Raw genomic sequence first — 54,781 nt, 5'->3', positions numbered from 1 at the left:
GCCGGGTGGTAGCGGAAGGTCGGGCAGGTCACGTAGGTCATGAGCGGGATTCGGGAGGTCGCCTGCGCGGCTGCTCCGAGAACGCTCCAGGCGTAGGGGGCGTGGCCCTGGGACTCCAGCCAGGGGAACGAGTGGTCCGAGATGACGGAGAAGTCGAACCCCGCCCGCTCCGCTCCCACCACGTGGGACACCAGCTCTCGCGGCCCAGCTTGCTCGGTCATCATCGTGTATCCGATTCGCACCATATCCGGCGCCTAACCGCACAGAGAGGGATGAAACCCTCGCGTTCTTCCCTGTGACCGCGTAGACCTCTTCCAGAACAGGGCCCGCCCCGTCCGCCGCGCCCGTGGACTCCCTCGCTGTCGTGGCGCGCAATCTGCGGGACCGCTTCGGGGCACGGTACGTGTCGTTCCTGTTCGTCGACGTCGTCGGCCGGCGCCTTCTGCGCGTTCACGACACCGCGGCCGTGGACGATGAGGACCCGGACGATGGCCACCGGCCAGCTCCTGCGCATCGCCCTCGACGGCAGCAGCACCCAGCTCGTCAACGCCGGCCACCCCTGGCCCCTCCTCCTGCGCGAAGGCGCGGTCACCGAGCTGCGCCTGGCCGTGAACCTGCCCTTCGGCTGCACCGGCCTCACCGGCCCCTACACGGTCCAGGACCTCGACCTACGAGCCGGTGACCGGCTCCTCCTCCACACCGACGGCATGCAGGAACGCGACGCCGCAACCGTCGACCTGCCCGCGCTCCTGCGCAAGACCATGGCCGAGCACCCGCGTGAGGTCGTACGTGCCCTGGTCGGCGCGGTCAGCGACGCCTATGACGGGGCGCCGCCGAAGGACGATGCCACCGTGCTGTGCCTGGACTGGCACGGCCCCCACGATGGATGTCCCCGAACAAACGCCTGACCCAGATGGGCGGACAAAGACCAGCGCAGGCGGCCGCAATGGGGTGGAAAGGCGCAGAGGGGGCAGGCGCCCCGTACGCCCCCTAGGGATGGAGACTTCGTGGTCCCGCCAGTGCTCGTCCTGGACCGGCCCGTGCCGCGCACCGACCGGCCCACCGCGACAGCCCGGGGCGCCACCGCCGCCTTCCTCCACCGCGCCGCCCGAGTCCGACCGCCCGGCCGGCCCGAGTACTCCGACGCGGTCCTCCTGGTCGTAACCGAGCTCGTTACCAACGCGATCCGGCACACCGACGGGCCCGCAGCCCTCCACCTCGAACTCCACGACGACCACATGAAGATCAGGGTCGCCGACACCAGCCCCACACCAGCGCAGCCCCACACGCCCCGGACCGACGGAAGCGGTGGCTACGGCTGGCACCTCATCGACCATCTCACCACCCTCACCCACACCGAACCCACGCCTTCCGGCGGCAAGACCATCTGCGCCCACGCCCCCTGGTGAGCCGGAGCACCATGGCCCGGAGCGGCCGCGCCCCTGGTGGGAGTACTCGGCCTGGGACGGTCTGGCCTTGGCGCCGGAGTCGTGGCACGCTCGAAGGACAACCAGCCTGGTCTGGTGGGAGACCCCGCGCCGCCTGGTAGGCCACCTTGAGCGGCCGGTGGAGGGTGCGGGTGGTCTCGCTCGGCTTTGCACGGCCCGAGTCGGTCGTGCGCTTCACGGCCTTCTCCGCCCGAATCCGGGAGCCGACCGTAATGGGCTCCGATCCGATTGGCGGATCAGACAACCATGCCCCCCACCCTGAGCATCGAGACCTCCACGTCTTCGGGGCCGCAGACCGTCCTGACCATCACCGGGGCGCTGGACATGGACACTGTCCCGCGCGTCACCGCGGCCACGGACACCCTCGTCCTAGTCGGCCGCATCCTCGTCCTGGACCTGTCCGCCGTCACCTTCATGGACTCCAGCGGCCTCAACACGCTCCTGACACTCCGCAACCGCATCGAAGCCGAGCAGGGCACACTGCGGCTGCAAGGGGCCCCTGAGCAGGTTCTGCGCCTCCTGGACATCACCGGCGCCCGGGACCTCTTCACCCTCACCCCATAAGCGGTTTTCGCCCCTGCCGGGCGCCAACTCCAAGGCCCGCTGGAAAGTTTGTGGAGAATGCCGTCCGCGAGCTCCTGACCCGAAGCGTGAAGGAACGTCTTCTGGACAGAAGCAGGTGGCGGGGCCACTGAGTTCCCGCGTCGTACCTGTGCCGCGGCGACGGCAGGGCAAGAGCAGGAGGAGGTCACATGGCCGTCCGCCATCAACTCATCCACCGTTCCCCTCGCGCGACGTGGGCCGTGTTCGCCGACCCCACCCTCTACGGGAAGTGGGTCGTGGGCCCGTCCGAGTCCACGCCGCTCGATGACACCTGGCCCGCGCTCGGGTCCCGGCTCCGGTACACCGTCCGGCTGGGGCCTTGGTCCGTCGAGGGAGTCACGACCGTCCGCCACCAGGAGGCCGGCAGAGAACTGGAACTGGAGGCCTCGTTCAAATCCGCGGGTACGGCGCGGATCCTCCTCCAGCTCAGGCCCTGGGGCGAAGAAACCCTCGTCGTCTGCGACGAGCACCCCCTGCGCGGCCCGGGAGGCGTCCTGCACAACCCGGTGAGCGAGGCGGCCCTCCAGCTCAGGCATCGGGGCATGCTGGCCCGACTGGCCCGGGTCGTTGAAGAGCAGCCCGCGGAGGTGCTCCGTGCCTGACGCGGTGGTGATCGGCGCCGGCCCCAACGGACTCGTCGCGGCGAACCTGCTCGTCGATGCCGGATGGACCGTAGAGATCCTCGAATCCCAGGGGGAGCCCGGAGGCGCCGTACGCAGCGATCGCGGGGTGCACCCGGACTACGTGTCGGACCTCTTCAGCGCCTTCTACCCACTCGCGGCCGCCTCTCCGATTCTGGCCCGTCTCGACCTCGCCGAGGAGGGCCTGCGCTGGAGCCATGCCCCGTCGGTGCTGGCCCACCCCCTGCTGGACGGCCGGTGCGCGGTCCTGGAGCGCCGGGTCCAGGACACGAGTGCGGGTCTGGCGCAGTTCGCGGCCGCCGACGGCGAATCATGGCAGGACATGTACCGGGCATGGAGCCGGATCGGGCCGGATCTCGTCCAGGCCCTGTTCACGCCGTTCCCTCCCATCCGCTCCGGGCTCCGGGCAGCCGCGAAGCTGCGCGCCTCCGGGGGGCTGCGGCTGGCGCGGAAGCTGGCCCTGCCGGTGCGGCGCCTGGGCGAGGAGGAGTTCTCCGGCGACGGAGGGCGGCTGCTGCTGGCCGGCAACGCCCTGCACGCCGACCTGGCCCCCGAAGCGGCGGGGAGCGGCGGCTTCGGCTGGCTGATGTCGATGCTCGCCCAGAGCCACGGCTTCCCCGTCCCCGTCGGGGGCGCCGGCGCCCTCACCGATGCCCTCGTGAACCGCCTCCGGCGCCGCGGAGGCGTTCTGCGTTGCGGGGAGCGCGTCACGTCCGTTGTCGTACGGAGCGGCACCGCGGTCGGAGTCCGGACGGCGGGCGGGGAAACCGTCGGCGCACACCGGGCCGTACTGGCCGACACCTCGGCGCCGGCTCTGTACCGCGAACTCGTCGGAGAGGAACACCTGCCGTCCCGCCTCGTGCGGGACCTGGAACGCTTCCAGTGGGACTTCGCAACGTTCAAGGTCGACTGGGCCCTGACGGGTCCCGTGCCGTGGAGGGCCCCGGGCGCGGCCGGGGCTGGGACCGTCCACGTGGCCGACGGCGTGAACGGTCTCACTCGCTTCGCCTCGCAGATCGCCATGGGACAGGTGCCCGACGAGCCGTTCGCCCTCTTCGGCCAGATGACCACAGCGGATCCCAGCCGCTCCCCCGCAGGCACCGAATCGGCCTGGGCCTACACCCATCTCCCGCAGCACATCACCGACGACGCGGGCCCGGACGGCATCACCGGCACATGGGACACCCGCGAGCAGGAAGCCATGGCTGACCGCGTCGAAGCACAGGTGGAACGCTTCGCACCCGGATTCCGTACCCTGATCGGCGCCCGCCGCATACTGGCTCCCACCACCCTCCAGTCCATGAACGAAAACCTCCACAACGGCGCCATCAACAACGGCACCACCGCCCTCCACCAGCAACTGGTCTTCCGCCCCACACCGGGCACCGGCCGCCCGGAAACACCCGTGAAGAACCTCTACCTCGCCTCCGCCGCCGCCCATCCCGGCGGAGGAGTCCACGGCGCACCCGGTGCGAACGCCGCACGCGCCGCCCTGCGCTCCCGCAGCGGCGTGTCCACGCTGCTGCGGCGCGCCCAGCGCATCTGACTCCCGGTTCTTCGCAGTCAACCGGCGTTTCCGTGAAAGGAGGAGCGTTTGATGTCGCGAAACCCCTCGCTGGAACACACCGGGGACGGACGCTATGTCGTCATCGACGGCAGGCGCTGGCGGGCCTCCGACCCAGACCTTCCTCCGGATATTGCAGGGCGGCTGCGGAGGCACCTGATGGCGGCCCGGCGTGCCGTCGGCGCTGTCCTGCGGGCGCAGGACGAGAAGGCAGAACGCGGAGCCAGGCGCCGCGTCCAGACGGCCAAGGTCGCCCTCGGGGAGCGCGGCGCCCCGTGGTGGGACCAGACCAGTGCGGAGCGCCGGGCGCGCTGGATGGAGGGGCTCGCGACGCTGGACGGGGAGTCGGGTCCTGGGCAAGGGAGGTGAGGGCGCCCTGCGACGACAGTCAGCCGCTGGGAGCACAGGCCCGCCTCGATGATCTGCACCGGTCGCCTAAGGCTCCATCAACCGAAGGCTGCGGTCCAAGCCCTTGTCCCTGCTCACTTCTGATTCGATGACAGCAAGGACACGGCACTCGCGTGGAGACGGAGGGAGTGGGATATTTGCCCCCGGTGAGCGCCGTGAAGGTCCCGGTGCGAAACCACTGTGGGGGCGGAGCTGCTGGCGAGGCACCTCCGCCCAGCCGCGGGCGTTGGAGAACGGAGGCTTCCGCCCGGCGGCCCCTCAGGGATGGTTCATAGGATCGCCTGCCCGCATAGGACCAGGTCAACCATCCCACGATCCACCGGGGCACGAGACGGCTGTCCCGTCCCACTGAACCTTGACCGATCTCACTGAACTTTGACCGGCCGCACTGCGGGCCGGCCCGTGGGCGGCGGGAAGTCGGGGGGGCGGGCGCGGCTTCAGACGCTGAGGTGGCCCGGCCCGAGGACCGGGTTGGCACGTTCAGTGCTTGTCACTCGTGCCGGGATGGCGCACTGTTTCGGCTCTGGGCGTCGATGAGCCGGCGTTCGTGACGGAGGTTCGGATGGGGAGGGACATATGAACAGGCGTGATCTGGTGCGTTTAGTGGGTCGTCGGGCAGCGCTGCGGTACCTGCTGGCCGGGGTCGCTGCTTCCGCCGTGTCAGGTTGCGGAAGTCCGGTGGAGAAGGCGATCACCGCGTTCGCCAAGGGTTCCTGGAGGTTCACGACCAATGCTGGGTTCGACGGGGTATTGACCATCACCGGCGACGGGAAATGGTCGGAGACCCGGTTGGGTCTTTCGGGCCGGTGGGAGTACGACCCCTCCCGCCTCAAGATCATCATGGACGGCACCGACAGCGAGAACGCGGAGCCGTACATCATCCCGTCTGTTCCCGAACCCGCCAAGGACGCCCTTTCCCGGGCGTACTCCATGAACGGCGGCTGGTCACAAAGCGTCGGCGACAAGGTGAAGGCACGCCGGGACAAGGATGCCGTGATCCTGGAGTTCGAGGACTTCTCGGACGGGAGCGCGGGCTCCCCCGAGCACATCGAGTCCCTGATCTTCACCCTGACCCGCCTGGAAGGCGCAACCTGACCTTGGCACGCGCGGCGAAGGCATCACCCACACCCCGGCCCCGGCCCCGGGGGCAGCTCTTAAGACCAGTCGCAGGTGCGCCAGGAGATGGGTCATGGGCGTGCCGAAGCGGGGGCAGCGATGGGCAGCCCGGGGATCGTGGCCGCAGTGATGTTCCTTCGGAACAGGACTCGATCGGAGGCGGGTGCGCGCGGTCACGACGGTGTTCTGTAGGGTCGGCTGCCTTACTGATCACGGGGGTAGCCGATGTTCTTTTCCACGGTGCGTGGTGCGGCGGTGCTCGTCGGCATAGCGGCATTCACCGTCTCCTGCGGCGCGAACCCGACGTCCGCGCCGGCCACAGATGTGTCCGCCTCGTCTGCGGCGTCGCCGTCGTCTCAGGGGGCCGCGAGTACGGCGCCCACGGCTTCCGGTAGCGGGTCCACCTCCGGCGCGCTGCCCGCGGAGAGGGTCCGAGATGCCTTCTCGGGGCTCCAGGCCACGCTGAAAGACTCGTGCACGCCGGGCAACTGTGCCTATTTCCTCGGGCGGGTCTACGACGAACTCCATCGCATGGACCGCGCGATGAAGGCGGACCCGAAGGGCCCCGGACACTTCCCCGAGCCGATCTCTCTGATCGCCAAGCTCGACACGGCACTCGATGGCGACCATGCCTTCGACAACCTGAAAAGGCACCAGACACTGTTGATCGGCGCCCGGGACAAGATCAACGTCTGGATGCAGGCCCACCCTGACGACTACCGCTGACGGACGTGAGTAGGAGGCGCTCTGGCTCCAGCCAGGCTCACAAGCCGACGTGCCCCAGGCCTTCACCCACCAGCCCCGGCCCGCTCCCAGCCCAGCCACCCGGCATTTCCTAGCCGCCACCGGCGGCGACATGACGCGGCGGCGGGCGAGGCGAACCGAGTCGGCGCCGGTTCGTCTCAACGTAGTAGTCCGCCCACGTCAGCGGCCTACCGTCGACTGGGTTCGTTGAGACAGGACACCGGTACTCAGCCTGAGGGCATGGTGTTGGTGAGCAGGCCGGTCAGCGCCGGAAGCCCTCCGTCGGCCAGGGCGCGGCGCTGACGGTCCGCGGGCGTGCCCTCCCGCAGCAGCCGGTGCGACAGGGCGCTCACCTCCCGGAGGTCACCCGCGTCTTCCAGGGCCGGCGTGATGTGGCGGATCAGGGCGCACAGTATGTCGCCACTGCTCCCGGGCCGGCCGTCTGCTCCCATGAGGGTGTCGTTCAGCCCGTAGCGGGCCGCGTGCCAGGTCGCGGCCTGGAGGACCTCCGGATCACATGCGGCGGCCGGCGCCATACCTGCCTTCTCCTCGGTGATCGCCGTGGCGACCAAGGCCCGTACGGCACCGGCGATCAGCACGGCGTCCTCGGCCCTCAGCTGTACGTCCGGGCAGCGGATCTCGATGGTCGGATAGCGGTCGGACAATCGTGCCTGCCAGTAGACCTGTGCGCGGTCGGCGATCGCTCCAGAGGCCACCAGTGTCTCCAGGCGGCGTTCGTAGTCGGCGAGGCCGTCGAAGTACGGCGGCGGGCCGCTGACGGGCCAGCGGCTGAAGACGATGGTGCGCCAGCTTGCGAAGCCGGTGTCCCGTCCGTCCCACAGCGGCGAGTTCGCCGACATGGCGAGTAGGGTCGGCAGCCACACACGGATCCGGTTCAGCACTGCGACGCCCGTTTCCGCGTCGGGAATCCCCACGTGGATGTGCATCCCGCAGATGAGCTGCTCATCCACCAGTTGGCGCGCCGTGTCCCCCATCCTCAGGTAACGGGACGATCGGGTGACGGGGACAGGTTGCATCCCTCGGACCGGTGCCGCGCCGGTCGCCGCGACCCGGCACCCGTTGGCCTCGGCCGCCGAGGCCAGCGCATGACGCAGCCGCAGCAGGTGGCCACCCGCCTCGTCGAGGCTCCAGCACACGGGCGTCGCCACCTCGATCTGCGCCTGAAGCAACTCGCTTTGCACCTCGCCCTGTTCGGCGAGGGTTCCAAGGCCTGCCGTGCGGCGGACCTCTTCCACCAGCGGAGTCGGCACGGCGGTGTCCGGGTCCAGCAGCAAATACTCTTCTTCGACTCCTAGCGTGATCACCTCCTGCGGCTACCCGCCCGCTCCTTGATCACCCCTTGCCCACCCGGTCCCTTGGCATCGCGGCTACGGCAAACCAGTGCGCGCTCGGCGTAGAAGTGCTCGACGGCCGGCACGGCCCCGCAGGGCCGCATGGCCTTGGCCAGGCGGCGGGATCCGGGTGAGGAAGTGACCTCGACGCACGCGAAGTGACCGACGAGGGCTAGCGGCCGTAGGTGGGATCCAGAGGGAGCGCAGGGCGGCGTACTCGCGCAACTGCTAGAGCTCGCCCTCGATTTCGAGGTGGTGGCTGAGGCTGTCGGAGAGGTCCACGGGCGCCACGAGGAGCGGGGCGAAGGCTTCCTCGATGGTCCGGGGCGCCGAGCTCAGGGACTGGACCGGACCACGGCGTCGGAGAGCCCGCCCCGCCCTTCGACGAGGCAGGGGCCGGCGGAGGTCGCGGTGGTGCTCGGGCCGGTCGGGGTCGTCAGTCCCCGGGGCGCGCGGGAGCGGCAGCCCTCGGCAGTGTCGTCACTGTCGTCAGTGAAAGCGGGCACGGATCACCACCAGCTCTTCCCATTCCTCGGCCCCGGCCGCCAGCCCCCGGTGCTCCAGCCAGGTCCGGCGCGAGCGCAGGACGGGACCCCAGGGCACCTCCGCCCTCACGGTGACCTCTGCGGTCATTCCCGCCCCGGTCAAGAGCTCGAGGGTCTGGCTGGCTCCGCACATGCCGGAGTGGACCATGAGGAGGATTCCGCCGGGCCGCAGCATGGTCGAGGCGCCGGCACAGATGCGGTCGATGACCGCCCGACCATCGGGCCCGGCGTCCCAGGCCCGCTCCGGTCCGGTCGAAGGCGGCCGGATCCTGGAGCCGGCACGTACGGGGGGTTGGAGACGACCAGGTCGAAGCGGCGCCCCGCCGTACGGGCCTCGAAGTCCCCGTGCAGCACGCCCAGGGGAAGCCGGAGCATCCGGGCGTTCAGCCGGGCGGTGACCACTGCCGGCCAGGACACGTCGACCGCCGTGACCCGGGCGCCCCTACGCGCGGCCTGCAGGGCCAGCGCGCCGGTACCCGTGCCGATCTCCAGGACGTCGGTGCTCGGTCCGAGCTCCTCCAGCGCGAGCGCCTCGGCGAGGAGCGAGGTGTCTGCCTGCGGCTGGTAGACGCCCGGCAGGGCTACGAGACTGCCGGGCAGTGTGGCCAAGGAGAGAGCAGTACTGGGCACCCGTACCTCCGGTGTCGCTGCGGCCGCGAGCGGGCCGCAGGGTTTGATCAGGTACTGCGCCTGCCCCGGTGGGCGCGGCGCATCCGGGAAGACGTCGATCCTCAGAGGATCAGACGGAGATGTGCGAGCAGCACCCACCGGATCCCACGACGTATGTCGGCCCGCAGCCCCGCACCCGCCCCGGCGACACGAGACGGCACACGCCACGGGCGGCGGCCGCCGGGTCTACGGTGGAGACGTCCCCTGCGAGGAGAGCGCCATGATGCGACCCGAGGCTGCGCCGACAGCGAGTCGTGAGGTCACCGGCGCACCCTGCTGGGTGAGTCTGATGACCCGGGATCTCGATTCCGCCCGGCGCTTCTACGGCGCCGTGCTGGGCTGGAGCTTCCGCGACACCCAACTCGGGGAACGCTTCTCCCTGGCCTTTCGTGACGGTGCTCCGGTCGCCGGCTTCGGGACTTTCGCCGACGATCTGTCCCTGCCCGCCGCCTGGACACCGTACTTCGCCGCCGCCGACTCCGACCTCGCCGCCGACCGTATCCGAGAGCGCGGCGGGACCGTGGCCGTCGGTCCCCTGGCCTTCGCCACAGGACGGGCCGTCCTGGCCGCCGACCCTGCGGGAGCGGTCTTCGGGCTCTGGCAGGGCGAGGTCCTCAGCGACTGGCGGGTGGGTCACGGTCCCGCTCCCGCCTGGCTGGAACTGCGGACGCGCGACGCGTTCGCGGCCGCCATCTTCTACGGGGAGGTGCTGGGCTGGGCGGGCGAGGCACCCGGAGCCTGCGTGGCGGCGTACGAACACGACCACGTCGTCCTGCGGCACGGCAGCGACACGGTCGCACGGATCAGTGGCGGCGCACTGGACGAGGACCCCGATCCCCACCTCCGCCCCCGGTGGCACGTCCATTTCCGGGTACCCGATCTGGAGGCCGCCGTCGAGGCAGCCACCCGTGCGGGCGGGAGTCCCGCCTCGCCCGTGGAAACCTCCGTCACCGACCGGTGGATCACCCTTCGCGACCCGGCGGGCGCCCTGTTTACGGTCCTGGCACCCCAGAGTTGACCCACGGTGCCCGGTACCTCCGTGGTCAGCGGCCGCGGGCTTTCCTGAGCTGCTTGGTCATCATCGAGCGGCCCTCGATGCCATCCGCGCATCGTGCAAGAGCCGCAGAATGACACCAAGGCACGGCACGGCTCCTGCGTGCACGCACGTGGGAGGGGGCACGGCAAGTTCAGCTATCCGCGCGGTGTCTGCCCGGCGCCGTCGTCGGGCGTCTGCCAGGAGTCCTGGCGCCCCCGCGCCGCGGCATTCTGCTGGACCGGCTGAGCAGGGGGCTTGCGCCGTGCGCTGCGCTGGCTGCCGTACCAGAACGCTCCGATCAACAACAGGGCCACGACGACCCCGATGATGATCAGAAGCAGCGAGGTGAAGGCTTCGGCCGCAAGGATCTCGGTTCCCGTCATGCCCGGCGTCTACCCCCGATCCAGACGCCTACGGAGTAGCGGAACTTTCGGACGGCTGCCCGAAGCGCGGCAGGTGGCAGGTTGGCGCGTTGGCGACCGGGTGGACGGGATACCGGGCCGGTCCGCGGGTAGCCGCAGAACCATGGACACCACAGACACCACCCCGCTCCGCGCCGTAGCCCTCGTCTGCACCCTCTCCCCCTCCCCGAAGCCGTCCAGCTCCCAGCTGCTCGCCGAACAGACCATGGCCGCGCTCGCCGACCACGGGGTGACGGGCAAGACCATCCGGATCTCCGACCACGACGTGAAGACCGGCATCAGCACCGACCTCGGCAACGGAGACGCCTGGCCTGAGATCCGCGACACGATCCTCGGCTGCGACATCCTCATCCTGTCGACACCGATCTGGCTCGGCCACCCCTCCAGCGTCGCCCAGAAGGTCATGGAACGCCTCAACGCGGAGATCTCCGAGACCGACGACGAAGGCCGCATGCTCACCTACGGGAAGGTCGCCGCGGTCTGTGTCGTCGGCAACGAGGACGGCGCCCACAAGGTCAGCGCCGACCTCTACCAGGGCCTCAACGACGCCGGCTTCTCCCTCGCTCCCAACGCGGTCACCTACTGGGTCGGCGAAGCCATGCAGAAGACCGACTACCAGGATCTCGACGAGACCCCCGAGAAGACCGCCACGACCACCAGGACCTTGGCCGCCAACACCGCCCACCTCGCCCGGCGCCTCAAGACAGCCCCCTACCCGCCCCTCTCCTGACCCGCGGAGACCGGCGCAGCAGCGTCAGCTCGTGGGAATGCGGACCGCGAACAGCACGGTGTCGTCCTCGGCCTCACGCGGACCGACCGTGTCCAGGAGGGATTGCAACAAGGCGGGCAGCGGGATTCCGGGTGGTGCCGTGGCGAGGAGGTGGGCGAGCAGGCCGATGCTCGCCTCGATGTCCTCGCCGCGTTCCTCGACCAGCCCGTCGGTGTAGAGCAGCAGGGTGCTGCCGGGGCCCAGGGATCGGCTGGAGCAGGTGCGGGGGCTCGGCGGCAGGGCATGGTGCAGGAGTACGTCGTGCTGCGTCAAGCTTTCCACCACGCCGTCCGCGGCAACCAGCAGCGGGGCGGGATGGCCGGCGTTGCTCCACTTCAGATGCCAGTAGCCGTCGGCCGCCGGACGGATGTGCGCGTGGACGGCGGTCCCGCTGGCCGGGAGGTCCAGTCGGCGGCAGGCCTGTTCGAGGGCGGTGAGGGCTTGCTCGGGGCCCTTGCCGGGGTGGTCGTGATCGGCCTGGCGCAGCATGCTGCGGACCTGCCCCATGAGGGCGGCCGCCCGCATGTCGTGCCCGGTGATATCGCCCACGGTCAGGGCCAGCCCTCCCGTCACACCGCCGTTCGGCACCCCCGGCAGCGGGTAGGCGTCGTACCAGTCACCCCCCACCATGTCGTCCCGCGCCGCCGGCCGGTACAGCGCGGCCAGTTCCAGGCCCGAGGCGGCGGGGAGTTCTGTGAGCATGGCCCGCTGGAGCTGCCGGGCGGCGGTGACCCGTTCGTCGAGGTGCAGGGCGCGCTCGACCGCCTGGGCCGTGTACCCGGCGAGCGTGGTCAGCACCGCCCGCTCATCCACGCCGATCGCGTAGGGGGCGTCCCACCCCAGGACCAAGACACCCAGAACCCCGCGTGCTCCGCGCAAGGGCAGGCAGACGGCAGTCGCAAGATCCTGGGTGACGAATGCGGGGCTGGCCAGTGGTGCGCCGCTCGTAGCGTCTGCCTCCGGCGGTGCATCGACGACGACCATCCGTTTCTCCCGCACCGCCTTCGCGGCCGGCCACGGCGAAGCAAGATCAAACGACTCGGGAACGTCAGGCCACGCACCACCGACGGGGCTGTGGACGTGATGAAGCCTTCCCTGCCCCAGGAGAACCAGGTCGATGCAGGCGGGCTTGAGGTCACCACTGACCAGGTCTCCGACACGCTGGCGCACGTCGGCCAGGCCCTTGGTGTCGGCGAGGTCTTCCGACGCCCGCAGGAGCAGCTCGGAACGGTTCAAGAGCGCCTGCGCACGATGCGCCTCCCCCTCGGCTGCCTGCACAGCGTCCTCGGCGGTCTCCCGGGCCTGACGCCCATGTTCAGCGCGATTCCGCAGCCGCATCTGGGCGCTGCAAGCCGCCGCCAGGTCCGACAAATCCTGTACGTCGTCCTCGCTCCACACCCGCGGCGAGGGGTCCACGACGGCAAGAACGCCCAGGACCTCGCCGGAACCTCCTACGAGGGGCACACCGGCGAACGCAAAGGCTGCCGCACCTGTCCCAGCCCCTACAAGGAACTGAGGGCCTCCGCTTTCAGTGACCCGCCGACAGCACTCCAGCACCTCCGGAGCGGGATTCTCTTCAGGCGGCCAGCACTCGGGGCGCGCCCCTGCCGCCGCGCCTGCGGGCTCCAGCCAGACGAGGCCGAGCGGGGCCACCAAGATCCGGGTGGCGAGCCGGGCGAAGCGATTCAAGCGTTGCCCTCCAACGATCCTGGGCGAAGCCGGGCGAAAGAGCTTGTCGCGACCTTCACCTGGGGCCATCTGCCTCGGGTACCCCCATTTTAGGCGGGACAGCGTCGGGAAGCTCAGCCACCCGTGGGCGGCCGAGTTTCGATGTGCGACTGTCGCGCTCGACCAAGCGGGCGTGTGCCTCGGGCGGCGCAGGGTAGCCGCGCGACATGCCCCCTTCAGTGACAGCACGCTCAGTCTCCTGACTGGGTCGGCCTCCAGCTCTCCGACGCCGAGAGCAGCGAGACGGCACGCGACTGCACGGCCATGGTCGACGGCTTCGCCACGCCCGGCCCCCGGCACCTACGGGCCCGCCGGGCCCGTGCCCGCCAGGAGAAGGCCGTCGCCGCCGCCATCGCCGGGATTCGCGAGAAGCCCGGGTCGGACACCGAGCCGTCCGCTCTGGAGGCGGTGGCCCGGCACCGAGACCTGGTCCCCCAGGGCGGTGGTGATCCGGCCCGCGGCCACCGCTGCCCCGGCGAGGACATCACCATCGCCACGCTGGCCACCCTCGCCACCGAACTCGCCCACCTCGACTACGAAGTCCCCGACCAGGACCTGACCATTCCCTGTCCCGCATGCCGCCGGCTCCCCGCAGCGGATTCGTGCTCGCCTGCCCGTGACACCGCTTGGAGATGAACGTCAAGCCGGCTCCGCAGCTGCTGCAAGATGGTTCAAGTGAGCGAATCTACTGAGCAGGTGCAGACCACGGATCGTCTCTGGCAGGAATTCCGCCAATCACCCTTCCCCGGTGGCGTCTTACGCGCGCGCGATGCATCCGCCTGCCGACCGGCCTTCACCCGCCCCGCACCACTCAGACGAGGCGCGCGGCCTGGCCCACAACCACCTTGCTGCGAAAACGTTCTGACGTGAAGTCAATAAATTTCTGCACAGGAGTTTGCATGGCGGCCGCGGGGTCAGACGCGTGGACAGCGGGGTCCGCAGCTCTCACGGGCGGGCCGCCGCCCGGAGCCTGAGTCACACACCCCCGAGGTGCGGGCCAGGCCCCCCGGCACCACCTCTGCCGTACGGGATCCGCGCGGCACCCGGGTACCACCGCCCCGGCCTCCTCCCCGGCCGGGGCACCCCGGAACCCGGACAAGCCCCCGGCCCCAGCGCTCAGACCGCTGCCGCCGGGCAGACGGATCCCCGCGGCAGCGCCATCAGTGGGAGTCGAGCACGGAGTCGTCGAGTGCGCCCGCGCCGGGCAGGCGGTGCCGGGCGGCCATCAGCGCGGCGTGCACGTCGGCCGTGCCCGTGGCCACGCACAGGGCATGCTCGACGTCCCTGATCGTCAAGTGGCCGTCGCCTACCCTGCCGATCACGGTGGAACCCAGCATGCGCACGACCACGCCCTTCCATCGCGACTCCTTGGGAGCGTCACGAGACCAGGCCAGCCCGCGGCACGGGCACGCCCGCCCCCAGGGGTGCCCCGGCCGCCAGCACCGGGCGGCCACGTCCCTAGCGTCCCGGCAGTCCACGTGCACACAAGCAAGGCATGCTGAGGCTGCCCGTCCCAAGATCGGGTAGGCGGGCCCCACGAGGGCTTCGCATGGGAATGGTGATCTGACTTGCTGGGATTGACGGGGATCGACGTGGTGTACACCTGCGCCGGGCTGGGGGCTCTGTGCGCGGCGGTGCTGCCTACCGCCCTCGCCAGGCGGCCCCTGTCCTTGCCGATGGTGTTCCTGGCAGCGGGTTTCCTGGTGTTCCTGCTGCCGCTCGACGCGCTCCCGGCGCTCGACCCCGTGCGGCACCGGGGCGTGGTGGAGCACCTCACGGAGGTCTGTGTCGTGGTCGCGTTGATGGGCGCGGGTCTGGCCATCAACCGGCCGCCGGGCCGGCGTGCCTGGTCGACGACGTGGCGGCTGCTGGGCTTGGCCATGCCCCTGACGATCCTGCTCACCGCGGCCGTGGCGGGGTGGCTGGTGGGGTGGCCACCGCCCGTGGCCCTGCTGGTGGCGGCCGCCCTTGCCCCCACGGACCCGGTCTTGGCCGCGGAGGTGCGCGTAGGCGAGCCGACCGATGATGAGGACGACGAGGACGAGGTCCGCTTCGCGCTGACCAGCGAGGCCGGCCTCAACGACGGCCTGGCCTTCCCGTTCGTCCTGGCCGCCATCGCGCTGACCGCGGCTTCGGCGACGGGCTGGTCCACGGAGGGACTCTGGCACTGGGTATGGAGCGACATCCTGGTGCGCAGCACGGTGGGCCTGGCGGTCGGGCTCGGAGTCGGACGTCTGCTGGGCTGGATGTTCTTCCAGGCCTCCTGGAAGGCGCTACGGCTCTCCGAACACCGTGAGGGCTTCGTCGCGCTGGCCGCCACCTTCACGGCCTACGGGCTGGCCGAACTGCTCCACGGCTACGGGTTCCTCGCCGTCTTCGTAGCCGCCTGCACGATCCGCAACGCCGAGCGCGCCCACCGGTACCACCGCGTCATGCACGCCTTCACCGATCAGATCGAAAGGCTGCTCACCGCGGTCATCCTCTTCCTCGTAGGCGGCTTCATCGCCGACGGCGGCCTCGCCGCGCTGACCTGGCGCGGGGCCCTTCTCGGGCTCGTGCTCTTCGTGCTGATCCGCCCGACAGTCGGCTGGGCCGTCCAGATGCGGGGCAAGGCAAGGGGCAAGGAGCGGGCCGCCATCGCGTTCTTCGGCATCCGGGGCATCGGTTCGTTCTTCTACCTCGCGTACGCACTCGGAGAAGCGGAGTTCGCCGCGCCCGCCCGGGAGCTGTGGGCGGTGGTGACCTTCACCGTGCTGCTGTCGGTACTCCTGCACGGGGTTGCGGCCACACCCGTCACCACCCGGCTCGACCGCTCCGCCACGGACGGCCCAGGTGAACGCGTCGCCAAGCACGAGGACCCGGCCTGACTGGTTACGGGCGCGGTCACGGGGGCGGGATATTCCATCGGCCACGGCTCGCGGCCGGCCGGGGCCGGACCGACGCAGTGGACGCGGGCAACGCGCAGGGGGTGCCGACCGCCTCGTGGAAAGGGGCGGCCGACACCATTCCCGTCAGCCCGGCCGTGTTCACCGGCGTCCCCGACCGCGGCGCACCAGCAGGAAGACGGCCACGGCGACTCCGACCGCGAGGAGCGGGGTGCGGTTGACGCGCGCGGCGGCCGCTGCTTGTTCGGCCTTCTCCCGGAGCGGATCAGGGGCCCTGTCCGCCGCGTACCGGCTCGCCTTGGCCATCCTCTCCCGTACCTGCGCCGCGGCCTGCACGGACTTCTCCAGGACGGGGTCGGGCGTCTTGTCCTTCACCAGCTGGGCAACCTGCCCGGCCTTCTCGTGGATCTGACCGGAGACCAGAGCCGCCTTCTCCGCGGCCTGGTCCTTGACGGCAGCCGTCTTCTCCTTCGTCTGGGCCTTGACGTCGGCCTTCGCGGCGAGGGCCTCGACGGTCCGGCCTAGCTCGTCACGGGTTCGCTCGATCTGCTCGCGCAGTTCCGCGGAGCCGTTGGGGGCGGGGGCGGGCGTGGGGGTGCCGATGTTGGTTCGGGCGTCCTCGTTCATCGGTGTGCCTTCTCCTTGATCTCGGCCAGGTCGGCCTTGACGCTGTCGATGGTCTGCTCGGGAGCCGGCGGGCCGGCCTGTGCGACCTGCTTCCTGCCGGCCAGCACGGTCAGCGCCGCCACGATCCCCAGGACCGCGGTGATGACGAGGGCCGACGCCCATAGCGGGAGGACCAGCGCGAGCGCGGCGATACAGGTCGCGGTCAGGGCCTGGAGCGCCAGGACGCCGAGCAGTCCCGCCGCACCGAAGAGGCCTCCGCCCTTGCCGTAACGCTTGCCTTTGTCGGTCATCTCCGTCCGGGCCAGCCGCATCTCCTCGCGCACCAGTTCAGAAATCTGCTGCGAGGCGCGCGAGACCAGGACGCCCACCGAGTCGTCGGCGACGCGAGGTTCCTGCTCTGCCGTGCTCATGAGGGGAACACCTTGCCTTCCTCGTCGGGATGTTCATGCCGTCCTCGCGGCGCGGCTACCCCGCAACCGCCCCCTCACCCGCCCGGGCGCCCAGTGCTGTACGAACTGCGGTCATTGCTCCATGCGGCGACGGTCGCCGTCGGTCCAGGCCCGGGTGTCGCGGGGCTCCACATAGGGTTCCTCGTCCGCGGGCAGCCCTCCGGCGATCGCGCGCTGGCGACTCAGTTCGGCGTCGAACTCCAGGCCGAGGAGGATCGCGAGGTTGGTGATCCACAGCCAGACCAGGAAGATGATCACGCCGGCGAGAGTGCCGTACGTCTTGTTGTACGAGGCGAAGTTGGCGACGTAGAGCGCGAAGCCGGCCGAGGCGGCCATCCAGATGGTCAGCGCCAGGACGCTGCCCGGTGTCACCCACTTGAATCCTCGGCCCTTCGCGTTCGGGGCAGCCCAGTAGAGGATCGCGATCATGATGGTGACGAGGAGGACCAGGACCGGCCACTTCGCGATCGACCATACGGTCAGGGCGGTGCCCCCGATCCCCAGGGCGCTTCCCGCCTGTCGGGCCAGGGAGCCGGAGAAGACGACGATGAGCGCACTGGCGCAGGCCAGGACCATCAGCGTGACGGTGAGGCCCAGGCGCAGCGGAAGGATCTTCCACACCGGGCGCCCCTCGGGCATGTCGTAGACGGCGTTCGAGCTGCGGATGAACGCCGCGATGTAGCCGGACGCCGACCACAGGGCGAGGACCAGCCCGACGATCGCCAGCAGCGATCCCACCCCGGAGCGTCCCTGGAGCTGCTGCACCGCGTCGCTGACCACGTCCCGCGCCGAGCCGGGAGCGAGTTTCCGCAGGTTGTCCAGGACCCGCGTCGTCGCGGACTCCCCCGCGATGCCCAACAAGGACACGAGCACCAGCAGGGCGGGGAAGAGGGCCAGGACCCCGTAGTAGGTGAGCGCCGCGGCCCGGTCGGCGAGCTCGTCGTCCTTGAACTCCTTCACGGTGCCGCGCAGGACTGCCTTCCACGAACGCTTCGGCAGCTCGGTGAGCTGGTCGGGCGCCCGCTCCACCACCCACGGATCCGGCCCCACCGTACTCCCGGGGCCGGTCTCCCCGCCCTGATCGTCTCCATCGCGGCCTGGCTTCGATGTACGTGTCATACCTGGCGGCTTTCCAGGTTGGCGCCACTCATGTAAGCGGCGGCCTGCCCATCGCGGCATTCAGCCTTCGATGCCGGTGGCGGAGTGGGCCGCTCCGACGGGCTTGGACTCGGGTGAGCCGCGCTGGCGGAGGTAGACCGCGAGGATCGCCATGGAGGCGACGGCGAGGAGTTCGGACTGCCAGTTCTGCAGGGTGCGGTTCCAGAACTCCGCCGAGGTCACGTACGTGAGCCAGCCGACCGGGTCCTGCAGTTCGCGGAGTTGTTCTTCGTTGAAGGCGATGCGGCCGGTGACGGACTGGGCCAGCCACGACAGGACGAAGATCAGGAACATCACGATGCCGAGCGAGCGCGAGTAGAGACTCCGGCGCAGGCCGGGGGCGGAGGCCGATTTCGGTGAGTCGGGCGTGGCCCAAGCGCCCACCTTCTGCTCGCGATCGGTTTCGGTGCCGGCCTTGTCGAGCGGCTTGGATTCCGGGGATCCCCGTTGCAGGAGCCAAACGGTGCCGACGATGTAGAGGAAGAACTGGAGGAACTCCGACTGCCAGTTCTCGGTGACGTCGACCATGAAGTCCGAGGTGAACAGGTAGTCGGGGAACGACAAGGGCTGCAGGCTCTGCGCCGTCAGGACGCTGTTCAGCTCGGCGTGGCCGGCGATCGACTGGCCCGCGAGAGTGAGGAGGAAGCCCGTGCCGAAGGCGAGGGTGAGCCCGTTCTCACGGACGAACCGATTGAATCCGCTCACCGTTGCATCAGTCCCACGGTGAACGCGTAGGCCAATCCGCCGAACACGACGGTCAGGCAGAGCAGGAACATCGCGCGCACCTCAGTCACCCTTCAGCTCGCACCGGTACGGGCGGCCCTGCCGGGGTGTGCAGCCGGCAGCTGTCACTTTCCACCCGTCCGTGAAAAGAGCCAGGAAGACGCTGTCGTGGGGGTAGACGACACGTGCCTGCGACCCGTAGACGACCGCCGACTTCGCCGGTTCCCGCGCCCCGCTGAGCCCCAGGCCCTGCAGGGCGGTTGGGCAGGGCTCCTCCTGTGCCAGTTCCACGCGGGTCCCGGGGGCCAGCGCTTCGCACCCACGGGCACCGTCCCCGTCCACGAGGGCCCTCTCGAATGCCGCAGCCGCCGACCCTGCCGCCCGGTTCCTCTCGTCGCCCGTGGCGCACCCGGTGAGCGCCAGGCACAACAGGGGCAGCAGAAAGCGGACGGCGATCGGGCGCATGACCCGAGCATGGACGACACATCCCGGCCCGCAGATCCGGCCGCCTGCGACACGCAGGGCCATACCCCGGTGAGCGGAAACACGGACACTCACCAGGCCGGCGTTGGCGAGCGCCGGGCTTGGACCGGTGAGCTGGAGTGAGCCCGAAGCCCCCTTCCGCCCCTCGCTCATAGCAGTCGGCGTATGCGCCTCACGCGTTCGGTCCAACCCCGTCCCCCCGGCAGGTCTGCATGCTTCCGGATCGGGTACACGGCGTCAGGGCAGCCCGGCCGGGCTGTCCGGTTCTTCACACGTGGATCGAGGAGAAGATCTTCTACCCGGCCGCCCGGGAGGCCGCGCCCGACACGAAGGACCACGTCCTCGAAAGCGTCGAGGAGCACCACGTGGTGGTGTGGATGCTGTCCGAGCTCAAGGATCTCGACCCGAAGGACGAGCGGTTCGACGCCAAGATGACCGTCCTCATGGAGAACGTCCGCCACCACGTCGAGGAGGAGGAGAAGGAGTGGTTCCCCGAGGTCCGCAAGGCCATGGGCCGCAACCGCCTCAGCGAACTCGGCGAAGAGATGGAGAGCGCCAAGAAGAAGGCCCCCGCCGAGCCGCTCGCCGTCCCCAGCGCCAAGCACTGACCCCGTCCCTCGCGAACTCGGACGAGCTGCGTCCTATCGGCCACAAAGGGCTGCAGTCTGGGCCAGGCGTGCGACGTCGTGTCGTGATGGAGGTGCGTCTGGGGCACGCGGCACCGACGATGGTCTCGTACCCCCGCCTCCCCTGCTATCGCCAGGAGCCCGCCCCGTGCTGGAGCAGATCCCGCGCAAGGACCGCACCCGAGTCACCTTCGTCCTGCCCGCCGATGCTCCGCCCGGGCCTGTTTCCGTGGTGGGTGACTTCAACGGCTGGCAGCCCGGCGTGCATCCCCTGACGCCCCGCAAGGACGGCCGACGCGCCGTCTCCGTCGACCTGCCCAGCGAGAGCACCCACACCTTCCGCTACCTCGCCGCCGGGGACTACTGGTTCAACGACGACACGGCGGCCGAACACGACGGCCCCAACAGCCGTCTTCACACGGTGAGTGCTCCTTCTCAAACACCTGGCGCTATCCGCCTCTGACACCCGGCCGCAGCAAGGTGGAACGGCTCGCCGCGGGGAGGCGGCCTCTTCACCGAATCAAGACGCCGGGGCAAGGGCGCGCTGTCCTGTACGGAGCTCCGCCAGCAGCCGTCCGGCGTCGGTGAGCAGCGCGCCCCACAGCGTCTGCGCTCGAGGGGCGGCGCTTGCTGTCTCGTTCTGCACACGGTCCAGCTCGGCTTCGGCCTCACCGATCAAGCACTCGAGGCGGTCGATGTCCGTGCGGTCCGCCCTGCCCAGCTCCTCCACCGCCTGGGCGGCCGCCCGCAGTACGGAACCGAATCCGGCACGGAAGGAGCCAGGGAGCCTGTCGATCTCTCCGGTGCCCAACGCGTGATCCACGGCTCGGGTCATGGAGCGCAGATGGTCCAGGCTGCGCTCCCCGGTGTCGGCGACCTCGCGGGCACGGGCCAGTGCACCGTCGGCGTCGGCTGCGCCCTGGCGCGGGTTCAGCCGGCCGTTCTCGACCTCCCTGTCGATGCTGTCCTGGATGTTCCGGCAGTCTGCGGACAGGCTGCGCCAGTCCCGACGCCACTGCCGCACGCGCGCGCCGTCGGGTTCACTCGCCTCCAAGGTGTCGGCCAGAGCACTGACGCGTCGGCTCATGTCGGTGCAAAGGCGCGCGACGGCCTGTCGGCGATGGCCGGTGTGCCGTGCGGGGGCGAGAACAAGATGGGCGCCGAGGCCGCAGAGAGCGCCGATGGCCACGGCAGCCGCCAAGTATCCGACGTAGTCGATGCGGCCCTGCCCGGAGGAGAAGGCGAAGAAGCCCACGATGGCCACCTGGGCACCCTGCTTCCCGAGCCGCCTCACCCGGCCGGCCCACAGGCCGAGGAGGGTGAGCAGGCCGAACGACCAGCCGTGGATGCCGACCGTAGCCGCAAGCATGGCCGCGAGCGTGGCGCCCACCACCATGGCCAGCAGGTACTGAGTACAGTCGCGCGCGGACCGGTAGACGGTCGCCTGGAGCGCCACCAGCGCCGTGAACGGAGCGAACGTGGAGACGGTGGGCGGGAGAAGATAGCGGGCCAGGACCCAGGCGGCCATGGCCGCCACCACGCACTTGGCATTCAGCAGCAGATCATCACGCTCCCGCCCCGGTGCCGCCACCGCGCGCCGTACGTAGCGGCCCCTCGCCACAGCCTCGGTCCTCACCTTCCCCGCGCCGCTGCCCCGCTTGGACAAGCTGATCACCCCCGAGTTCGAATGCCCATCCGGTGCAGGTCAACCGGCTTGGAAAGGCCGATGCGTCCGGGTCAGGTGGGACGAGCAGCGCTCGCCCCACTCCACTCGTGCTCAATTTCCGCGCGTTCCTTGGCGATCTCGCGGGTGAGTAAGAAGTTCAAGGCGGTACGGATGGCGGCGATGGCCGCGAGCTGACCAATCTCGGTGAAACTGGGTGCGACGGCCGTACGCAGCACATCGCCGGCCAGCTGGAATTCCAGTCCGAGGACGAGAAAGCGGCCCAGGCTTAGCCGGATCTTGTTGAACTCGCCCAGCAGGGACCGTCTGCGGATGCCGGTCACGGTGAACCGGACGAAGGCCCACACCGCGCCCACGAAGATGATCAACGCGCCGGCCGCCTCGATCACGTGGACGAGCCAGCCGATCATTCCGCGCAGCGCGGACTCGGACAGCAGTTCTCCGGACAGCGTCATAGAGGTGCCTCTACCCGCTGTGCGCCCGCTACACGGTGCGGCCCGGGCCGAGGCACGAAATCCGGAGGATGAGCGATCCAGACGTTTGAAGGCCGCCTGACGGTACAGACGATGGACTGACACCGACTTCATCCAACGAGGTAGGAGACCTTCATGGGCATCATTGCTTGGATCCTCATCGGGCTGTTCGCCGGCCTCATCGCGAAGGCCTTGATGCCGGGCAGGGACCCGGGCGGCATCATCATCACCGTGCTCATCGGCATCGCCGGCGGTCTGCTCGGCGGCTGGCTCGGTAAGGTCATCTTCGGCGTCGACTCGATCGATGGCTTTTTCGACCTCTCCACCTGGATCGCTGCCGTGGCCGGCTCGGTCATCCTCCTGGCCCTCTACCGCCTCGTCACCGGCGGTCGGCACTCGCACCGCCACGCCTGACCCCACGCCTCCCCGCGTGACCGGCCCGCCGCGAAGACCGACTTCGCGGCGGGCCTTCCTCGACGCCAGGAAGGGGCGGAACGGCGCGTGCCCGGCGGACGATTGAGCATGAGCGCCCGCGAAGCTGCGAGGAGGAGACATGGACGATCCATCCGAGGACATGTACCGACGCGCTGCCGGAGCTGGGACACGCCTGCGGACACAACCTGATCGCGGCGGCCGGGCTGGGAGCCGCGCTCGCACTGCACAGCGTCTCGGACCCGGTCGAGGGAACGGTCCTGGTCGTGGGGACACCCGCGGAGGAGCGGGGCGGGGGCAAGGTCGCACTGGCCGAAGCCGGCACGTTCACCCGGGCATGGGCCCGGCTGCGCGAGAAGGCGGCCCAAGGTCTCTGACCACGGGGCCGCTCCGGTAGCCCGGGCCCGGATCATGAGCCACCACCGCATACGGGCCGGACCTTCGCACCTTCTCCCCCACGCGTCGCGGCGGTCCGTCGCCCATTTCCGGGGTCGTCGCCGGTATCAGCTTTCGCGCAGCACCCGCACGCTCGCGACGTTCCTGTCGACCGCGTCGGGGACGACCATGCCCGCCTCGACTCCGGAGCGCAGGTAGCGCAGGACATCGGCGGTGAGGCGTTCGCCCGGCAGCGCCGCCGGGATTCCCGGCGGGTAGGGAGTCAGCATCTCGGCGGCGATCCGTCCGTCCGCCTTCTCCCAGGGCACTTGTTCGGTCGGTCCGAAGAAGGCATCACGGGGCAGGGCTGCTTGTTCCAGTCGGAGCCGGGACGGCGGCGGGACGTCGACCGGCTGTCCGGTGCGCAGCTGCGGGGCGTGTGCGGCCAGATCGGTCAGGGCCGTCAGCAGGGTCTCGGCCGTGGTGTGGTCGTCGGCGTGGGTGAGCTGGGCGCTGATGCGCCGGTGGTCGGCGATGTGGAGGTTGATCCGGTGGTTCTCCCGTAGCCAGTCGGCTGCCTTGTAGCCGGTGAGCTCCCATGCGCTGATGTCGATGATGATCTGCAGGGGGTCCATGTCCGCTGCTTTGCCGGGCCCGCAGAAGTCCTCGCGGCCGTGCACGCGCATGCCGTCGATGCGGGAGATGCGGCCGCGGACTTGGTGCGCCACGGCCAGTGCGTCGTCGTAGAGGACCCTTCCCTGCTCGACCATCTGCCGGCGCCAGCCGTCCAGCGCCGCGTAGACGAGCACGGAGGGGCTGGTGGTGCCGAGCAGGTCCTCGCGGCTCCTGAGGACCTCAGGTTTGACCAGGTCCCCCTGGAGGTGGAAGACCGAGCTCTGCTCCAGCCCCGAGCCCATTTTGTGCACTGAGGTCACGCAGATGTCGGCTCCCGCGTCCATGGCCCACGTGGGCAGGTCGGGGTGGAAGGGCAGGTGGGCGCCCCATGCCTCGTCGACGATCAGGGGGCGGCCCCGCCGGTGGCAGACCTGGGCGATGGCGGCCAGGTCGGAACAGGTTCCGTACGGGGTCGGCGTGGTCACCAGTGCTCCGCGGGCGTCGGGATGTTCGGCGAAGGCCGCCTCGAAGGCCTCGGCGGACGGCGGGTGCGCAAGGTGGCGTTCGGCGTCCCATTGCGGGTCGACCCAGACGGGCCGGATGCCCGAGAGGATCAGGCCCGAGACGACGGACTTGTGGGCGTCACGCCCCACCAGCAGCTTCTCGTGCGGTCCTGCGACGGACAGCATCGCCGACTTCACCGACAGGGAACTTCCGCAGGTGGAGAAGAAAGCGTGGTCGGCGCCGACGGCCTCGGCCATCAGGGCCTGTGCCGCGGCCACCACGGCGTGGGAAGACGTCCGGTCGTCCAGCCCGCTCGTGGCCAGCACGTCGGATCGGAACACCGCGTCCCCGAGCACCGCGCGCACGCGGGGGTCGGCGCCCTTCCCCTGCTTGTGACCCGGCGGCGTGAACGACGTGTGTCCGCCGGCGTGATAGGCGGCCAATGCCTCGAGTACCGGTGCCTTCGACTGATTCATGGACCGCGCCTGCCCGGCAGCAGCCGGTGAAAACAGCCCACCGGCGCACGCAGGGGCTTCTTCCCTTCGATCCGGTGCGGGTCGGTCAGGCGCCGGGCCCAGCATCGTCGTCATCCCTCACCGCTGCCCACGGCGTGGCGCCGCATGCGTGCGCACGGCACCCTGGGGGCGGGGACCGATCATGGCCACCTCGATGGGCCGCCGCACCGAGGTGGGGTGGCCTGCCGGTCCTGGTCGGCGTCACCAGGCCGCCCATCGAAGAGGCGCCGACAACCTTGCACCGGCAGCCAGCGAGACCGGCCCTACGTGTCCTGGTCGTCGGCTGGCAGCTCCAGCACTTCTCGGCCGATGTGACGGGCATCCGCAGGCGCGGCGCGTCGGCACGCAAGCGGTACGCCCTGGCGGTTTTTCGGCGGCTGATCGAGGAGTGGACAGCCCGCACGAGACCTCGCGGCTCCACAAGGTGGTGCGGGCACAGGGGGCCCTGCCCGTTCCTCACATGGAGGGTTCCCATTCCTCGGGGCCGGCACCTCGCCACTCCACGAAGTCGGAGTCGGTGAGGTCCACGTCCTCGGCGTTCTCAAGCCCCGCCTCGGCAAGGAAGACGCGGATGTCGGCCGGACGGTGCGCGACTCCGATGGCGGTGCCGTCATAGCGGACCCGGCGCCAGCCCTGTGCGTCAGGCGGGTAGACGATCAGCTTTGCGGACATACGCCCACCCTCTGCTCTGGATGCTCCTGGAGAACGTGGCCGCATGCAACCGGGTGACACCTATATGCGCTCCCCGCTCCGCCGGAACGGCGACTGAGTCACCCGGCTGCGCGCGGCGGCACGTACGCGCTGGAAGATCCTCGCAGTGTTGCAGGGCCTGTGTCGGGCTCTTACGTCAATCTCGGCTGGGCTCGCTCGCTCGGCTGGCTGTCGCCGGTCATGATCAGTCCTCGGGTCGGTGGGGAGTCTCCCTTCCAGGCAAACAGCGGATGGGCCGACGCGCCACAGGGGACACGGCAGCGGTGGACTCAGCTCACGGCTGGGGTGTGGCAGCGTCGGCGGGGGTATACGCCCTGCATGAATGACACAAATACCTGGAAACCCGGCGAAATAGTGCACCAGAGTGGAATCTACGCCTGCGACTGCGGCAAGGAGCACCTCTGGAGCAAGAGCACCGATGTCCGCGGGCACCGGTTCCCCCCGCTGCCCTACGACTGCCAAGGGCAGGGCTGGACGTTGCGCACCCAGGCCCATCCCGGCGCCGACTGACTACTGCCGTGCGCCTGCGGACGAGCGATTCTCAAGCACCGGGGTGGCGCCGCGTGCGCCACGGCCGCGGTTTCCGCTACCTGGACACGGCCGGGAAGCCCCTGTCTGCCGCCGACCGGGAACGGCTCCGAGCCCTCGTGATCCCTCCGGCATGGCAGGACGTGTGGATCTGTCCTTGGCCGAACGGCCACATCCAGGCACTGGGAACGGACGACGCCGGGCGACGCCAGTACCTGTATCACCCCGCGTTCCGGGAACACCAGGACGCGGCGAAGCACGAGCACGTCCAGGACGTGGCCCGCTCGCTGCCACGCCTACGGAAGCAGGTGGCGCGGGACCTGACCGGCCGCGGCCTGACCCGCTCCCGCGTGCTCGCCTGCATCACCCGCCTCCTTGACCTGGGATTCATCCGCATCGGTGGCGAGCGTTACGCCCGCGACAACGGCAGCTTCGGGCTCACCACGCTCCTGCGGGAGCACGCCACCTGCCGGAAGGGCGAAATCAGGCTTCACTTCCCCGCCAAGTCGGGCAAGGACGTCGCCCGCGCGATGGTGGACGAGCGGGCCCACTCAGTGGTCCGGGCTCTGCTACGGCGCAAGGACGGGAGCCCGAGGCTCTTCGCCTACTGGGAGCACGGAACCTGGCACGACGTCCACGCCGCGGACCTCAACGCCTACCTGCGGGACTGCTCGGGGCAAGACGTGACGGCGAAGGACTTCAGGACCTGGTACGCCACCGTGCTGGCCGCGGTCGCGCTGGCCGTCTCCGAAAGCACCGCGGACGAGTCCAGCGCCCGTCGCGGCAAAGTAGTGGCGCGCGCTGTGCGCGAGGTCAGCGACTACCTGGGCAACACACCCGCCGTGTGCCGGGCCTCCTACATCCACCCCCGCCTCATCGAGCTCTACGAAGACGGCCGGACCATCGCGGACGCCCTCGGAAAGCTGGGCAAGGACGGCACGTTCGGCCGGCCTGCCACTCACGGTGCCGTCGAGCGCGCGGTCCTGCGACTCCTGCAGTCCGATGCCGCGAAGGCACCGGGCAGCGGCCCGAGAGGGACCCGTCCGACGAGCCGGGCGCGTGGTGTGACCAAGGCCGGGTAGTCGCAACAGCGAGGCATCGGCCGCGCCCGCGACGCCCTGCGGTCGTCGGGGAACCGGCTCTGCGGCTGTCCGTCCTTCGGTTCTCGGGCGGCCGATGGAGGCGAACAGTGACAAGGTCCTAGAACATCCCTGTTTTCTCTCCGCTTCCTTGTGAGGAACGTTGTCGCCTCTGATCCCGCAGGACCCGGGTTCGCTGAAGGAACTCCTCGCGCGTGAGGTCGCGGCCCTGCGCAAGGCCGTCGTCAGCGCCGCGGGCGTGCGGCCGGACGAGGGAAGGCCCACGTCCGCTCCGGCGGACGGTCCGCCGCAAGCGTGCGCCTGCGGCGGGGGCGACGGCCCGGGGCACTCCTGCGGCGACGAGCCGGAGGGCCACGATCCGTGGGCATGCGTGTGCGCCACGCTGCCCGCCATCCCGGTTTCCGCGGCACTGCTCGTGCCCGTCCGCGACGACGCCGGCCGGACCGTGGACTTCACCGTGCGGGCGGGGAACCACGTCCGTCCGGCCCGGTGGCTGGAGTCACCCGACCGCCACGTGGGCAGCACACTGCGGGACGTCCAGCCGGGAGCCGCCGCCGGCGGCCTGGTCGACGCGCTGGCCGGAGTGCTCCGCTCCGGGCGCGCCCTGAAGGCGCTGGCGGTGGACTACACCGAGCGCCGCGGGGAAGGCCTGCACCGCACGCAGTTGCTCTACGAGGCCGCCTCCTGCGGGGACAACGTCCTGGCGACCTGGCGGCCCGCCCACAACCGTGCGGAGCTCCTGTCGCGCGACGCCCAGTACATCGCGTCCATGGGCTGGGGCACCTGGGACCTGCTGTCGGGCGAGACCGTCTGGTCCGAGGGCCTGTGCTCGCTCTTCCGCACCGACGCGGCGCGGCCCCTGTCGCTGCCGGATCTCTGCGATGCCGTTCTGCTGGAGGACGTACCCCACTTCGGGAAGTTGCTGACGGGTCTGCTCGACGGGGAGGAGCCTCCCGGGGTCGAGGTCCGCTTCAGCGTGTTCGGCGAGATCCGGACCCTGCACCTGGTGGGCCGTCCCGTCCTCTCCACGGACGGGCTCGTGTGGTCGGTGCACCTCATCGCCCGCGACCTGACGGCTCAGGTCCGCAGCAGGCAACGGCTCGCGGCGACCCGGCGCCAGTCGGAGCAGCTGCGCGAGGAAGCGGCCGCCGAGCGGCGGGTGGCCTCGGTGCTGAGGGAGGCCTTGATGCCCACCCACTCGGCCGAGCTCGCCGGGCTCGGGCTGTCCGTCGCAGCCGCTTACGTTCCCGCGGAATCAGAGGCCGCCGTCGGCGGAGACTGGTACAAGTGCCGGCTGCTGCCCGACGGCCGGGGCCTGCTCGCCATCGGGGACGCCTGCGGACACGGCCTGGGCGCCGTCGCGCGGATGGCGCAGCAGCGCCACGCCCTGGCCGGCCTCGCTCACGCTCCGGGAACCCACGCCGGCCAGCTCACCACCTGGCTCAACGAGCTCCTGTGCGGCGACCCGGCAGCCCAGACCGCGACCGGGATCATCGGACACGTCGACGCCCAGCGGGACTTCCGCTGGGCTTGCGCGGGCCATCTGGCACCGCTCCTGCTGCGCGACGGCCGGGCGACGGCCCTCGACACCGGCCACCGCGGCCCGCTGTTCGGCATGCTGCCCGGGCACGAGTACGCCACGGCGACCCTGGCGCTCCGGCCCAGCGACCTCCTGCTGCTCTACACCGACGGCATGGTCGAACGACGCGGGGAGGACATCACCACGGGCATCGACGCCCTCCTCGTGGAACTGGAGGCGTGCGAGGGCCTCACCGCCCAGGAGGCACTCGACCGCATCATGGCCGCGTACACACCGGAAACCCATGAGGACGACACCTGTCTGCTCGCCATCCGGCTGGACTGACCACCTGGGCGTGCGGGTTCGCGCGGACCGGTGCCGGACGGTTAGCCCACGCGATCGGGGTAGGAGGGTCGCATGTTCAATCACCGAGTCGTTCGTGCGATCGCTGTACTCGCCATCAGCTGGGCGACGTTGACGGGCGTCGAGCGGCGGAGCGAGGGTGCCCGGGGCGACCTCGAAGATCCGGATGCCACCGGTCAGGAAGGGAACGGGACGACGGGGAGGGCCTCATGACAGACCGGCGCCGCAACGCCAGGCGGTTCTCCGTCGGTTCGCTGCTGCAGCGGTCCTCGCTCGGTCCGCACTTCCTGACGGAGGCCCTTACCATGGCCGCACTCCGAGTACGCCGCCATGCCTCAGGCCCCGTAACCGTCTGCACCTCCGCCTCCCGGCGCCGATCGCGCCCTGACCGACCGAGCGGTTCCGGAGTGCCCGCCTCGATCCGGCCCCGACGCGGGGGCACCCCTACGGGCGTCATCGGCGCGCACGAGCCTGCGTACGAGGTGATCGCGTCTCATGCCACGAGCCCCGGCGACCTGTCCGCGCTCCTCGACATGCTCGGCCTACGGCTCGGCCGGCCGTACGAGAACCGCGCCCGGCCCGAAGACGACCGAGGCCGCCCCGGGCCACCGTGACGGACATCGGTCACCCCGGGACACCCGCGCAAGGCCTGCAGCGTCACCGTGGAGCTTTCCGCCTCCACGCCGTCGACGACGCGGAGCGTGTCCAAGGCTGCGCGTCCCCTCCCCGGGAGTCAGCAGGCCGTCCGGATCCGCACCGAAAAAATCTGCATGATGTGAGTGTACGAATCGAGAACGAGGGCAGGCGGGCCCGGAAACCCGTCAGTCAATTGGGAGGGAGCGGCCGCCATGCCCCGCTCGGCCACCGTAGAACCTGCTCGTGCGACCGACACCCAAGCGCCCGCGTGTGACCGGCCAAGCACCCCGATAGCACCCGCACCGGACCTGGAACCGCTCCGGGTGGAGAACCCCCGTGAGATGGCGCCCACCGACGCACGTGAGCTTTCGCGGCACTTCTTCCGGCGGCTGCAGAGCCTGGAGGAAGGGACCCGCGAGTACCAGTACGCGCGCAACACCTTGATCGAAATGAACCTCTCGCTCGTCCAGTTCGCCGCGCGGCGCTTTCGCAATCGCGTGCAGGGCGGCGGTCTCGACATGGACGACATCATCCAGGTGGGCACGATCGGCCTGATCAAGGCCATCGACCGGTACGACCTGGAGCGGGAGGTCGAATTCTCGACGCTCGCCATCCCCTTCATCATTGGGGAGATCAAGCGCTACTTCCGCGACAGCACCTGGTCGGTGCACGTTCCGCGCCGCCTGCAGGAACTGCGGGTGGAGCTGGCCAAGGCGCAGGAGGCCCTCACCGACGTCCTCGGCCGGGCGCCGACGGTCAAGGAGATCGCCGGGCACCTCGAGCTGTCCGAGGAGGAGGTCATCGACGGGCTAGTGGCCGCGAACGGCTACACGAGCGGCTCGCTCGACATGGGGAGCGCGGACGACGAAGCCCAGTCTTCCCCGAACCGGAGTTCCCGGCCGCTGGCGGAGCGGGTCGGCGGCGTCGATCCGGCAATGGAACTCTTCGAGGACTTTCACACGCTCGCCCCGCTGCTGGATCAGTTGGACGAGCGCGACCGCCACATCCTTCAAATGCGCTTCGGCCAGGAGAAGACCCAGGCCGAGATCGGAGTGGCGTTGGGCATCTCGCAGATGCAAGTCTCCCGCCTCTTGTCCCGAACCCTGGTCCGGCTCCGCGCAGGCATGCTCTCGGTGTAGGCGCCCCGCCACCTTCCGACGGTACGGGCACCCGGCACCCGGCACCCGTGGACCAGGGTCTTCTGCACTGCCACGACCGTGCTCGGCACACTCCATGGCCCGGCCCCGTTCGGACGCGCGCGGTACGCCGGCCACCACAGTGCACGCGTGCAATGCAGGGGACGCCGGCCATGGGCGATCACGGGGACGGAGCCACAGTGCAGACCAAGACGTCAGAGGTGGGCGATCCAGTGAGTGCCGGCCCTTCCGTCAAGGGACAGCGCCGTCGGCTCGCGCTGGCGGGCGTTGCCGGGGCCGTGTCCAAGGGCCGCGATTTCACGCGCCGCGCTCTGAGCGACTGGGGCTGGGCCGGAACCGAGACGTCCGAGGACACCCTGCTCCTGGTCTCCGAGCTGCTGACGAACGCGTCGCTGCACGGAGGCGGCTGCCGGGAACTCGTCCTCACGGCCGGGGACTCCCTTCACATCGAGGTCCGCGATGGCACCACGACCCTGCCCACCCGCCGGCAGGCTCCGCGACACGGCATCCCTGGCGGCCACGGGCTCTACGTAGTCGATCGTCTGGCCGACCGGTGGGGCGCCCAACTGCTCGAGCACGGCAAGGCCGTCTGGGCCGAGATCGACGCCTCCCGGCTGGTGTCCGGCAAAACCTCGGAGCACTGACCGAACCGAGCCCGCGGTCGGTGCGATATGCCTCCGCATGACGGCTCCGGGCGAGGAATCGTCGGCACGACTGGCGGAGCGGAAAGCGCGGTGGGGCGATCCCGGGAACCGGACATCGACCCGGCCCTCAGACACCGGTCCAGCGGCCTTAAGGCCCTACCCAGATGGCCTAACGGACAGGTTCACCCAAAGATCACCGGGTAGATGGCAGTGAGTTCGAATCCATCTACGCCGAGGAACGGAGACACAGCCGTGTCCGTAGTCAAGAACGCCCTCCCGGAATCTGACCTCAAGATCGTCGGCGATGCGCTACAGGGGGCCCTCGTGGACCTGGTCGACCTGTCGCTCGTCGCGAAGCAGGTCCACTGGAACGTGGTCGGCCCCCGCTTCCGTTCCGTGCACCTCCAGCTCGACGAGGTCGTCACCGCGGCACGCACCCACTCTGATGTCGTCGCCGAGCGCGCCGCGGCCCTCGGGATCACCCCTGACGGCCGGGCCTCCACAGTGGCGTCGGCCAGTGCGATCACCGGCGTACCGGAGGGCTGGGTCAGGGACGTGGATGCCGTACGCATCCTCGTCGACGCCCTCAGCACCGTGATCACGCGGATGCGGGAGCGCATCGCGGCCACCGACCAGCCCGACCCGGTGACCCAGGACCTCCTGATCGCCCTGACCGGCGAGTTGGAGAAGCATCATTGGATGTTCGCCGCCGAAGCGGCCTGAGCAGGTCAGGGCCCTGCTGATGCTCTGACCTGCGGATGAGTGCATTTTGCTACGTGCCGTAGCGCGTGACAGTTCCGTGAACGTACGGAATTTCACCGGAATCCGGTGGCCAGCCGGAAGGAATCCGGAACGCTCCCCCGGCCTGGAACATCAGCTCACGATGTTCGCCGCCGAAGCGGCCTGACGAGCAGGCCCGATCCGGTCGAGCGCCGGCCGCCACACCGACCCGAGTGGTTGTCGTAGTGCGCCCGTCCCGGGCACCTCGCCCGGAGCGGGCGCCCGGCGGCCCGTAGGCGTGGCAGGCGTGTTCACGTGAGGCAGGAACGTCGATGGCTGTCAGGGGCAGTGACCTGACGGCCCCGCGCATGAACTTCGCGGTTCGAAGCACGACGGGGCTGTCGAGACCGGCGAGATGATGCCGTTCGCAGGACCCCGCTTCGTCCTCACCGTGCGGCAGGGACCCGTCGACCCCTGTTTCGAGGCCGCACGACGGCTCGGCGCCGGCCCGGACATGCTCCGCTTGGGGCCCTGGGCCGTTCTACCCACCGTGCTGGACGTTGCCGTCGACGCCTACGGTGACGCCGCCGGCTGCGTGCGCACCGCGCGCAACCGACTGGAGGACCAGGTCTTCTCCTCGTCCCGCGTCGACCACACCGGCCGCGTCGGGACTGCTCCACCGCGCCTTCCACCGCAACGGCCGGCTGTGACAGCCAGCCGATTGCCGCCGCCTCCCGGTCCGTACGTGAGCGCTGTGCCGATCTGATGGGTCAGAGGCAGGGTGCTTGCGCTGCGCCGCCATCGGCCGCGCAGCGCAAGCGGTCAAAGGGCCGGTTGCTCCTGGGCTTCCGGTGTCCGCAGATGGCTGCACCGGCTGTCGCCGTCGAGGATGCGCGAGCGGCGCAGGAGGTCGCGGGTGCCGCGCAGGTTCATGGTGCTGTGCCAGACCAGGCCGGGATGGCGGGCTTGTAGGTGGGACACGGCCCGGGTGTCCAAGCCGGTACCGAGGAAGAAGGCGTCGATGTCGACGGCGGTGATCACCGCTTCGGCACACGGGCGGCACATCCTGTAGTGGACCTCGCCGACTACCTTGCGGACGTGGACGAGGAGCAGGGCCTCATCCCCGGTTCCGGTGTCGCCGGGGATGTGCGAGGAGAGCAGGTCGATGTGCTGGTACGCGAGGATCCGGCGGCGCAGCCGCCGGAGCATCCCTCCCCCGGCCGAGTGCCGGCCCGCTCCTGCCGGGGGCCCCTCGGCTTCCGGAGTCGTACGGAACAAGGTGCTCGTGGGACGCGCATGATGTCCGTGCATGCCACTCGGGTACCCTCGCGCCCCTCGCCCATGCCCGTGTGATCACCCTCGGGTTGGGCGGGTCGATCGTCGTCGCGCTGGCCGCGACCTTCACGGGTACTGGCTGGCCGAGCTCCTCCACGGCTGTCATGCACGCCTGGGCAAGGCAAAGGGCAAGGAGCGGGCTGCCATCGCGTTCTTTGGCATCCGGGGCATCGGTTCGTTCTTCTACCTCGCGTACACCTTGGGCGCGGCGGAATTCGCCGCTTCCGCGAGTGAGTTGTGGGCGGTAGTGACCTTCACCGTGCTGCTGTTGGTATTCCTGCACGGCATCGCAGCCACACCCGTCACCATCCGGTCGACCGCTCTGCCGCGGACGGACCAGAAGAACAAGGGAGCGCGGAACGCCTCACCCCGCGTGATGGGGCCCGGATTCGTAGTGGTGACCGCGACGAGGGGTACGGCGATCACCGCGCCGGCGACGCCGGCCGCCGGCCGCGACGGAGAGGGTGACCGCCAGCGGGTGGACGCGGACGGCGCGGCTGAGGATGAACGGCTGGAGGACGCGTCCTTCGAGCTGTTGCACCGCCAGGACCATGAGGAGCACGGCCAGTGCGGTGACCGGCCCGCAGGTCACGAGCGCGACGAGGACGGCGACAACCCCCGAGGTACGCGACTCCGGGCTGCTGCGCGATGCGCTCGCTGCTGCTGAGACCATGGAGTCGGGCGCGGCCATGGAGTGCGCCGCGCGCCGGGGGACGCCCCCGCGGTCGGCGAAGGTCAAGCGGTGGATGGCAAAGCCGACCGCTCGGCTTCCTCGGTACGGAGCCGGCGCCTCTCACGCTCGGTGAGACCGCCCCAGATACCGAACGGCTCGGCGACTTTCAGCGCGAGCCCAGTTCACGGCAAGCGGCCCCCTCCTGCCACAACCAGTGGTGTTCGGCTCGACCGGGCAGACGCGACACGTTTCCCACCTCGAAACCTCCATCGGATGCGCACCGCATTCGGATTCGCAATCCCTTCCCGTCCGGCCCGTCCGACGGAGCTCAAACAGCGAGCCGGGAGTGCGGTGCAACATGCCTGTACACACGGCCAGTTGCTCTCCAGATGGTCGCGTCCCGCCGAGGACGCTCGAGCGCCGTGCCGGTGCCGGAGGGTAGGGACCGTGGGCAGACCGTGCAGCCGACGGGCCCGCGACCAAGCCCCTCCATGCAATCGCCCTCGGCCCGGAGAGCCGCCCGAGCGCCCCCTCCGAACATCTAACTACTCGTCAGTGAAGTCAGCAAAAGGTCAGCATCCGTTCGACCACACCTCGCCACACCCTGACGGACACGGGACTCGGCTCCTAGATCAAGATGCCCATTCAGAGCCGGCATCGACTCTGAAGAAGCCTCTGGAAGCGGAACGAAATGGCAGCCACCGCGTCCCGGCCGCCTTGGAAGCATGTACGCAGTTCAGCGCACCCGTCCCCTAGGCTTCAACCGAGTTGGGGGCAGTTCCGGAGCTGGAATCGGAGCGCCGTCGTAGCCCTTGACCTCGCCGTAGCGGGTGCCCTCCATCCAGTCCTGGCGGAACTGGTGGATCTCCTCGCTGGTGCGCCCGATCCAGTTCCAGAACATCACGATCTCCTCCTCGAACGGCTCGCCGCCCAGCAGCATCAGGCCGGCGTCCGAGACCGCGCGCAGGGGGAGGTCCGTGCGGCCGCAGCCGAGGTAGAGCATGGCGCCCGGGAGGACGGGTACGCCGTCTACGTGGGCTTCGCCCGACATCGACAGGACCGCGTACTCGAAGTCCGGGTTCAGCGGGAGCCTGGTCTCCGTGCCCGCCGCCAGGGCCAGGTCCGCGCCGACGATCGGGCTGTACGCGGTTCCGGGCGAGGTCGCCGTGTCCAGGGTGCCCAGGATGACCGTCGCCGTCAGGCCGGGGGCGCTGACCTGCGGGAGGTCCACGTGGTGCTGGAAGTGCGGGTCCACGTCGCGGTGCGCGTCCGGGAGGGCCACCCACAGCTGCGCACCGTGCAGGAAGCGGGCGTGCGGGCGCGGGCTCTCCTCCGAGTGGCTGATGCCCCGGCCGGAGGTCATCAGGCCGAGCTCGCGCGGGCGGATCGTCTCCAGGCTGCCGACGCTGTCGCGGTGCAGCACTTCGCCCTCGTGGAGCCAGCTGACGGTCTGCAGCCCCGAGTGCGGGTGGGGCGCGATCTGCATGCCGGGCTCGTCGGCGATGTCGTCGGGGCCGTAGTGGTCGACGAAGCACCAGGCGCCGACCATGCGACGGCCCAGGTTCGGCAGGAGTCGGCGGACCTCATGGGTTTCACCGAGCTTGACGGTGCGCGGGCTCAGGAGCTCGCGCACGGGCTCGGCGACGACGAAGCCGCGGCCGCCGCAGGTGGAGAGAGCGGGCTGGCGATCGAGATTGCTCATACCGCACAACTTAGTCCCGGCGCAGCCGCCGCGGTCAGGGGAATGTGCGTACGGATCCCCGTGTTGCAGCAGCCGGACGGAACGACGCGAAGGAAAGAAAGAAAGACGGAGGGCAGAGGGCGCGATGGACGTGATGGGCGCGATCGACGCACAGCAGGGCTACCTGGAGCACGGGACCGCCGCCGAGCGCTGGGACCGCGGCCGGCTCTTCTTCGAGGCGAAGGAGTACGCGAACGCCGCCCGCGTCCTGCACGGCGTGGCGGCCGAGGCTCCCGAGCTGTTGGCGCCGCGGCTGCTGCTGGCCCGCGCCTACTACCACTCCGCCCAGCTCTCCAAGGCCGAGCACGAGCTCCGCGCCATCCTGGACCGCTGGCCCGTGGAGGACTACGCGCAGCTGATGCTCGGGCGGACCCTGGAGCGCCGGGGCAGGGCCGCCGAGGCGGCTCCGTACCTGCGGATCGCCGCCGCGATGGCCGGGGACCCTCCGGAGTAGCGGTCCGGAGTAGCGGTACCGGGCGGTGCCGGCGCAGTGCCGGCACCGCCCGTGGCGGTACGGGATCCGGGTGCCCGGGCCGGGTCTGCGGTGCGGCCGGGTGCCGCGCCGCCCACTCTCCCGGCCCCGCCCGTGCGGGACCGGGGCGGTCCCTCGGTTAGCCTGGGGGCAATATGAACCGTCTGACCACGCCCTTCGGCTCCTACGAGCTCGCCCGCTTCCCCGAGGACCCGCGCGACCGGCTCTTCGCATGGGACGCCGCCGACGAGTACCTGCTCCGCCACCTCGAATCCGGTACGGGTGAACGCGGCCCGGTGGATCTGGCCGGCGCCGGGCAGATCACCGTGATCGGGGACCGCTGGGGGGCACTGACGACGGCGCTGGCCGCGCACCACCCCACCCAGATCACCGACTCCAGCCTGACCCGCTCCGCCACCATGGCGAATCTGGACCGCAACGGGATCGGCACCGCCAAGGGCACCGTGACCCTGCTGACCACCCAGGACGCGCCGCCGGAGCGGATCGACGTGCTGCTGGTGCGGGTGCCCAAGAGCCTGGCGCTGCTGGAGGACCAGCTGTACCGGGTGGCCCCGCACGTGCACGCCGGCACCGTGGTCGTCGGCACCGGCATGGTGAAGGAGATCCACACCTCCACGCTGCGGCTCTTCGAGAAGATCCTGGGACCGACGAAGACCTCCCTGGCCGAGAAGAAGGCCCGCCTGATCTTCTGCACGCCGGGCAACCCGGGTGCGACCCGTCCGGCGACCCCCGGACCCTGGCCGCTGACCTACGTCGTGGACAAGGACGGCGGCTCGGGCGCGGGACTGACCGTCGTCAACCACGCGGGCATCTTCTGCGCGGACCGCCTCGACATCGGCACCCGCTTCTTCCTCCAGAGCATCCCGACCAATACGGACGGGGCCCGGGTCGTCGACCTGGGCTGCGGCAACGGGGTCGTGGGCACGGCGGTCGCGGTGGCCGACCCGCGCGCGGAGGTCATCTTCACCGACGAGTCGTACCAGGCGATCGCCTCGGCCAAGGCGACGTTCCGTGCCAACGTCACCCACGAGCGGGAGCGGGCGGACTTCCTCGTCGGCGACGGGGTGGCCATGCTGGATCCCGGCTCCGTGGACCTGATCCTCTGCAATCCGCCCTTCCACTCGCACCAGGCGACGACCGACGCGACGGCGCTGCGCATGTTCGCCCAGTCGCGCAAGGCGCTGCGGCCGGGCGGCGAGCTGTGGGTGGTGGCCAACCGCCACATGGGGTACCACACCCACCTCCGGCGCCTCTTCGGCAACAGCGAAGTCGCCGCGAGCGAGCCGAAGTTCGTGGTCCTGCGGGCGGTCAAGCGGCGCGAGCAGTCCCACGGCGCGTGACCTGACCGTACGTACGTCCTGCGCTAACCCGCCGGTAGGCCCGTCGCCGCGTCCTACACTCGGCCGCGTGAGCAGTCAGGTGGATCAAGACGCGGCCGTCGGCGGGCACTACCGCCGGGACGAGGTGGCCCGCGCGGCCGGGGTCAAGGTGCGCAACCTGCGCTACTACCAGGAGCGCGGGCTCCTCCCGCCGCCGCGCCGGGAGGGGCGGATCGCCTGGTACTCCGACGACCACCTCACCCGACTGCGCCTGATCAACGACCTGTTGGGGCGCGGCTACACCGTCAACGGCATTGCCGAGCTGCTGGCGGCCTGGGAGCAGGGCGGCGGGCTGTCCCAACTGCTGGGCCTGGAGCGGGAGATGACCCGCGACTGGGAGCAGGAGGACTCGGTCGTCATGTCCCGGGCGGAGCTGCGGGAGCTGTTCGGCCCGACGGCCTCCCCCGAGGACACCCGGCGGGCGGCCGAGTTGGGGTACGTGACGATCGACGGGGACCTGGTCACGCACCGCAGCCGGCGCCTGCTGGAGGCGACGGTCACGCTGGTGCGGGCGGGGGTTCCGCTCGCGGAGGTGCTGGACGCGGGGGAGTTCGTACAGACGCAGGCGGCCGCGGTCGCGGACCGGTTCGTCGCGCTGTTCAGTACGCACGTGATCGGCACGGACGGGTTGGAGCAGCTTTCGGCCACGCGCCTGCAGCACATCACCGAGGCGGTGGCGGCGCTGCGTCCGCTGGCGGGCGAGGTCGTGGCCACCGAGTTCGCCCGGGCGATGGCCCGGCGGGTGGACGCCGAGGTCGCCGGGCTGCTGCGCACGGAGTCTCCCGGGGCGTAACCGACGAGTAGGACTCGGCCTGAAAGGTACGCCCGAGCAACCTTGCCAACCCCCATTGGCACTCTTACATTCAACTCGTCGGTAACAACGGTGCGCAGCCGAACATAAGGGACGATCTCATGGCAGATTCCCCGCAGTTACCCGAGTCACCTGATTCACCCGAGGGCCGCGTCCGCTGGCGCCGGTTCGCCGTACTGACCCTCCCCGCCGTGGCCGTGACCGCCGGCCTCGGCATCGCCCTGGCGCAGGGTGCGCTGGCCGCCTCCTTCGCCGTCTCGGGCCAGCAGTTCAAGGTGTCGGCGAAGAGCCTGGAGGGCGAGGGCTTCGCCCAGTACGGCAGCGTCGACGTCAACGCCCGCGAGGAGCTCATCCCGGTGGCCGTCACCGCCATCAGGGAGGCCAAGCTCCACAGCCTCTGCCAGTCCGTGGTGACCACCCTCCCGATCATCGGGGACATCTCGCTCAACCTCACCGCCGGACAGAAGGCCCCCGTCGAGGCGAGCAACCTCTTCGTGGACGCCACCCAGCTCTCCGGCGACGCGGTCTTCACCAACATCGAGATCGGCCGCGACGCCTCCACCCTCGACAAGGGGCCTGCGGACGCGGTGGGCATGCAGGACCTGTTCGCCCAGCAGGCCGACACCGTCAGCATCACCGATCTGCACCAGACGGCCTGGGCCACCAATGCGGGCACCTTCAAGCTCTCCGGGCTGAACATGAACATCAGCAAGGGCAAGAAGGAATGCTTCTGAGCCGCTGGCGGCGCTGGCGGCGGGGCCGGCCCTTCTGGGGCGGGCTGTGCGCCATCCTCGCCGGGGCCGAGATCTGTGCCCTGCCGCTCGCGCCCTTGAAGATCATGCTCCAGCAGGGGGTCGCGGGGATCCCGTCCGTCCTGATGGGCATCGTCATGATCGTGCTCGGCCTCACCGCCTGGTTCTCCCCGCCCCAGCGCGCCCTGGCCGGCGTCCTCACCACCCTCATCGCCACGGCCGCGCTGGTCCTGTCGAACCTCGGCGGGTTCCTGATCGGCACCCTGCTCGGCATCCTCGGCGGCGGCCTGATGTTCGCCTGGCAGCCGTACGCCGCTGCGCGCCCCGGCGCGTCCCCCACGTCCGCTCCCCCACAGCACCACGATCCCCAAGGAGCACAGCCATGAGTCGTACGCGCACCACCACGCTCGCCCTCGCCGCGGCCGCCGCGGCCGGAGCCATGTCCCTCGCCCCGGTCTCCGCCACCGCCACGCCCTTACCCCTGGCCGGGTCGACGACCGTCACTCCGGCCGGGCACGCCTTCAAGGCCACCCTCAGCGGGAAGGCCACCCTCAAAGCCGGTTCGGTAACGGTCACTTGTACCGTCTCGGTGTCCACGGGCACCGTGCCGGCCGCCCCCGGCAACACCAACCCGGCGGGCCCCGTCTCCTCGCCGATCTCACCGCCCACGTACAGCTCCTGCACCTCCAGCGTGTGGGGCGTGACCCCCACGGTCACCACCAGCGGCGCCTGGTCGGTGTCGATGCAGAACGGCTCCCCCATCACCGCCACCATGACCGTGCCCACGGGCGGGCTGGTCGTGCACACCACCGGTCTGGCGGTCTGTACCGTCACCGCGGCCCCCTCCGGCCCCGCGAACGTCGCCGGGACCTGGACGAACGGCGCCCCGCCGAGCCTGACCTTCACCAACGCCTCGGTGCCCGTCACCGTCACCGGCGGCTTCGGCTGCCCGACGAGCGCGACCGCGTCCATCTTCAACGCCGTGTACAAGGTGACCGACACCACGAACCCCGCGCAGCAGATCACCGTCGGCCCCTGACATCCCGTACGCGAGGAGGCCCGCCGGTCCCGGAACGCTCCGGGGCCGGCGGGCCTTCGTGTACAGGGGCCTCAGCGGTGGGCGGGGAACTCGACCACCTGCTGATAGGTAGGCCGGTTCTGCCAGTTGATCTGCGGGTGGGACAGCCCGCCCACCGGACGCTGCACGATCGCGTCCGCGCACCACTGGTTGCCGGCGGCGCAGGTCCCGTCCGCCGGGTACACGGCGGCGGGGGTGGCGGCCGCCGCCTGCCTGAGCGTGGCCGTCATCGCGTCCCGGCACGCGGGCAGCGAACCGCTCCCGCAGTAGGCCCGGGCCAGGGGTCCGGACACCGGGCGGCCGAGCAGTGTGCGCAGGTCCTTGTCCACGTAGCTCCACCAGCCGTACTGGAAGGCCGAGCCGGCGTGCGAACCGGTGGGTCCGTGGCCCGCGTTGGGTGCCTCGTCGACGGTGAGGGAGGCCCGCAGGGCGTCGTAGAGCGGTGCCCCGAGACCGGGCTTGAACTCGGCCTCGACGAGCAGCGGCCACCAGGCGTCCATGATCCGGACGGCGTCCGCGTGCCCGTACGTCCTGGAACCGGGCGCGGTCTCCTTGCGTTCGGTGCCCGCGGCCTGCCACGCGGCGAGTTTGTCGATCGCGGCCGCGACGGCCGGATCGGTGACGGGTGCGCTGCGCAGTACGGCCAGCAGTTCGGGCAGCAGGTTCTCGGCGCGCAGGTCGGTGACCGCCGCGTCGGCCATGGCCTGGATGAGCGCGGCCCGGGTCACGCCGCCCGCCGCGACGAGCGGTTTGACGCGCTGGTCGAGGAGGTCGCCGCGGTGGACGGAGCCCATTCCGAAGCCGGCGGCGCCGTACCCCTTGGCCTGCTTGTTGTTCCAACTGATGTAGTAGTCCTGGCCGATGGACTGCGGATGTTCGGCGGGCGGGGTGTAGTCCGCCGTGTTGGCGGCCGGGTCGAAGCCCTGCCACTCGTACTGCTGCTTGCCCTGGAGGGGCAGCGCCGCGTCGACCCCTGCCGGACGGATCGGGTTCGACCCGCTGTTGTAGTACGCCGCTTCGCGCGAGTCGGCGTAGAACCAGTTGAAGGCGTAGCCGATGTGCCGGGCCGCCTCCTGGAAGGTGCGGGCGTCCTTCACGTAGGAGGGGTCGTTGAACATCTGGAAGCCGATGATCGAGTCGGCTTCGTGACGGTACGTGGAGCGCAGTGCGGTGTAGGCCACGGGCTTGCCCGCGATGGTCGCGCGGTGCGTGACGATGCCGTAGTTCGTGCGCCACACCTGCATCCGGTAGGAGCCGCCCGGGGTGGGGTCGGCGACGGACGACTTCCAGGTGTTGGTGTGTTCCAGCTTCTCCATGGGCGTGCAGGTGCCGCGGTAGAGGTACGAGCTGCTCGTCCTGGTGGGGGCGCCGCCGCCGGGCTCGCACAGTTCGACGGCGAAGGTGTCGGTGATGTCCTGGCCGGCCGAGGTGGCGCTCCAGGCGTAGTCCTGGCCGCGGCCGAGCTGTACGTACATGCTGACGCCGGCGAAGGAGGCGCCGCGCGCACTGATGCCCGGGCCCTGGAGCTCCTGGAGCATGAGGAGTTGGGGCGCGAGGTAGCCGGTCTGCGGGCCGAAGACGGCGACCGGGTGGCCGCTCGCGGTCTTCGCGCCGGAGACGAGCAGGGCGTTGGACATGCTCTGCTTCATCAGCTTGGGCGGGGCAGCCGCGGCGGCGGTGGCGGCCGAGCCCGTACGGTCGTACACGAGCTGCTCGGCGGTGACCGAACCGGCGTCGGGCAGGGCGGCGCCCTGAGGGACGGCGGGCTTCTGCGCGTAGGGGAAGCTCGTGCCGTCGTGGACGGTGAGCACGGCTTCCGGGTCCTCGCGCTCGCGGAAGGACTCCCAGACGCGGGTTCCCTCCTCCAGGCCGTACGTCTGCTGCGCGGACAACAGCGAGAGCGCGGCCTGCACTTCACCGCCTCCGCCGCCGCCGAACAGGCCGCCCACGACGGAGGCGAGGGCGATCAGGTCGGTGAGCTTGAAGGGCTTGATCTCACCGGCGTTGGTGATCGAGTTGATGTGCCCGGTCAGCACGTACTCGCCGGGGAAGTAGCGGCCGTTCTTGGACTGCACGCGGTAGGCGTTGATGCCGTCGATGTACGCCTGGGCGTCCTCCATTGCGAGCCTTCCGCGCTCGCCCTCCGTGGTCCGGATCCGGTCCACCTGGGCCTGGAGGTCCGCCTCGGAGTACGGGGCCTGCGGCCAGAACTGCTGCTCCAGACCCTGGTTGGCGAGGGCGCCGCCCGCGAAGGGGGTGAGGTCGCCCCGGCCGACGTGCCGGAAGAGGTCCATCTGCCAGAGCCTGTCCTGGGCGGCCGCGTAGCCGGCGCCGAAGGAGGTCCCGTAGCGGGTGGTGCCCTTGATGTGCGGGACGCCGCTCTTCTTGTCCCGGGTGATGGTGACGTCGGAGCGCGGGCTCGTGGTGGACTCGACCTGGTCGGCCGGGACGCCGAAGGAGGCGTCGTTGAAGAACTCGTTGACCTTGGCGTCGGTCAGGCCGGGATAGCCGGCCACCAGCGAGTCGTAGCGCGCCAGTTGGTCGGAGGTGTGGGCGGGCAGCGTGCCGAACGCCTTGTGTGCGAGGATCTGGGCGAGGGTGGCGTTGCCGCTCTGGCCGGGTGGCAGGATGTCCGCGCACTGCCGTCCGCAGTAGTCGGCGGGGTCGGCGTAGGCGGCGATCGGCGGCGGCGGAGCGCCGGCTGCCGAGGCCGCCGAGGCGGCCGGGGTCAGCAGGGCCGCTCCGAGGGCGATGAGTGCGGTGGCGACGGCAGTTCTCGTGCGCGTGGTCGTGCGCGTGGCGGGGCGTCGCATGCGTGCTCCTCCGTGGGGGGCAGGAACCGGTCACGGGGAGGGTACTGGCAGGTGCTACCCCTCAGTAAGATGAACGACCGTCACTTTTGCCCTGCGGGAAAATCCGTTGCCGCGGGGCGGCCGGCCGGGTGAAGCTCCATGGCATGTCACAAAGCACCGTGGAAACCGGCACGCGCACCCGACGCGGCGTCACCGACCTCTTCACCGCCGGCGGCCGCCTCGCGGCCATCCCGCGCAAGGCGGCCCGCCGCGAGCAGCTGCTCGCCCACCTCACCGAGACCCTCTTCGCGGCGGACCGCGCGTACACGGAGCCCGAGGTGAACGAGCTGCTGCTCACCGTCCACGAGGACTGCGCGGCGCTGCGGCGGTACCTGGTCATCGCCGGGCACCTCACCCGCACCCGCGACGGTTCCGGCTACCGGCGGGCCACGACCACCCTGTAGTGGGTCGTCAGCCGGCCGTCCTCGCCGATCACGTGGAAGGCCACGGCCGGCGGTTCGTCCGTGTGGATGTACTCGTTGTCCCCGGACGCCGCCTCCCACGGGAGCCTCGTCGTGGACACCACGCCCGGGGCAACGAGCAGCGGCCGCCCGGCGAAGGTGGTCGCCGCGCCGGTGTGGGCGTGCCCGCACAGGAACGCCTTCAGATGCGGGTGCCGTTCGGCCACCGCCGCCAGCCGCTCCTCGCCGAACTGCCGGATGCCGTCCACGTACGGGATGTGCAGCGGGACGGGCGGGTGGTGGAAGGCGACCAGGACGGGCACCTCGCGCGGGGTGTCGGTGAGCACCCCGTCCAGCCAGGCGATCGTCGAGTCCTCCAGGTACCCGCGGTGTTCGCCGGGTACGGAGGAATCGCACACCGCGAGGACGAACCCGTCGCCGCGCAGCACCTGGTCGACCGGGGCCGCGGACGGGCGCCCCTCCCCCAGCAGGCCGCGCCGGAAGGCGGGGCGGTCGTCGTGGTTCCCGGGACAGACCACCAGCGGATGGCGGGAGCCGAGGGCCTTGCGCGCCTCCTCGTACTCCTCCGGGCGGGCGTGATCGGCGATGTCCCCGCTCACCAGCACCGCGTCGAGCTCGTACGGGAGCCCCTCCAGGTACTCCATGACGACACGGGTCCGTTCGGCGGCCCGGTCCCCGCCATCGAGGTGGACGTCGCTGAGGTGGGCTATCACGATCACGGGCGCTGGCTCCTTCGGTCCGGAAGCTGGGATTGTATGCCCGCGGCACGAAGGCCCCGAGTTCTTGACCCATAGGTCAAGAATCGATAGCGTGAGGCCATGGGCAGGCCTAAGAACTTCGAACCGGACGCGGTCATCGCACAGGCGATGGAGGCGTTCTGGACCAACGGGTACGCCGGCACCTCCCCCGCCGACCTCGCCGAGGCCACCGGGGTGGCCAAGGGCAGCCTGTACCACGCCTTCGGATCCAAGCGCGAGCTGTTCGGCAAGGCCCTCGAGCTCTACGGCCGCACCGGCTCCGAGATGACGGAGGAGTTCCTCGCCCGGCCGAGCACGACCAAGGAATGCATCCGCGGCTACCTCACCCTCCTCGTGGACACGGACCTGGGCGGCCCGGTCAGGCGCGGCTGCTTCGGCGCCAACACCGCGCTGGAACTCGGCGGACGGGACGAGGAGGCCACCCTTGCCGTTCACCGCATGGGGCAGCGCACCATCCAGCTCCTCACCGACCGGATCGAGCAGGGCCGCCGCGACGGAGACGTCGCCCCCGAGGTCGACGCCCGGGCGCAGGCGCAGTTCCTCCTGAACACCATCGTGGGGCTGCGCGTCATGGCCAAGACCTTCGACGGGCCGACGCTGCACGGGGTCATCGACACCGCCCTGGCAGGCCTCTGACCTGCAACGCCCCTGAGGGGGCATTTTTTGCGCCCTAGTTTTTGACCTGTAGTTCAAGAAAACGCACAGCCGAAGAAAGTGGAGTCATGGACCTCGGAATCAGCGGAAAGACCGCCCTCGTCACCGGCGCCGGCCGCGGCATCGGCCTCGCCATCACCCAGGCGCTGTCCGCGGAGGGCGTCAGGGTGGTGGGCGCCGCACGGACCATCACACCCGAGCTGGAGAAGGCCGCCGCCGCCACCGTGTCCGTCGACCTGAGCACCCGCGAAGGAGCGACGAGGGTGGCCCGGGAAGCGATCGACGCGGTCGGCGGGATCGACTTCCTGGTCAACAACGTCGGCGCGGGCGATCCGGACGGGCTGTCCCTGGGCGGCTTCCTCGACGTGGACGACGAGCAGTGGCAAGCCATCTTCGACCTCAACCTGTTCAGCGCGGTCCGCACGACCCGGGCGGCGCTGCCGAGCATCCTGGAACGCAAGGGGGCGATCGTCAACATCTCGTCGATCAACGCCCGTGTGCCCGCCGGTTCACCGGTCGGCTACGCCGAGGCCAAGGCGGCACTGAACCAACTCGGCAAGCGGCTCAGCGAGGAACTGGCACCGCGCGGCGTACGCGTCAACACGGTCTCTCCCGGCTTCGTCGCGAGCCCGCTGTGGACCGACCCGAACGGTTTCGGCGGCAAGGTGGCCGACGCCTACGGCGTCAGCCACAGCGACCTGCTCGCGAGCATCCCCGCGCAGTTCGGCCTCGCGTCGGGACGCGTCACCACCCCCGAGGAGGTCGCCGACCTGGTCGTCTTCCTCCTGTCCGAACGCGCCGCCAACATCCACGGCGCCGACCACGTCATCGACGGCGGCACCCTCAAGGCCGGTTGACGGACGCCCCGTTGGCCCTGCGGAGCTCTCGACGGCTTACGTCGCCAGCAGCCGCAGGGCGTCCAGGGCCACGACGCTTCCCCTCGCGACCCCGTCCGCGACCACCTGGCGGTGCGGGTCGTAGCCGCCGGTCGTCTCCTCGTCCACGAGGTCGTCGGCGTTCGCCCCGTCCACCACCAGGACGCCGCCCGCGGTCAGCCCGCGCAGCGAAGCCGTCACCAGCAGCGCGGAGAGCTCCATCTCGATCGCGGCGACACCGGCCTTCTCGTACGCGGTGAAGGGGATGAGGCCGGGCTGGAAGGCGGCGCGCGTCCAGACGATCCCCCGGTGGTGGGGGACGCCCGCCTCGCGCGCCGCGCGCTCCAGCGCCAGTACCGCCTCGGGCGCGGACACCGCGGGATACTCCGGCGGCAGGAGCTGCGGGGTCACCCCGTCGTCGCGTACCGCAGCCTCGGCGATCACCAGGTCGCCGTCGGCGATCCCGGGACGGATCGCCCCGGCCGTGCCGAATCGGATGAGGGTGCGCACGCCCGCGTCGGCCAGCTCCTGGAAGAGCAGGATCGCCCCGGGTGCGCCGACCCCGTGCGAGGCGACGACCACCGGGAGACCGCGCCAACTCCCGGTGAAGACACGGTATTCGCGGTGATGGGACGCCTGCACGGCGTCTTCCAGCAGGCTCGCGACGGCTTCGGCCCGCGCCGGGTCGCCGACGACGAGCGCGGAGGCCGGCAGGCCGGTGCGCGGGATGCGGGTGAGGGGCAGCAGGTCCTGCGTCATACGACAACTCCAGTGGTACGGGCGGCACGGCGGCGGCCCGCCGTGGTCAGGAAGAGAGCGGCGAGCGTGACGGCGTACGGCGCGGCGTCCGTGGCCTGCTGCGGGAGGCCGAGGCCCTGCAGGCGGAAGCCGACCGCTTCGGCGACGGCGAACAGCAAGGCCGCGAGCAGTACGCCTATGGGTGCGGCACGGCCGAGCATGACCGCGACCACGGCGATCCAGCCGCGGCCGGCGGTCATGTTCTCGGAGAACAAAGTGACGTTTCCGAGCGCTAGTTGGGCCCCCGCCAGACCGCAGAGCGTACCGGCGGCCAGGACGGCGCCGTAGCGGTACTTCACGGGGTTCACCCCCAGCGCCGCAGCGGCTTCGGGCGCTTCGCCGACTCCGCGCAGCCGCAGGCCCAGCACGTGGCGGGAGAGCGTGAAGGCGGTGAGCCCGACGGCGGCCCAGGAGAGGTAGGCGAGCGGCGACTGCCCGCCGATCAGCGGGAGTCCGGCCAGGGCGGGGTCGTCGAAGGTGCCCCGCACCCCGAAGACCGTACGCAGCAGGAAGCCGGTGAGCCCGAGGGCGAGGAGGTTCATGGCCACGCCCAGCACCACCGCGTCGCCGCGCAGTGTCACCGCACCCACGGCCAGGATCAGGGAGTACGCGGCCGCGGCGAGCGCCGCGGCGAGCACTCCGAGCCACGGACTGCCGGTGAACCAGCTCGTGGTGACCGCACTGAAGCAGCCGATCAGCATCATGCCCTCGAGACCGATGTTGAAGACACCGGCCCGCTCACAGATCGCCCCGCCCAGCGCGGCGAGCAGGATCGGGGTGAGTGCGCGCATCACCGAGAGGAAGAGGTCGGATTCGAGGGACATCAGGCGACCTTCACGTTCTTGTTCTCGTTCTCGATCTCGGCGTTGCTGCCGTTCTCGGCGTTGCGGTCGTTCTCGGAGTCGGTGGCGTTCTCGGAGTCGATGTCGGCACCCTCCGTACGCCGGCCGGTCCGCCGGGTCATCCGTGGCCTGGAGGCGAGCAGGACGATGACCAGGGCCTGCAGCACCTGCGTCAGCTCGCGCGGCACCTCGGTGGCCCGCTCCATGCTCAGGCCGCCGACCTGCAGGACCGTGAAGAAGAGCGCCGCGAGCACGGTGCCGAGCGGGGCGGCGTCGGCGAGCAGCGCCGCCGTCAGCCCGGTCCACGTGTAGCCGGGGGCGGTCAGCGCGCCGTCGAGGAAGCGGTGCGGGAAGCTCAGCGTCCCGATCGCTCCCACCAGGCCCGCGATGGCGCCCGAGGTACCCATCAGGCGCAGGGTCAGCCGCGGCCGGTCCACGCCCGCGTAGGCCGCGAACCGTGGACCCAGACCGGTCATCCGGACCTCGTACCCGGCGCTGGTGCGCGCATCCACGAAGAAGTGGACGGCTGCCGCCGCGAGCACGAGGAGCAGGCCGGCGGTGACCGTGGTCGATCCGAGCGCCGGCAGCGCCACCCCCTCGGGCAGTCTCCGTGTCTGCGGCAGGCTGGAGCCGGGCTCCTTCAGCGGATAGCGCGCCATATAGGAGGCGAAGGAGACCGCCGGGTAGGACAGCAGCAGGCTGCTCACCAGCAGCGGTACCCCGAGGCGGGTCTCGCACACGGCGGCGAGCACGGCGTACGCGGCTCCGGCCGCCATCCCGGCGAGCAGGGACACGGCGACGGTGAGCGGCGCGGGCAGGGGTGCGTAGAGGCCGGTGACCGTGGCGGCCAGACCGCCGAGCACCAGCTGACCGTCGCCGCCCAGGTTGATCAGTCCGGCACGGAGCGGCACGGACAGGGCGAGGGCCATCCCCAGGACGCTGGTGCCGGTGGTCAGCGTGGCGCCGATCCCGTCGGGTCCGAGGGAGCCGCTCAGAACGGCCCCGTACGCGGTGAACGGGTCCGCCCCGGTGGCTGCCAGGAGCAGCACTCCGATGAGGAGGGTGCCGGCCACGGAGATCAGGACGGGCGAGCGCAGTGCGGACGTGAGGGCGGTGCGGGTGGTCCGGCCAGTGCGGGTGCTGAGGGCGGTGCGGGTGGGCAAGGTGCTCATGTCAGGCCTCCGCTCCGGCCAGGGCCAGGCCCAGGGTGTGTTCGTCGGCCTCGTCCCGGGTGTAGGAGGCCGAGATCCGGCCCTCGTACATCACCAGGATCCGGTCCGCCAGGCCACGGACCTCGCTGAGTTCCGCCGAGACCAGGAGGACCGCGTGTCCTTCGTCCCGGTAGGCGATCAGCTGATCGTGGATCTGCTGGATCGCGCCGATGTCCACGCCGCGCGTGGGTTGCTCCACGAGCAACAGCGGTGCTCCGTGCGCGAGTTCCCTGCCCACCAGCAGTTTCTGCAGGTTGCCGCCGGACAGCTGGCCCGCCGCGGCCGCGGGTGAGGGGGCCTTGATCCCGTAGCGTTCGATCAGCGCACGGGCATGCGCGCGCAGGGCCGCCGGACGCAGCAGTCCCCTCCGGGTGGCGAGCGACCGCCGGTGGTGGCCCATCGCCAGGTTCTCCGCGATGGAGGCGGCGGGCGCGGTGCCCACGGCCGCCCGGTCCTCCGGTACGTAGGCGAGGCCGGCCGCCCGGCGTGCGGACACAGACGCGTGGGTGATGTCCTGCCCGGCGAGCTCCACGCGGCCGGCGTCGACGGGGCGCAGCCCGGCGAGGGCCTCGATCAGCTCGCTCTGGCCGTTGCCCGCGACGCCGGCGATGCCGACGATCTCACCGGCCCGTACGGTCAGGTCCACTCCGCGGACCCCCGAGACGGACAGGACGACCTCGCCGGGAGTCCCCGGTGGACGGACGCGGTCCAGCTCCACCCGGCGCCCGGTCATCGCCTCGGCGATCTCGGCCGCCGTGGTGTCGGCGGTACGCAGACGGGCGGTGACGCGGCCGTCGCGCAGCACGGTGACGTTGTCGCTGCCCTCCAGCACCTCGTTCAGCTTGTGCGTGACGATGATCACCGAATGCCCTTGGGCGGCAAGCGACTTGAGGACGGCGAACAGCCGGTCGGCCTCGTCCGGCGTGAGGACGGCCGTCGGCTCGTCGAGGATCAGGACCCGGGCCCCGCGGTGCAGCAGCTTGAGGATCTCCACCCGCTGCCGCACTCCGACGGGCAGGTTGCCGACCCGGGCGTCGGGGTCGACCGGCAGCCCGTGCTCCTCGGCGAGTTCGCGGACCCGCCGGCGTGCGGCCGCGCGGTCGAGGAGGCCGAGCCTGCGGGGCTCGGCCCGGAAGACGACGTTCTCGGCGACGGTCAGGGAGTCGAAGAGCCGGAAGCTCTGGTGGACCATGCCGAGTCCGGCGGCGATCGCGTCGGCCGGGTCGGAGAAGTCCACCTCGCTCCCGTGGATGCGGATCGTGCCCGCGTCCGGTCGCTCCATCCCGTAGAGGATCGACATCAGCGTGGACTTTCCGGCGCCGTTCTCCCCCATGAGGGCGTGGATCTCGCCGCGCCGCACCCGGAGGTCGACCGCGTCGTTCGCGAGCGTGCCGGTGAACCGCTTGGTGATTCCGGTGAGTTCGACGACCGTGTCGGCAGGGCTACTTGGCGGCGGGGTCATCGACCTTCAGCTCCCCGGAGACGATCTGGTCGCGCAGCTGCTTCACCTGGTCCAGGACCGGGGCGTGCTGGGCTATGACGCACTGGGACTCCGCGACGCCCGGCTCCAGGCCGGTCAGGCTGATGCCGCCCTCCTTGAGTCCGTAGGAGACGATCTGGCCGCCCTTGCCGCCGAGCACCTGCCCGATGCCCTTCTCCACGGCGACGTCGGTCTTCTTGATCACGTTGTCGACGACGGTGCCGGGCGCCGCGGCGCACTGGTTGACGTCCACCCCGTACGCGAAGGCGCCCTTGGCCTTCGCCGCCTCGAAGACGCCGTAGTTGCCCGCGGCAGCGGCGGCCATCAGCTGGTCGGTCCCGGCCGAGATCAGCGAGCTCGCCTGCTCCTTGGCGCGGGCCGAGTCGTTGAAGGGGGACTGGCCGCCGACGAAGCGGGTGGTCGCCTCGGCGGCGGGCGCGGTCTTCTTCGCCCCGGCGGCGAACGGGTCGCTGTACCGCCGGAACTGGGGCGTGTCGAGCACGTCCACCGCCCCGACCTTGCCGCTCTTGCTGAGCAGTCCGGCCTCGGCGCCGGCGAGGTACACCCCCTCGTGCTCGCGGAAGACGGCGCAATCGACGTTCGGGAAGGTCTGCTTGGTGCAGGCGTCGACCACCAGGAACCGCTGCTGCGGATGGGCCTCGGCCTGCTGGGCGACCAGGTCGGCGAACTCGAAGCCGACCAGGACGATCACCTGCGGCTTCGCGTCCACCGCGGCCTGGACGTTCTGCTGCCGGGAGGCCACGTCGGTGGATTCGTACACCTTGGAGCTGCCCGAGTGCGCCGTGGCCGCCTTCTTCAGGCCGTCCACGGAGAGCTTGAGGAACTCGTTCTGTCCCACCGCGTCCGGGGTGACGAGCGTGAACGCCGGGCCGCCGGCGCTCTTGCCGGCCTCCTCCTTCTTCGCCGCGGCGGCGTTGCAGCCGGTGGCGAGCAGGGCCCCTCCCGCCACGGTGGCAGCGAGTCGAAGGGCGCGGGTACGAGATCTCCGGGACATGGAGGTGACCTTCCAAAACGGTACGGACGTACGGGGGTACGGAGGTACGGACGTACGGGGATACGGGATACGGGGATGCGGGTGCATCGGCACGGGGTGCGCGAGGCGGGCGGCGGTCGCTCGAATGTGAACGGCGCGCGACATCGATGAAATCGATGTGAAATCAGACGGGTCGAGAAAGGGCCCGTCCGGGGTCAGGCGTCAGCGAAGGAGCGCTCAGCCGCGACAGGCGTCGCTGGCGCACCGGCCGTAGTCGAGGTAGCGGCGCAACGTCAACAGCATGTGCGCTCCCCTCTCGGACTACCACCGTGCAACAGATCGTTGAGGCCAGGAGCGTAACACCGGTGCGCGGGAGACCGGTCCGCCGTCTCGAACTCTGGTTCCCACGGCTCCTGTACGGTGACGCGCACCCCTCCCCCTTCCTCCCCCAAGCCTTTGGAGTGCTCTGCCATGACCCGGGAACTGCGTGCCGTCGAGTGGGCCGGAGACGCCCTCGCGCTGATCGACCAGACCGCTCTGCCGCACCGCAAGGAGGTGCTGCGCGTCGCCGACGTGGACGCCCTGGTGGACGCGATCCGGCGCCTCGTGGTGCGCGGAGCCCCCGCGATCGGCGCGGCCGGAGCCTACGGCGTGGCCATCGCGCTGCTGCAGGGCGAGCGCGAAGGCTGGGACCGTACGCGGATACGCGCCGAGGTCGCCCGGATCCGGGAGGCCCGGCCGACCGCGGTCAACCTGGCCGTGTCCGTGGACCGGGTGCTGGCGAAGCTGGACGAGGGCGTGACCGCCGTCCTGGCCGAGGCCGTGGCCGTGCAGCGCGAGGACGTGGAGGCCAACCACGCCTTGGGCGCGCACGGCGCGGACTGGCTGCAGAAGCGGCTCGACGTGGACCGCCCGCTGCGCATCCTGACGCATTGCAACACCGGCGCGCTCGCCACGGCCGGCTGGGGCACGGCGCTCGGCGTGATCCGTGAACTACACGCCCGCGGACGGCTGGAGACGGTGTACGCCGACGAAACGCGGCCGCTGCTCCAGGGATCGCGGCTGACCGCCTGGGAGCTGGCCGAGGAGGGCATCGCGCACTACGTCCAGGCCGACGGCGCGGCAGCCGGAACCATCCTGCGGGGAGAGGTGGACGCCGCGGTGGTGGGCGCCGACCGGATCGCCGCGAACGGCGACACCGCGAACAAGGTGGGCACGGTGGGCATCGCCCTGGCGTGCGCTCACGCGGGCATCCCGTTCATCGTGGCGGCGCCCACCACGACGGTGGACCTGGCGACCGCGAGCGGCGAGGACATCACCATCGAACTGCGCGGCGAGGACGAGGTGTTGGAGTGGGGAGGCATCCGCACCGCACCGGCCGGCTCCCGCGGCCACAACCCGGCCTTCGACGTGACCCCGGGCACTCTGGTGACGGCCCTGGTCACCGAGCGCGGCGTACTGGAGGTCTCGGCGGGCGAGCTCCCCTCGGATCACCTGGCCTGACACGGCACGACCTCGAGGGCGCTCCCCGCGCGGGGAGCGCCCTGGGACCTGGCGCTGCGGACTCCTCGTGACCTGTCAGACCGTCGCCAACTCCAGTTCCAGGAGCCATTCCACGATCTCGGTGTGGTGGCGGGCCTGTCGGGGCGAGTCGCCCCACGCGTACAGCCCGTGCCCCGCCACGACCACCGCCGGCATCCGGGGGTCGCGGGCCGCCTCCAGGCGGTCTCCGAGCACCCGCATGTCCTGGCTGTTGGCGATCACGGGCAGGACGACCTCCTCGCCTTCCGCCGGGTGGCCCAGGCCCTTGAGCATCTCCAGGTCCTTCAGGACGATGCCGCCCGGCTGCCTGCGCCCCATGAGCACCGAGGCGACGGTGTGCACGTGCACGACGGCGTTCGCCCCCGTGAGGCGGGCCACGCGTGCGTGCAGCTCCGCTTCGGCGGAGGGCCTGCCACCGCTCACCGCCGCACCCTGTTCGTCCACCAACACCACGTCCTGGGATGCCAGTTCACCCTTGTCGTGACCACTGGCCGTGACGGCGAGCCGGAACGGCTCGCGAGTGAGGAGCACCGAGAGGTTGCCGGAGGTGCCGCGCATCCAGCCGAAGGAGGCGAAGCGGGCCGCCTCCGCCGCGAGTACCGTCCCCGCCTGTTCCAGGTCGGTCACCGTCGTCATGCTCCGCTCCCCACTCCACCGATGTCCTCGAAGGTCCGGGCCTCGATGTGACCTTCCAGACCCTGCTCGTAGTACGGCTCCCCCGGCCGCCGCACACCCACCGCCCGCCATCCCGCCGCCCGGGCGGCGTCCAGCTCGCCCACACGGTCGGAGAGGAACAGCAGCCGGTCCGGGGAGATCCCGGTGTCCGCGGCGATCGCCCGGAAGGACCCGGCCTCCTGCTTGGGGCCCGCGTTCTCCGTGTCGTACCAGCCGCTGACGAGGTCGCGCAGATCTCCCTCCGCGCTGTGCCCGAACCACGCCCGCTGCGCGGCGACCGATCCGGACGAGTACACGTACAGGGCGGTGCCCGCCGCGTGCCAGCGTCGCAGCGCGGGCACCACGTCCGCGTAGAAGTGCGAGACGAGCTCACCCCGCGCGAACCCCTCGGCCCACAGCACGCCCTGAAGGGTTTTCAGCGGGGTCACCTTGCGGTCCTCGTCCAGCCAGGTGTTGAGCGCCCGTACGATCCGTGCCGGGTCCGCGTCCGGCTCGCCCAGCTCCGTCCGTACCCGGGCGAGGGCCTGGGCCACCTCCGGTTCTGCGGACCGCTCGGCGATCAGGTCCGCGAACCGCTCCCGGGCGTAGGGGTAGAGCACGTCGACGACGAAGCCGGTGGCGCTCGTGGTTCCCTCGATGTCCAGGACGACCGCGTCCACGAAGCCCACGGCGTCCACGGCGTCCACGGCACGGCTCACGCCGCGCCCCCCGCCGTGATCGTGTCGAAGTCGGGGAAGCGCCGGGCGATTCGGCTGCCGGTGAAGGTGCCGATCCAGCCGTCCTCCTCGTGGAAGAAGCGGATCGCGGTGAAGGCCGGCCTGGTGCCCATGTCGAACCAGTGCGTGGTCCCCTTCGGCACACCGAGCAGGTCGCCCCGCTCGCACAGCACCGCGTGGACCTCGCCGGCCACGTGCAGGTAGAAGATGCCCGAACCGGCGACGAAGAAGCGCACCTCGTCGTCGTCATCGTGCGTGTGTTCCTCGAGGAACTTCTCCCGCGCGGCCTTCGCCTTCTCGGCGAAGCCGGGGTCGTCGTCATCGGGGTGCAGGGCGACCACGTCGACGGTGGCGAAACCCTCCTCCCCGGTCAGCCGGTCTATCTCGGCCCGGTAGGCCGCGAAGACGGCGTCGCTGTCGGCGTCCGCCGGAATGTCGTCGCGCACCGGCCACTGTTCGTAGCGGACCCCGAGCGGCGCCAGTGCGGCGGTGATCTCGGCGGGGTCGGCGGTGCGGCGCACGACGGTCTCGGGGCCGCTCTCCGGCCAGGTCGTCAGCAGCGTCACGGAATGCTCCAGGGTGGAAGGGGCGGGGTGAGGGGGTGCGGGCCCCTGGGCCGTCTCTTTCGGATCTTGCCGGTCAGGCCCGCGTCGTCCGGTGCCGTGCCTCGCCGCGCTGCCGGGTCTCCCGCGTACTGGACGTACTCGGGTGACCCGGCAGTGCGGCGA

At 70.7% G+C, this 54,781-nt stretch carries 57 protein-coding genes and 5 pseudogenes (1 of these 62 cut by a window edge); 32 read left to right on the top strand and 30 right to left on the bottom strand.

Annotated features, from left to right (window positions below; genetic code table 11):
- Positions 1-245 carry the beginning of an LLM class F420-dependent oxidoreductase gene (locus ACFRU2_RS00310; protein WP_382966332.1) on the bottom strand. Its footprint begins 721 nt before the window's first position, so only the first 245 of its 966 coding nucleotides appear in the window; it begins with the start codon at positions 243-245; its stop codon lies off the left edge, out of view.
- A gap of 240 nt (positions 246-485) precedes the next feature.
- Here ACFRU2_RS00310 and ACFRU2_RS00305 point away from each other — a divergent pair.
- The 8 genes and pseudogenes from ACFRU2_RS00305 to ACFRU2_RS00270 all read left to right on the top strand — a co-directional run.
- Positions 486-908: pseudogene (locus tag ACFRU2_RS00305) on the top strand (PP2C family protein-serine/threonine phosphatase); the annotation flags it as partial.
- A 99-nt stretch (positions 909-1,007) separates the two neighbouring features.
- Positions 1,008-1,409, top strand: a complete 402-nt coding sequence (locus tag ACFRU2_RS00300) for an ATP-binding protein (RefSeq protein ID WP_382966331.1) — start codon at positions 1,008-1,010, stop codon at positions 1,407-1,409.
- 285 nt (positions 1,410-1,694) lie between these two features.
- Positions 1,695-2,012, top strand: a complete 318-nt coding sequence (locus ACFRU2_RS00295; RefSeq protein WP_382966330.1) for an STAS domain-containing protein — start codon at positions 1,695-1,697, stop codon at positions 2,010-2,012.
- A gap of 188 nt (positions 2,013-2,200) precedes the next feature.
- Complete coding sequence (locus ACFRU2_RS00290; RefSeq protein WP_382966329.1) at positions 2,201-2,653, top strand: SRPBCC family protein; 453 nt, start codon at positions 2,201-2,203, stop codon at positions 2,651-2,653.
- Complete coding sequence (locus ACFRU2_RS00285) at positions 2,646-4,238, top strand: phytoene desaturase family protein (protein WP_382966328.1); 1,593 nt, start codon at positions 2,646-2,648, stop codon at positions 4,236-4,238. Before ACFRU2_RS00290 ends, ACFRU2_RS00285 begins: the two co-directional genes overlap by 8 nt.
- 51 nt (positions 4,239-4,289) lie before the next feature.
- The gene (locus ACFRU2_RS00280; protein ID WP_382966327.1) at positions 4,290-4,625 is read left to right on the top strand and encodes a hypothetical protein; all 336 of its coding nucleotides are present in this window, start codon (positions 4,290-4,292) and stop codon (positions 4,623-4,625) included.
- A 717-nt stretch (positions 4,626-5,342) separates the two neighbouring features.
- Positions 5,343-5,759, top strand: a complete 417-nt coding sequence (locus ACFRU2_RS00275) for a hypothetical protein (protein WP_382966326.1) — start codon at positions 5,343-5,345, stop codon at positions 5,757-5,759.
- 246 nt (positions 5,760-6,005) lie between these two features.
- Complete coding sequence (locus tag ACFRU2_RS00270; protein ID WP_382966325.1) at positions 6,006-6,506, top strand: hypothetical protein; 501 nt, start codon at positions 6,006-6,008, stop codon at positions 6,504-6,506.
- A 245-nt stretch (positions 6,507-6,751) separates the two neighbouring features.
- Here the strand turns inward: ACFRU2_RS00270 and ACFRU2_RS00265 are convergent, their stop codons facing one another.
- The 3 genes and pseudogenes from ACFRU2_RS00265 to ACFRU2_RS00255 all read right to left on the bottom strand — a co-directional run bounded on the left by ACFRU2_RS00265 (position 6,752) and on the right by ACFRU2_RS00255 (position 9,030).
- Positions 6,752-7,849 carry a glutamate--cysteine ligase gene (locus tag ACFRU2_RS00265; RefSeq protein ID WP_382966324.1) on the bottom strand — a complete coding sequence of 366 codons (1,098 nt, stop codon included), beginning with the start codon at positions 7,847-7,849 and terminating at the stop codon, positions 6,752-6,754.
- A gap of 83 nt (positions 7,850-7,932) precedes the next feature.
- Positions 7,933-8,052: pseudogene (locus ACFRU2_RS00260) on the bottom strand (iron-containing redox enzyme family protein); the annotation flags it as partial.
- 313 nt (positions 8,053-8,365) lie between these two features.
- Positions 8,366-9,030: pseudogene (locus ACFRU2_RS00255) on the bottom strand (HemK2/MTQ2 family protein methyltransferase).
- Between the two features lie 349 nt (positions 9,031-9,379).
- On the opposite strand from ACFRU2_RS00255, the gene ACFRU2_RS00250 reads away from it, so the two are divergent.
- Complete coding sequence (locus tag ACFRU2_RS00250; RefSeq protein WP_382966323.1) at positions 9,380-10,108, top strand: VOC family protein; 729 nt, start codon at positions 9,380-9,382, stop codon at positions 10,106-10,108.
- 173 nt (positions 10,109-10,281) lie between these two features.
- Here the strand turns inward: ACFRU2_RS00250 and ACFRU2_RS00245 are convergent, their stop codons facing one another.
- On the bottom strand, positions 10,282-10,509 hold the full coding sequence (locus ACFRU2_RS00245; protein ID WP_382966322.1) for a DUF6479 family protein: 228 nt from the start codon (positions 10,507-10,509) through the stop codon (positions 10,282-10,284).
- Positions 10,510-10,651: 142 nt separating this feature from the next.
- On the opposite strand from ACFRU2_RS00245, the gene ACFRU2_RS00240 reads away from it, so the two are divergent.
- Entirely contained in the window at positions 10,652-11,278 is a 627-nt protein-coding gene (locus tag ACFRU2_RS00240; RefSeq protein WP_382966321.1) for a flavodoxin family protein, read from the top strand.
- Positions 11,279-11,302: 24 nt separating this feature from the next.
- Here ACFRU2_RS00240 and ACFRU2_RS00235 read toward each other — a convergent pair whose 3' ends face one another.
- Positions 11,303-13,075, bottom strand: coding sequence for a SpoIIE family protein phosphatase (locus tag ACFRU2_RS00235; protein ID WP_382966320.1), 1,773 nt, complete (start codon positions 13,073-13,075; stop codon positions 11,303-11,305).
- A 234-nt stretch (positions 13,076-13,309) separates the two neighbouring features.
- Here ACFRU2_RS00235 and ACFRU2_RS00230 point away from each other — a divergent pair, with 234 nt between their 5' ends.
- Complete coding sequence (locus ACFRU2_RS00230) at positions 13,310-13,681, top strand: hypothetical protein (protein ID WP_382966319.1); 372 nt, start codon at positions 13,310-13,312, stop codon at positions 13,679-13,681.
- Positions 13,682-14,205: 524 nt separating this feature from the next.
- Here ACFRU2_RS00230 and ACFRU2_RS00225 read toward each other — a convergent pair.
- Complete coding sequence (locus ACFRU2_RS00225; protein WP_382967781.1) at positions 14,206-14,382, bottom strand: DUF5133 domain-containing protein; 177 nt, start codon at positions 14,380-14,382, stop codon at positions 14,206-14,208.
- Between the two features lie 240 nt (positions 14,383-14,622).
- Here ACFRU2_RS00225 and ACFRU2_RS00220 point away from each other — a divergent pair, with 240 nt between their 5' ends.
- On the top strand, positions 14,623-15,912 hold the full coding sequence (locus tag ACFRU2_RS00220; RefSeq protein WP_382967779.1) for a cation:proton antiporter: 1,290 nt from the start codon (positions 14,623-14,625) through the stop codon (positions 15,910-15,912).
- Between the two features lie 159 nt (positions 15,913-16,071).
- Here the strand turns inward: ACFRU2_RS00220 and ACFRU2_RS00215 are convergent, their stop codons facing one another.
- The 5 genes from ACFRU2_RS00215 to ACFRU2_RS00195 all read right to left on the bottom strand — a co-directional run bounded on the left by ACFRU2_RS00215 (position 16,072) and on the right by ACFRU2_RS00195 (position 19,352).
- A complete protein-coding gene (locus ACFRU2_RS00215; protein ID WP_382966318.1) occupies positions 16,072-16,557 on the bottom strand; it encodes a DUF3618 domain-containing protein in 486 nt (161 codons plus the stop codon).
- Entirely contained in the window at positions 16,554-16,967 is a 414-nt protein-coding gene (locus ACFRU2_RS00210; RefSeq protein ID WP_382966317.1) for a phage holin family protein, read from the bottom strand. Before ACFRU2_RS00210 ends, ACFRU2_RS00215 begins: the two co-directional genes overlap by 4 nt.
- A 111-nt stretch (positions 16,968-17,078) precedes the next feature.
- Positions 17,079-18,125 (bottom strand): YihY/virulence factor BrkB family protein, encoded by a 1,047-nt coding sequence (locus ACFRU2_RS00205; RefSeq protein WP_382966316.1) that lies wholly within the window; start codon positions 18,123-18,125, stop codon positions 17,079-17,081.
- Between the two features lie 60 nt (positions 18,126-18,185).
- Positions 18,186-18,869, bottom strand: coding sequence for a DUF6766 family protein (locus ACFRU2_RS00200; protein WP_382966315.1), 684 nt, complete (start codon positions 18,867-18,869; stop codon positions 18,186-18,188).
- Positions 18,870-18,950: 81 nt separating this feature from the next.
- Positions 18,951-19,352 carry a hypothetical protein gene (locus tag ACFRU2_RS00195; protein ID WP_382966314.1) on the bottom strand — a complete coding sequence of 134 codons (402 nt, stop codon included), beginning with the start codon at positions 19,350-19,352 and terminating at the stop codon, positions 18,951-18,953.
- A 230-nt stretch (positions 19,353-19,582) separates the two neighbouring features.
- On the opposite strand from ACFRU2_RS00195, the gene ACFRU2_RS00190 reads away from it, so the two are divergent.
- Positions 19,583-19,978, top strand: a complete 396-nt coding sequence (locus tag ACFRU2_RS00190) for a hemerythrin domain-containing protein (RefSeq protein ID WP_382966313.1) — start codon at positions 19,583-19,585, stop codon at positions 19,976-19,978.
- Between the two features lie 166 nt (positions 19,979-20,144).
- Positions 20,145-20,459: an isoamylase early set domain-containing protein gene (locus tag ACFRU2_RS00185; protein WP_382966312.1), complete on the top strand. Its 315-nt coding sequence runs from the start codon at positions 20,145-20,147 to the stop codon at positions 20,457-20,459.
- Between the two features lie 57 nt (positions 20,460-20,516).
- Here ACFRU2_RS00185 and ACFRU2_RS00180 read toward each other — a convergent pair whose 3' ends face one another.
- On the bottom strand, positions 20,517-21,617 hold the full coding sequence (locus ACFRU2_RS00180; protein ID WP_382966311.1) for an aromatic acid exporter family protein: 1,101 nt from the start codon (positions 21,615-21,617) through the stop codon (positions 20,517-20,519).
- 116 nt (positions 21,618-21,733) lie between these two features.
- Entirely contained in the window at positions 21,734-22,129 is a 396-nt protein-coding gene (locus tag ACFRU2_RS00175) for a DUF1622 domain-containing protein (RefSeq protein ID WP_382967777.1), read from the bottom strand.
- Positions 22,130-22,288: 159 nt separating this feature from the next.
- Here ACFRU2_RS00175 and ACFRU2_RS00170 point away from each other — a divergent pair, with 159 nt between their 5' ends.
- Positions 22,289-22,567, top strand: coding sequence for a GlsB/YeaQ/YmgE family stress response membrane protein (locus ACFRU2_RS00170; RefSeq protein ID WP_382966310.1), 279 nt, complete (start codon positions 22,289-22,291; stop codon positions 22,565-22,567).
- A 167-nt stretch (positions 22,568-22,734) separates the two neighbouring features.
- Positions 22,735-22,914 (top strand): annotated as a pseudogene (locus ACFRU2_RS00165) (M20/M25/M40 family metallo-hydrolase); the annotation flags it as partial.
- A 174-nt stretch (positions 22,915-23,088) separates the two neighbouring features.
- On the opposite strand, the gene ACFRU2_RS00160 reads toward ACFRU2_RS00165, so the two are convergent.
- Entirely contained in the window at positions 23,089-24,555 is a 1,467-nt protein-coding gene (locus tag ACFRU2_RS00160; RefSeq protein WP_382966309.1) for an aminotransferase class I/II-fold pyridoxal phosphate-dependent enzyme, read from the bottom strand.
- 495 nt (positions 24,556-25,050) lie between these two features.
- Positions 25,051-25,266 carry a hypothetical protein gene (locus tag ACFRU2_RS00155; protein WP_382966308.1) on the bottom strand — a complete coding sequence of 72 codons (216 nt, stop codon included), beginning with the start codon at positions 25,264-25,266 and terminating at the stop codon, positions 25,051-25,053.
- Between the two features lie 357 nt (positions 25,267-25,623).
- Here ACFRU2_RS00155 and ACFRU2_RS00150 point away from each other — a divergent pair, with 357 nt between their 5' ends.
- From ACFRU2_RS00150 to ACFRU2_RS00125, 6 genes are all read left to right on the top strand, one after another.
- Positions 25,624-25,815 carry a hypothetical protein gene (locus ACFRU2_RS00150; protein WP_382966307.1) on the top strand — a complete coding sequence of 64 codons (192 nt, stop codon included), beginning with the start codon at positions 25,624-25,626 and terminating at the stop codon, positions 25,813-25,815.
- 8 nt (positions 25,816-25,823) lie between these two features.
- A complete protein-coding gene (locus ACFRU2_RS00145; protein WP_382966306.1) occupies positions 25,824-26,915 on the top strand; it encodes a DNA topoisomerase IB in 1,092 nt (363 codons plus the stop codon).
- A 160-nt stretch (positions 26,916-27,075) separates the two neighbouring features.
- A complete protein-coding gene (locus ACFRU2_RS00140; protein WP_382966305.1) occupies positions 27,076-28,797 on the top strand; it encodes a PP2C family protein-serine/threonine phosphatase in 1,722 nt (573 codons plus the stop codon).
- Between the two features lie 995 nt (positions 28,798-29,792).
- Positions 29,793-30,590 carry a SigB/SigF/SigG family RNA polymerase sigma factor gene (locus tag ACFRU2_RS00135; RefSeq protein WP_382966304.1) on the top strand — a complete coding sequence of 266 codons (798 nt, stop codon included), beginning with the start codon at positions 29,793-29,795 and terminating at the stop codon, positions 30,588-30,590.
- A gap of 230 nt (positions 30,591-30,820) precedes the next feature.
- Positions 30,821-31,252 carry an ATP-binding protein gene (locus ACFRU2_RS00130; RefSeq protein ID WP_382966303.1) on the top strand — a complete coding sequence of 144 codons (432 nt, stop codon included), beginning with the start codon at positions 30,821-30,823 and terminating at the stop codon, positions 31,250-31,252.
- 252 nt (positions 31,253-31,504) lie between these two features.
- Positions 31,505-31,975, top strand: a complete 471-nt coding sequence (locus ACFRU2_RS00125; protein ID WP_382966302.1) for a Dps family protein — start codon at positions 31,505-31,507, stop codon at positions 31,973-31,975.
- A gap of 819 nt (positions 31,976-32,794) precedes the next feature.
- Here ACFRU2_RS00125 and ACFRU2_RS00120 read toward each other — a convergent pair.
- The 4 genes and pseudogenes from ACFRU2_RS00120 to ACFRU2_RS00105 form a co-directional block, all read right to left on the bottom strand.
- Positions 32,795-33,181 (bottom strand): hypothetical protein, encoded by a 387-nt coding sequence (locus ACFRU2_RS00120; protein ID WP_382966301.1) that lies wholly within the window; start codon positions 33,179-33,181, stop codon positions 32,795-32,797.
- A 309-nt stretch (positions 33,182-33,490) separates the two neighbouring features.
- Positions 33,491-33,929, bottom strand: a pseudogene (locus tag ACFRU2_RS00115) (AI-2E family transporter); the annotation flags it as partial.
- 113 nt (positions 33,930-34,042) lie between these two features.
- Complete coding sequence (locus ACFRU2_RS00110) at positions 34,043-34,126, bottom strand: hypothetical protein (RefSeq protein WP_382967775.1); 84 nt, start codon at positions 34,124-34,126, stop codon at positions 34,043-34,045.
- Positions 34,127-34,716: 590 nt separating this feature from the next.
- Positions 34,717-35,682: a pirin family protein gene (locus ACFRU2_RS00105; RefSeq protein ID WP_382966300.1), complete on the bottom strand. Its 966-nt coding sequence runs from the start codon at positions 35,680-35,682 to the stop codon at positions 34,717-34,719.
- A gap of 124 nt (positions 35,683-35,806) precedes the next feature.
- On the opposite strand from ACFRU2_RS00105, the gene ACFRU2_RS00100 reads away from it, so the two are divergent.
- From ACFRU2_RS00100 to ACFRU2_RS00075, 6 genes are all read left to right on the top strand, one after another.
- Entirely contained in the window at positions 35,807-36,175 is a 369-nt protein-coding gene (locus tag ACFRU2_RS00100) for a tetratricopeptide repeat protein (protein WP_382966299.1), read from the top strand.
- Positions 36,176-36,348: 173 nt separating this feature from the next.
- Positions 36,349-37,554 carry a methyltransferase gene (locus tag ACFRU2_RS00095; protein ID WP_382966298.1) on the top strand — a complete coding sequence of 402 codons (1,206 nt, stop codon included), beginning with the start codon at positions 36,349-36,351 and terminating at the stop codon, positions 37,552-37,554.
- Positions 37,555-37,621: 67 nt separating this feature from the next.
- Complete coding sequence (locus tag ACFRU2_RS00090) at positions 37,622-38,386, top strand: MerR family transcriptional regulator (RefSeq protein ID WP_250752597.1); 765 nt, start codon at positions 37,622-37,624, stop codon at positions 38,384-38,386.
- A gap of 119 nt (positions 38,387-38,505) precedes the next feature.
- Positions 38,506-39,138, top strand: coding sequence for a DUF6230 family protein (locus tag ACFRU2_RS00085; protein ID WP_382966297.1), 633 nt, complete (start codon positions 38,506-38,508; stop codon positions 39,136-39,138).
- Positions 39,129-39,542: a DUF6114 domain-containing protein gene (locus tag ACFRU2_RS00080; protein ID WP_351370828.1), complete on the top strand. Its 414-nt coding sequence runs from the start codon at positions 39,129-39,131 to the stop codon at positions 39,540-39,542. The genes ACFRU2_RS00085 and ACFRU2_RS00080 overlap by 10 nt, the downstream gene beginning before the upstream one ends.
- Positions 39,539-40,195 (top strand): hypothetical protein, encoded by a 657-nt coding sequence (locus ACFRU2_RS00075; protein WP_382966296.1) that lies wholly within the window; start codon positions 39,539-39,541, stop codon positions 40,193-40,195. The genes ACFRU2_RS00080 and ACFRU2_RS00075 overlap by 4 nt, the downstream gene beginning before the upstream one ends.
- A gap of 71 nt (positions 40,196-40,266) precedes the next feature.
- Here ACFRU2_RS00075 and ACFRU2_RS00070 read toward each other — a convergent pair whose 3' ends face one another.
- A complete protein-coding gene (locus ACFRU2_RS00070) occupies positions 40,267-43,047 on the bottom strand; it encodes a penicillin acylase family protein (RefSeq protein ID WP_382966295.1) in 2,781 nt (926 codons plus the stop codon).
- A gap of 143 nt (positions 43,048-43,190) precedes the next feature.
- On the opposite strand from ACFRU2_RS00070, the gene ACFRU2_RS00065 reads away from it, so the two are divergent.
- Positions 43,191-43,490, top strand: coding sequence for a DUF2087 domain-containing protein (locus tag ACFRU2_RS00065; RefSeq protein WP_382966294.1), 300 nt, complete (start codon positions 43,191-43,193; stop codon positions 43,488-43,490).
- Here the strand turns inward: ACFRU2_RS00065 and ACFRU2_RS00060 are convergent.
- Positions 43,463-44,227, bottom strand: a complete 765-nt coding sequence (locus ACFRU2_RS00060) for a phosphodiesterase (RefSeq protein WP_382966293.1) — start codon at positions 44,225-44,227, stop codon at positions 43,463-43,465. The genes ACFRU2_RS00065 and ACFRU2_RS00060 overlap by 28 nt on opposite strands.
- Before the next feature lie 99 nt (positions 44,228-44,326).
- Here ACFRU2_RS00060 and ACFRU2_RS00055 point away from each other — a divergent pair, with 99 nt between their 5' ends.
- Together ACFRU2_RS00055 and ACFRU2_RS00050 are read left to right on the top strand one after the other, a co-directional pair.
- Positions 44,327-44,902 carry a TetR/AcrR family transcriptional regulator gene (locus tag ACFRU2_RS00055; protein ID WP_382966292.1) on the top strand — a complete coding sequence of 192 codons (576 nt, stop codon included), beginning with the start codon at positions 44,327-44,329 and terminating at the stop codon, positions 44,900-44,902.
- 86 nt (positions 44,903-44,988) lie between these two features.
- Positions 44,989-45,777 (top strand): oxidoreductase, encoded by a 789-nt coding sequence (locus ACFRU2_RS00050; protein WP_382966291.1) that lies wholly within the window; start codon positions 44,989-44,991, stop codon positions 45,775-45,777.
- 36 nt (positions 45,778-45,813) lie between these two features.
- Here ACFRU2_RS00050 and ACFRU2_RS00045 read toward each other — a convergent pair whose 3' ends face one another.
- The 5 genes from ACFRU2_RS00045 to ACFRU2_RS00025 are packed head-to-tail and all read right to left on the bottom strand — an operon-like array spanning position 45,814 to position 51,141.
- Positions 45,814-46,554 carry a nucleoside phosphorylase gene (locus tag ACFRU2_RS00045; RefSeq protein ID WP_382966290.1) on the bottom strand — a complete coding sequence of 247 codons (741 nt, stop codon included), beginning with the start codon at positions 46,552-46,554 and terminating at the stop codon, positions 45,814-45,816.
- Complete coding sequence (locus ACFRU2_RS00040) at positions 46,551-47,417, bottom strand: ABC transporter permease (protein WP_382966289.1); 867 nt, start codon at positions 47,415-47,417, stop codon at positions 46,551-46,553. Before ACFRU2_RS00040 ends, ACFRU2_RS00045 begins: the two co-directional genes overlap by 4 nt.
- Positions 47,417-48,607, bottom strand: coding sequence for an ABC transporter permease (locus tag ACFRU2_RS00035; RefSeq protein WP_382966288.1), 1,191 nt, complete (start codon positions 48,605-48,607; stop codon positions 47,417-47,419). The genes ACFRU2_RS00040 and ACFRU2_RS00035 overlap by 1 nt, the downstream gene beginning before the upstream one ends.
- A 1-nt stretch (position 48,608) precedes the next feature.
- A complete protein-coding gene (locus ACFRU2_RS00030; RefSeq protein ID WP_382966287.1) occupies positions 48,609-50,108 on the bottom strand; it encodes an ABC transporter ATP-binding protein in 1,500 nt (499 codons plus the stop codon).
- Positions 50,089-51,141, bottom strand: a complete 1,053-nt coding sequence (locus ACFRU2_RS00025) for a BMP family ABC transporter substrate-binding protein (protein ID WP_382966286.1) — start codon at positions 51,139-51,141, stop codon at positions 50,089-50,091. The genes ACFRU2_RS00030 and ACFRU2_RS00025 overlap by 20 nt, the downstream gene beginning before the upstream one ends.
- 450 nt (positions 51,142-51,591) lie before the next feature.
- Here ACFRU2_RS00025 and mtnA point away from each other — a divergent pair, with 450 nt between their 5' ends.
- Positions 51,592-52,623 (top strand): S-methyl-5-thioribose-1-phosphate isomerase, encoded by a 1,032-nt coding sequence (gene mtnA, locus ACFRU2_RS00020; RefSeq protein WP_382966285.1) that lies wholly within the window; start codon positions 51,592-51,594, stop codon positions 52,621-52,623.
- A gap of 75 nt (positions 52,624-52,698) precedes the next feature.
- Here the strand turns inward: mtnA and mtnB are convergent, their stop codons facing one another.
- Genes mtnB through ACFRU2_RS00005 form a run of 3 tightly spaced genes read right to left on the bottom strand, consistent with a single transcriptional unit; the run spans position 52,699 to position 54,619 of the window.
- The gene (gene mtnB / locus ACFRU2_RS00015; protein WP_382966284.1) at positions 52,699-53,298 is read right to left on the bottom strand and encodes a methylthioribulose 1-phosphate dehydratase; all 600 of its coding nucleotides are present in this window, start codon (positions 53,296-53,298) and stop codon (positions 52,699-52,701) included.
- Positions 53,295-54,035: an acireductone synthase gene (mtnC, locus tag ACFRU2_RS00010; protein WP_382966283.1), complete on the bottom strand. Its 741-nt coding sequence runs from the start codon at positions 54,033-54,035 to the stop codon at positions 53,295-53,297. The genes mtnB and mtnC overlap by 4 nt, the downstream gene beginning before the upstream one ends.
- Positions 54,032-54,619 (bottom strand): acireductone dioxygenase, encoded by a 588-nt coding sequence (locus tag ACFRU2_RS00005; protein WP_382966282.1) that lies wholly within the window; start codon positions 54,617-54,619, stop codon positions 54,032-54,034. The genes mtnC and ACFRU2_RS00005 overlap by 4 nt, the downstream gene beginning before the upstream one ends.
- Between the last annotated feature and the right edge of the window lie 162 nt (positions 54,620-54,781).

The organism is Streptomyces sp. NPDC056883 (genome assembly GCF_042788835.1).
GTDB classification, from domain to species: Bacteria; Actinomycetota; Actinomycetes; order Streptomycetales; family Streptomycetaceae; genus Streptomyces; species Streptomyces stoeckheimensis.
Note: the sequence above shows the minus strand (reverse complement) of the source record. Positions and strands in the feature narration are given on the sequence as shown.

Coding starts and splice junctions, on each gene's coding strand:
- ACFRU2_RS00295 (WP_382966330.1), top strand. CDS start 1,695: ATGCCCCCCACCCTGAGCATCGAGACCTCCACGTCTTCGGGGCCGCAG.
- ACFRU2_RS00290 (WP_382966329.1), top strand. CDS start 2,201: ATGGCCGTCCGCCATCAACTCATCCACCGTTCCCCTCGCGCGACGTGG.
- ACFRU2_RS00280 (WP_382966327.1), top strand. CDS start 4,290: ATGTCGCGAAACCCCTCGCTGGAACACACCGGGGACGGACGCTATGTC.
- ACFRU2_RS00270 (WP_382966325.1), top strand. CDS start 6,006: ATGTTCTTTTCCACGGTGCGTGGTGCGGCGGTGCTCGTCGGCATAGCG.
- ACFRU2_RS00250 (WP_382966323.1), top strand. CDS start 9,380: ATGACCCGGGATCTCGATTCCGCCCGGCGCTTCTACGGCGCCGTGCTG.
- ACFRU2_RS00245 (WP_382966322.1), bottom strand. CDS start 10,509: ATGACGGGAACCGAGATCCTTGCGGCCGAAGCCTTCACCTCGCTGCTT.
- ACFRU2_RS00240 (WP_382966321.1), top strand. CDS start 10,652: ATGGACACCACAGACACCACCCCGCTCCGCGCCGTAGCCCTCGTCTGC.
- ACFRU2_RS00235 (WP_382966320.1), bottom strand. CDS start 13,075: ATGGCCCCAGGTGAAGGTCGCGACAAGCTCTTTCGCCCGGCTTCGCCC.
- ACFRU2_RS00230 (WP_382966319.1), top strand. CDS start 13,310: ATGGTCGACGGCTTCGCCACGCCCGGCCCCCGGCACCTACGGGCCCGC.
- ACFRU2_RS00225 (WP_382967781.1), bottom strand. CDS start 14,382: ATGCTGGGTTCCACCGTGATCGGCAGGGTAGGCGACGGCCACTTGACG.
- ACFRU2_RS00215 (WP_382966318.1), bottom strand. CDS start 16,557: ATGAACGAGGACGCCCGAACCAACATCGGCACCCCCACGCCCGCCCCC.
- ACFRU2_RS00210 (WP_382966317.1), bottom strand. CDS start 16,967: ATGAGCACGGCAGAGCAGGAACCTCGCGTCGCCGACGACTCGGTGGGC.
- ACFRU2_RS00205 (WP_382966316.1), bottom strand. CDS start 18,125: ATGACACGTACATCGAAGCCAGGCCGCGATGGAGACGATCAGGGCGGG.
- ACFRU2_RS00195 (WP_382966314.1), bottom strand. CDS start 19,352: ATGCGCCCGATCGCCGTCCGCTTTCTGCTGCCCCTGTTGTGCCTGGCG.
- ACFRU2_RS00190 (WP_382966313.1), top strand. CDS start 19,583: ATGCTTCCGGATCGGGTACACGGCGTCAGGGCAGCCCGGCCGGGCTGT.
- ACFRU2_RS00170 (WP_382966310.1), top strand. CDS start 22,289: ATGGGCATCATTGCTTGGATCCTCATCGGGCTGTTCGCCGGCCTCATC.
- ACFRU2_RS00160 (WP_382966309.1), bottom strand. CDS start 24,555: ATGAATCAGTCGAAGGCACCGGTACTCGAGGCATTGGCCGCCTATCAC.
- ACFRU2_RS00155 (WP_382966308.1), bottom strand. CDS start 25,266: ATGTCCGCAAAGCTGATCGTCTACCCGCCTGACGCACAGGGCTGGCGC.
- ACFRU2_RS00150 (WP_382966307.1), top strand. CDS start 25,624: ATGAATGACACAAATACCTGGAAACCCGGCGAAATAGTGCACCAGAGT.
- ACFRU2_RS00135 (WP_382966304.1), top strand. CDS start 29,793: ATGGCGCCCACCGACGCACGTGAGCTTTCGCGGCACTTCTTCCGGCGG.
- ACFRU2_RS00120 (WP_382966301.1), bottom strand. CDS start 33,181: ATGCTCCGGCGGCTGCGCCGCCGGATCCTCGCGTACCAGCACATCGAC.
- ACFRU2_RS00105 (WP_382966300.1), bottom strand. CDS start 35,682: ATGAGCAATCTCGATCGCCAGCCCGCTCTCTCCACCTGCGGCGGCCGC.
- ACFRU2_RS00100 (WP_382966299.1), top strand. CDS start 35,807: ATGGACGTGATGGGCGCGATCGACGCACAGCAGGGCTACCTGGAGCAC.
- ACFRU2_RS00095 (WP_382966298.1), top strand. CDS start 36,349: ATGAACCGTCTGACCACGCCCTTCGGCTCCTACGAGCTCGCCCGCTTC.
- ACFRU2_RS00085 (WP_382966297.1), top strand. CDS start 38,506: ATGGCAGATTCCCCGCAGTTACCCGAGTCACCTGATTCACCCGAGGGC.
- ACFRU2_RS00080 (WP_351370828.1), top strand. CDS start 39,129: ATGCTTCTGAGCCGCTGGCGGCGCTGGCGGCGGGGCCGGCCCTTCTGG.
- ACFRU2_RS00075 (WP_382966296.1), top strand. CDS start 39,539: ATGAGTCGTACGCGCACCACCACGCTCGCCCTCGCCGCGGCCGCCGCG.
- ACFRU2_RS00070 (WP_382966295.1), bottom strand. CDS start 43,047: ATGCGACGCCCCGCCACGCGCACGACCACGCGCACGAGAACTGCCGTC.
- ACFRU2_RS00065 (WP_382966294.1), top strand. CDS start 43,191: ATGTCACAAAGCACCGTGGAAACCGGCACGCGCACCCGACGCGGCGTC.
- ACFRU2_RS00055 (WP_382966292.1), top strand. CDS start 44,327: ATGGGCAGGCCTAAGAACTTCGAACCGGACGCGGTCATCGCACAGGCG.
- ACFRU2_RS00050 (WP_382966291.1), top strand. CDS start 44,989: ATGGACCTCGGAATCAGCGGAAAGACCGCCCTCGTCACCGGCGCCGGC.
- ACFRU2_RS00045 (WP_382966290.1), bottom strand. CDS start 46,554: ATGACGCAGGACCTGCTGCCCCTCACCCGCATCCCGCGCACCGGCCTG.
- ACFRU2_RS00040 (WP_382966289.1), bottom strand. CDS start 47,417: ATGTCCCTCGAATCCGACCTCTTCCTCTCGGTGATGCGCGCACTCACC.
- ACFRU2_RS00035 (WP_382966288.1), bottom strand. CDS start 48,607: ATGAGCACCTTGCCCACCCGCACCGCCCTCAGCACCCGCACTGGCCGG.
- ACFRU2_RS00030 (WP_382966287.1), bottom strand. CDS start 50,108: ATGACCCCGCCGCCAAGTAGCCCTGCCGACACGGTCGTCGAACTCACC.
- ACFRU2_RS00025 (WP_382966286.1), bottom strand. CDS start 51,141: ATGTCCCGGAGATCTCGTACCCGCGCCCTTCGACTCGCTGCCACCGTG.
- mtnA (WP_382966285.1), top strand. CDS start 51,592: ATGACCCGGGAACTGCGTGCCGTCGAGTGGGCCGGAGACGCCCTCGCG.
- mtnB (WP_382966284.1), bottom strand. CDS start 53,298: ATGACGACGGTGACCGACCTGGAACAGGCGGGGACGGTACTCGCGGCG.